Genomic DNA, 51,577 nt, shown 5'->3' on the forward strand with positions numbered 1-51,577 from the left:
GAGCAACAGCAGGCGGGAGCGGATGGTGACGGGCATGGGGCGGCGACGGAACGGACTGACCCTGCGGCGTGCAGGTGCGACGACATCGGGGGCGCGGCGTGTCGCCTTGTCGCCGCGGTCGCCGTTGCAGGCTGTGCGCTGGCAGCGCGGACGGCCCCGCCACGGACGCTTGGCAAGGGGAATGCCCGGTGAACTCGTCAAGGCCGGGCCGCCCGGCAGCCCGGCCGCTCAGCGGTTCAGCAACCCACCCAGCATCCCCGCCAGATCGCCCAGCCCGCCAGCGCCGAGGTCGGCCGGCAGCTGGCCGTTGGGCGTCAGCCGGTCGACGATCTGCGGCAGCCACTGGCTGAGCTGGTCACCCGCTTCGGCAGGCGAGACGCCGGCCTGCTGGGCCAGCTGCCCGAGCAGGCCGCCGGCACCGCCCAGCGCGCCGCTGAGTTGCTCGCCCGACACCGGCTGGTTGGCGCCGGTCGAGATCCAGCTCTGCACCTGCTCGCCCAGGCCGCCTGCCTGCAACTGCTGCAGCAGCCCCGGCAGGCCGCCCTGCAGCGAGCCGTTCGCCAGCAGGCCGGACAGCAACGCCGCCCAGTCGAGGCGGCCGCCGCCGGACTGGCCTCCCAGGGCCTGGGTGGCGGCGCCGAGCATGTTGTCCAGAAGTCCCATCGCAATCTCCGGTGATGTGGCGCGCGCCACGGTCTACGCCCGGGATGGGCGTGTTGCCGCAGTCTAGCGGCGGGTCCAACGGCAGCGTTTGCCGAAAACCATGGCGGCTCGGCGCCGCATCGGTAAATCCTCCAGCCTCGCGCGCGCCGCGCGCTGGCGCAGCGGCTCCGCCTGGCCACGGTGCCTACGGGGAAAGGCGCCGAAGTGTTTCTGGATGCGACGCGGTGCCGCGCCCGGCATGGAGGTTGCAGTGTTCCGTGTTGAACCGCGCGCGGTGCCCGGCTTGGCGGGGTGCCTGGACGCGAGCAGTTAGGAGTTGACGTGGCATCGCTGGACATCCGCACCGAGCATCGACAGACCCAGACCTTGTCGCCCCGTCTGCAGCATGCCGTGCGCCTGCTGCAGATGTCGTCGCTGGACTTCGCGGCCATGCTGCGCGAGACGCTGGGCAAGAACCCGTTCCTGGAGGTGGAGGACGGTGACGGCGAGGGCGCCGACGGTGGCCAGCCGCTGGCCCCCGGCCCGGCAGGCGAGGCGCCGCCTAGCAGCCTGATGGATGGAGCCGCCAACGACGCGGTGGCCGAGGCGCCGCATGCCGACGGGTCCGACAACGACCCGCCTGCCGGCACCGAGAACGAACAGGACGGCGACAGCGACCGCGACCTGTGGACTGCCGACGGCGGCTCGGGCCTGAAGCGCACGGAGGACGGCGAGCTAAGCGCGCTGGACCTGATGGCCGTCGAGACGCCGCTGAACGACCACCTGCATGGCCAGCTCAATGTGCTGCCGCTGACCGAGCGCGACCTGCTGCTGGCGCATGCCGTCGTCGAGTCGCTGGACGATGACGGCTATCTGCGCACGCCGCTGGAGGAGTTGATCGCCGTGGCCGAGCTGGACCCGCCCGTCGAGCTGCAGGAGCTGCAGATCGCGCTGAAGCGCGTGCAGTCGCTGGACCCGGCCGGTGTGGGTGCGCGCGATGTGGGCGAATGCCTGCTGCTGCAGCTACCGGCCATCACCTGCGCCGAGACGCGTGCGCTGGCGCAGGCCATCATCACCGACCACCTGTCCGCGCTCGCCGCCCGCGATGTGGCGTCGCTGGCGCGTCATCTGGGTGAGCCGCCCGCGCGTGTCGAGGCCGTCTGCGACCGCATCCGCCGGCTGGACCCGCGGCCGGGTTGGCGCGTGGGCTCGTCGCACGTGCCCTATGTCGTGCCCGACGTCATCGTCAGGAAGCTGCGCGGCCAGTGGACGGTGCAGCTCAACCCGGCCGTCGTGCCCAAGGTGCGGCTCAACCAGGTCTATGCCAGCCTTTTCCAGCGCCACCGCACGCCGGGCCATGCCGAGATGGGCGCCCATCTGCAGGAGGCGCGCTGGACGCTGCGCAACGTCGAGCAGCGTTTCTCGACCATCCTCGACGTCGCCGAGGCGATCGTGAAGCGCCAGCAGAACTTCCTCGACTACGGCGCGATGGCGATGAAGCCGCTGGGCCTGAAGGAAATCGCCGAGGAGGTGGGCATCCACGAGAGCACCGTTTCACGCGTGACCAACAACAAGTACATGGCCACGCCGGTGGGTGTGCTGGAGCTGAAGTACTTCTTCAGCCGCGCCATGATCAGCGCCAACGGCAGCGCCTGCTCGGGCACGGCCATCCGCAGCCTCATCAAGGACATCATCGAGGCCGAGCCACACGAGGCGCCGCTGTCCGACGCCGAGATCACGCGCCAGCTCGCCGGCCAGGGCCTGGAGGTGGCGCGGCGCACCGTCACCAAGTACCGGCAGATGCTGAAGATCGACGCCGTGGACCGGCGCAAGCGCGTGGCCTGAGGTCGTTGCCGCCGCGTCAGCGCGGCGCCACCCTCCAGATGGTGTTGCCCACGTCGTCGGCCACCAGCAGCGCTCCACGCCTATCGATAGCCACCCCGACGGGCCGGCCTCGCGCTTCGCCCTCTGCGCCGAGGAAGCCCGTCAACACATCGATCGGCAGGCCTTGCGGCCGGCCATCGACAAAGCCCACGTAGACAACCTTGTAGCCCGATGGCGGCTTGCGGTTCCACGAGCCGTGCAGGCCGATGAAGACGCCGCCGGGCGCAGCGCCGGGCAGCGCCGCCGGCACGGGGCTGCTGCCGGCGGCGACCAGGCCCAGCGGGGCGACATGCGCGCCGAGCGCGTAGTCGGGCACCAGGGCACGGGCCGCCAGGTCCGGTCGCGGCGGCTGGACGCGCGGGTCGGCATGCTGGCCGTACCAGCTGTAGGGCCAGCCATAGAAGGCGCCGTCGTACACGGCGGTCAGGTAGTCGGGCACGAGGTCGCTGCCCAGCTCGTCGCGCTCGTTGACGACGGTCCACAGCATGCCCGGGGCCGAGGCGCCCGGCACGGCGGACGAGGGCATCCAGGCCATGCCGTTGGGGTTGCGCAGCCCGGTGGCGAACAGGCGCTTGGCGCCGCTGGCGACGTCGATCTCCCAGATGGCGGCGCGGCCCTGCTCGGCCGCCAGGCCGTGCTCTGCCACATTGCTGTTGGAGCCCACGGTGGCGTACAGCCGCTGGCCGCCCGGGCTGGCGATGAGGCTCTTGGTCCAGTGATGGTTGCGCGTGCCGGCGGGCAGGTCGGTCAGCTTGTGGGGCGGGCTGGCCAGGCGCGCCTGGCCGTTGACGTAGTCGAAGCGCAGCACGGCATCGGTGTCGGCCACGTAGAAGTGCCCACCCACCAGCGCCATGCCGAAGGGCGAGTTCAGACCCTGCACGAACACCTCGCGCCGTTCGGGAACGCCGTCGCCATCGGCATCGCGCAGCAGCGTGATGCGGTTGGCGCTGGGCGTGCCCGCGCCAGCGCGCTTCATGAACAGCTGCTGCACCCAGGCCTTGAGGCCCTGGCCTTCGTCTGGCCGTGGCGGCGCGTTGCTCTCGGCGACCAGCACGTCGCCGTTGGGCAGCACATGCAACCAGCGTGGGTGGTCCAGCCCAGTGGCGAAGGCGCGCACCTGCAGGCCGGCTGCGGCCATGGGCATCTCGCCTTCCCGCCAGGGCCGGGGCTTGGCGATCTGCATGGTGGGCAGGGCGGTGCGCACCGGCGCCACGAGCGTGGGGCGCGGGCCCACATCGGCATTCGGAGGCAGGCGGGTGCTCTCGCCGCAGCCGCTCAGGGCGGCTGCGGCCAGCGCGCCGGCAAGGGCGGTGCAAGGCTTCATGGCAAGGGCAGGGCAGGCTGCGTGCCCGGCTCGTCTGGCCCTAGTTGAAGAACAGGTACACGAGCAGAAGCACGATGCCGGGAACGCCGAGCAGCCAGGCCAGAAGGTATTTGCCCATGAGGGTCTCCTGTGGGGTTGGGGTGGCTCAAGGATCGGGGAATCGCCGCGGGCGACACAGCAGACGAGACCCGGGCGGCGCGTAGGACGCCGGGCAGGCCCAGGCGCCGTAGGACTGCACCCACCGCCCGAAGCGGCCGCCGCCGGCCCCGCGCGGCTGGCCTGCGGCCTAGCCTTGCAGTCAGCCCGTTGGGCATCCCCGCCCTCAGGGGCAAACGCAAAGGAGCACGACATGAACAGCGACCAGATCAAGGGCACCGCCAAGGACATCGCCGGCAAGGCACAGCGCAAGCTGGGCGAAGTCGTGGGCAGCACCGAGCAGCAGGTCAAGGGCGGCCTGAAACAGGTCGAGGGCAAGGCCCAGAAGGCCGCCGGCGACGCCAAGGAAGTCTTCAAGGACGTCAACGCCACGACGCGCAAGATCTGACGACGGCTTGGCCGCCGGCCGCCGTACCCGACCGGACCGGCGGCCTTTTAGCTAACGAATCGGTCAGGAGACCCGCAATGAACCCACTTCAATTCCCCCGCCGTGCCGGCGTGCTGGCGCTGGCCGCCGCGACGCTGTTCGCCGCCGGCTGCTCGTCCATGAGCGAACGTGAACGCGGCACCGCCCAGGGCGCCGGCGCCGGCGCCGTGGCCGGTGCCGTCATCGGCTCCATGACCGGCGGCAACGCCGGCCGCAGCGCGGCCATCGGCGGCGTCGTCGGCGCGGTGGCCGGCAACCTGTGGTCCAAGCGCATGGAAGACAAGCGCGAGGCGCTGGCCCGTGCCAGCCAGGGCACGGGCGTGGAGGTGGCGCGCACGGACGACAACCGCCTCAAGTTGAACGTGCCCAGCGACGTGTCCTTCGACACCGGCCGCGCCGACATCCGGCCGCAGATGCGCCCGGTGCTCGACGAGATCGGCCGCAACCTCGACGCCAACGTGCGCGTGACCGTCGTCGGCCACACCGACAGCACCGGCAGCGACCAGATCAATGACCCGCTGTCGCGCGAACGCGCGATGGCCGTGCGCGACTATTTGGCCGCCCGCGGCGTGTCGTCCTCGCGCGTCAGCATTGCCGGGCGCGGTTCGCATGAGCCCGTGGCCAGCAACGACACCGACGCCGGCCGCGCGGCGAACCGGCGTGTGGAGATCTTCCTGTCGGAGCCGGGGCAGTCGGGCTGACGGCTGGAGGGCGGTCTCAGTCCAGCCCGGCTGAGGCGGCCAGCGCCTGCAGCGCGACGCGGTCGGGGAACTGCCTGACCCGGTAACGCACCGGCACGAGGTCGGTGCGCTCCATCAGCTGCCCGAAGTGCTGCTGCACCGTTGCCCATGCCAGCCGCGTGTGCCAGGTCTCTTCGCCGTCGCGGTACAGCATGACGATGCTCTCGGCCTGGGGCAGCAGCGTGTCGACGCCTTCCGACCAGACCGAGTAGCTGGTCAGCGGCCCGCCCTGCTTCTGCATCAGCGTGCAGCTGGCCACAAAGAGATCGATGTTCTGCGCCTCGTGCTGGCCTTCCAGCACCTGCCGCTGGCCTTCGTAGTCCTCGGCCTGGCTGCGCACGAACATGTGGGCCTGCCGCGCAGCAACCTCGCCCGAGGGTTCCAGGCGCGCCCACGTCGTGCCCTGCAGCCGCAGCAGCTCGAACGACACCCAGCGGCCTTGCCCGTCCAGCGCGTCATGGGCGATCCGCACGATGTGCTCGATGCCGGCAGCATTGGCGGCCGAGGTCACCAGCAGCGCGTTGCGGAACGGCGCCATGGCCACGGGGTCGTGGATGCCGAGGCGGTAGATGAGGTCGGGCAGCAGCAGGCGTGAGCTTTCGTAGGCGTCGCCCCATGCGCCGCTCCAGACGCCCGGCGCGATCTCCGACCAGCCGCCGTGCTCGGGCAGGCAGCGCAGGTTGTCCATCGCGTCCTGCAGCGCCTGCTCCCAGCTGACGCCCCATTCGGTCAGCGAGCGCTCCTGCACGTACATCATGGAGTTGGGCAGGTCGATGACCAGGGCGACCACCAAGTCCGCAACCAGCGGGCGCTGCGCGGCTTCGGAGCCGGGCGGTGCGTCGGTGCCGGCAGTGCTCAGCCGGGCGATGCCCATGCCGCCGGTGGAGCGCACGACCGGCATGATTTTCGGCCTGGCCTCGGCATAGCTGCCCGGCATCCCATCGTCGACCAGCAGGCTCGACAGGAACTTCTCCAGCAGGGCCTGGCGCTGCGCACGAGGCGTGTTCTCGTATTCGCGGCGCAGGTTGCTCAGCGAGAGTATGTGCGTGCCGCCGCGCCGCGTGAGCTTGATCTCCATCCGCTCCGGAGATGCCTGGATGTCCGTGCAGCCCTGGCCTTCAAGCCAACGCGTCGTGTCGCGGATCAGGTTGTCGAGGGTGGGGCGGCCGAGGAGGCGGTCGAGGAATGACATGGCTGCCATTCTGGAGGCCCGTCGCCTGGCGGGCCGTCACCCTGATCCGGGACGACCCACCAAGACAAAGGGCCTGATCTTTCGATCAGGCCCTTCGAGGTCTGGTGCCGGCAAGAGGAGTCGAACCCCCGACCTTCGCATTACGAATGCGCTGCTCTACCAACTGAGCTATGCCGGCCGCGTGACGTTTAAGTCAGCCCAAGAGTATAGCGGCTAATTTTGCGTGTCTTGCTGGTGGTAGGACGCAAAGCGTTCCACCTCGTTCTTGGAACCCAGCGCCACGGCGACGCGCTCGTGCAGCTTGGTGGGCTGCAGGTCGAGGATGCGGGTGTGGCCGTTGCTGGCCGCGCCGCCGGCCTGCTCGACGAGGAAGGCCATCGGGTTGGCCTCGTACAGCAGGCGCAGCTTGCCGGGCTTGTCGGGCTCGCGCTGGTCCCAGGGGTACAGGAACACGCCGCCGCGCGTCAGGATGCGGTGCACGTCGGCCACCATGCTGGCGACCCAGCGCATGTTGAAGTCCTTGGCCCGAGGGCCGGTCGAGCCGGCCAGGCATTCGTCGATGTAGCGGCGCACCGGCGGCGCCCAGTGGCGCAGGTTGGACATGTTGATCGCGAACTCCTTGGTGTCGTCCGGGATGCGCACCTGGTCCTGCGTCAGCACCCACGAGCCCGTTTCGCGGTCCAGCGTGAAGACGGCCACGCCGTCGCCCACGGTCAGCACCAGCATGCTCTGCGGGCCGTAGACGCAGTAGCCGGCGGCCGCCTGCTGCCGGCCCGGCTGCAGGAAGTCGTCCTCCGACACGCCGCGCGAATGGCCCACCTTGCGCAGCACGCTGAAGATGGTGCCGATGCTGACGTTGACGTCGATGTTGCTGGAGCCGTCCAGCGGGTCGAACAGCAGCAGGTATTCGCCCTGCGGGTAGCGGTTGGGCACCACGTAGATGCCGTCCATCTCCTCGCTGGCCATGGCGGCGAGGTGGCCACCCCATTCGTTGGCCTCGATCAGCACCTCGTTGGCGATGATGTCGAGCTTCTTCTGCACTTCGCCCTGCACGTTCTCGCTGCCGGCGGTGCCGAGCACGTCGCCCAGCGCGCCCTTGTTGACGGCGATGGCGATGCGCTTGCAGGCACGCGCGACGACCTCGATCAGCAGCCGCAGCTCCTGCGGGATGTGGCCGTGCTCGCGTTGCTGTTCGACGAGGTATTGGGTCAGGCTGGTTTGTCGGCTCATGGTGATGCTTGGGTTCCAGAGGCTAGGGCGCGTTCGACGATTTCGCGAACGTCGGAGGAGAGGTCCGGCTTGGCGGCCACCCGGGCGATGGCTTCGCGGGCCGCGCTGCGGTAGGGCTCGGCGAGCGCCGCCCAGCGGTCCATCGCGCGGGCGACACGGCTGGCGAGCTGCGGGTTGATGGCGTCCACGGCCAGCACCTGTTCGGCCCAGAACACATAGCCCGCCGCATCGGCGCGATGGAAGGCGGCCGGGTTGGCCATGCACAGGCTGGCCAGCAGGCTGCGCGCGCGGTTGGGGTTCTTCAGCGTGAAGTCGGCGTGCTTGGTGAGGGCCTTCACGCGTGCGAAGACCCGGCCCTCGGCCTCGGGTGCGCGTGCCTGCAGCGCGAACCACTTGTCGATGACCAATGCGTCGTCCTTGAACAGCGCATGGAAGCGCTCCAGCGCCGGTGCGGCCAGCGCGGCGTTGGCGTTGACCAGGGCCGACAGCGCGCCGAGGCGGTCGGTCATGTTGGACGCGTCCTTGAAGCGCTGGTAGGCCTTGCCGGGCCAGACCGTGTCGCCGGTGGCCTGCGCGTCCAGCACCAGCATGGACAGCGCCAGGTTGGCCAGCGCACGCTTGCCGGACGAGACCGGGTCGGGCGTGTAGCCGCCCTGCACCTGGTTGGCCTCGAAGGCGGCGGCCCAGTCGTCGCGCAGTGCGCTGGCGAGCTGGGTTTGCGCGGCCATGACGGCGGCGTGGATGGCCTGCGGGTCAAAAGTGTCCAACTGCTCGGCGATGTAGGCCTCGCCGGGCAGCGTCAGCGCCAGCTCCTTGAAGGCTGGGTCCAGCTCGGGGTGGTTGAGCACGCCGCGCATTGCGTCGATGAAGACGGGGCTCAGCGTCAGCGGCTGGCCGGCGCGCAGCGCGTGCAGGATGCGGTTCAGCGCCAGGCGCTGGCTGGCTTCCCAGCGGTTGAAGGGGTCGCTGTCGTGGCGCATCAGCACCAGCAGCGCGGCGTCCGACAGGCCGTCGTTCAGCACGACCGGCGCGGAGAAGCCGCGCAGCAGCGACGGCACGGGCTCGCTGGCGATGCCGTTGAAGACGAAGGTCTGCTCGGCCTGGTCCAGCACGAGGACCCGCTCAGTGGCGCCGTTCGCATCCAGAGGCAGGGCGGCGCCGTGGCGGTCCAGCAGGCCCATGACGACGGGGATGACCTGCGGCAGCTTGTCCGTCTGGCCGGGCGTGGCGGGCGTCTGCTGCGTCAGGCGCAGCGTGAAGGCCTGCGTGGCGGCGTCGTACTCACCGTGGGCGGTCACGCGCGGCGTGCCGGCCTGCGAGTACCAGCGCTTGAAGCTGTCCAGGCGCGTGGCGAGGTCGGAGCCGGGGTTGGCGTCGGCGATCGCGGCGGCGAAGTCGTCGCAGGTCACGGCCTGCCCGTCATGGCGCTCGAAGTAGAGCTTCATGCCCGCCTCGAAGCCCTTGCGGCCCACCAGCGTCTGGTACATGCGCACCACCTCCGAGCCCTTCTCGTAGACGGTGGACGTGTAGAAGTTGTTGATCTCGCTGTAGCTGTCCGGTCGCACCGGGTGGGCCATGGCGCCGCTGTCCTCGGGGAACTGCATGGCGCGCAGCTGGCGCACGTCCTGGATGCGGCAGACGGCGCGGGCGCTCGGCGTGCCGGCCATGTCCATCGAGAACTCCTGGTCGCGGAAGACGGTCAGGCCCTCCTTCAGCGACAGCTGGAACCAGTCGCGGCAGGTCACGCGGTTGCCGGTCCAGTTGTGGAAGTACTCGTGCGCGACGATGGACTCGATGCGGGCGAAGTCGGCGTCCGTCGCCGTGGCCGGCGAGGCGAGCAGCGCGGCCGTGTTGAAGATGTTCAGCCCCTTGTTCTCCATCGCGCCCATGTTGAAGTCGGACACGCCGACCACCATGAAGCGCTCCAGGTCCAGCGGCAGGCCGAAGCGGGCCTCGTCCCAGACGATGGAGGCGATGAGGCTGTTCATCGCGTGCTCGGTCTTCTCCAGGTCGCCGCGGCGCACATAGACCTGCAGCAGATGGTCCTTGCCGGCGCGGGTGCGGATGCGCTGCTCGCGCGCGACCAAGTCGCCCGCGACGACGGCGAACAGATAGCTGGGCTTGGGGAAGGGGTCGTGCCAGACGGCGAAGTGGCGGCCGTTGTCCAGGCTGCCGCTGCTGGTCAGGTTGCCGTTGGACAGCAGCACCGGGTACTTGGCGGCGTCGGCGCGCAGCGTGACCGTGTAGACGGCCATCACGTCCGGCCGGTCCAGGAAGTAGGTGATGCGGCGGAAGCCCTCGGCCTCGCACTGCGTGAAGAAGCTGCCGCCCGAGGTGTAGAGGCCGGACAGCGCCGTGTTCTTTTCGGGGCAGATGGTGTTGCGGATCTCCAGCAGGAAGTCTTCGTCCGGCGGGTTGTCGATGACCAGCTCATGGCCTTCCTGGCGGAAGGACACGCCGGCGCCGTTGATCAGCACGCGCAGCAGGTTCAGCTCCTCGCCATGCAGGCGCAGCGGGCCGTGCGGCATGGCGCGGTTGCGCTCCACCTGCAGCTTGCTGGTGACGATGGTCTTGGCGGGGTCGAGGTCGAAGCTCAGGTCGACCTTGCGAATCCAGAACGTCGGCTGCTGGTAGTCCAGGCGTTGGATCGTGGGAGCAGTGCCTTCACGCATGTGGGGCTTCCTTGGGGGTCGTAAAAAGAGAGGGCCGCCAGGGCGGCCCGGGAATCAAACGCCCTGCTTGAGGGACTCGGTGATGAACGGGTCGAGGTCGCCGTCCAGCACCTTCTGCGTCGCCGAGGTCTCGTAGTTGGTGCGCAAGTCCTTGATACGGCTCTGGTCCAGCACATAGCTGCGGATCTGGTGGCCCCAGCCGACGTCGGTCTTGGTGTCTTCCAGCTTCTGCTGCTCTTCCATGCGCTTGCGCATCTCATGGTCGTACAGCCGCGAGCGCAGGCGCTTCCAGGCCACGTCACGGTTGCTGTGCTGGCTGCGACCGTCCTGGCATTGCACGACGATGCCGGTCGGGATGTGCGTCAGGCGCACCGCCGAGTCGGTCTTGTTGATGTGCTGGCCACCGGCGCCCGAGGCGCGGAAGGTGTCGGTGCGAACGTCGGCCGGGTTGATGTCGATCTCGATGCTGTCGTCCACCTCGGGGTAGACGAACAGCGACGCGAACGACGTGTGGCGGCCGCCTGATGAATCGAACGGCGACTTGCGCACCAGGCGGTGCACGCCGGTCTCGGTGCGCAGCAGGCCGAAGGCGTACTCGCCCTCGACCTTGATGGTGGCGCTCTTGATGCCGGCCACGTCGCCGGGCGTCTCGTCTTCCAGCGTCGCCTTGAAGCCCTTGCGCTCGCAGTACTTCAGGTACTGGCGCAGCAGCATGCCGGCCCAGTCGCAGGCCTCGGTGCCGCCGGCGCCGGCCTGGATGTCGACGAAGCAGTTCAGCGGGTCCGCCGGGTTGTTGAACATGCGGCGGAACTCGAGTTCCTCGATCTTGGCGCGCAGGTTGGCCGCGTCCGACTCGATGGCCAGCATGCCGGTCTCGTCGCCTTCCTCGCGGCTCATCTCGAACAGCTCGGCGTTGTCGGCCAGCGAGCCGGTCAGCATCGTGATGGTCTCGACGACGACCTCCAGCGTGCGCTTTTCCTTGCCCAGCTCCTGGGCGCGCTTGGGGTCGTTCCAGACGTTGGGGTTCTCCAGCGCCGCGTTGACTTCGTTCAGGCGCAGGGCCTTGCGATCGAAGTCAAAGATACCCCCTTAGCGCGTCAGTACGCGCTGAGAGGTCGGCCAGGGAGTTGCCGATTTGGTTGATGTGTTCGATGTCCATGAAATCCAGTCCGTCGAGGGCGCGACCGCAGGCTGCGGGCAAGCGGATGATTTTAGCGGGCCGACCTCGCCGGACAGCCTGGGAGCCTGCCGGGCAGTGGGTCCTGGCTTCAAGGGTTACCGATAGTGGGGGCGACCCCGGGCGCCCCGCGTCTGTCAGAACTTCGTAAGCCACCCCGTAGCACAGTGGCGTCGCTTCACGAGGCCTCCATGTTGCTGCTGACTGCATCCGTAAAGTTGATCGTCGAGATCGCCTTGATGGCGCTGGTGGGGCGATGGCTGCTGGGCTTGCTGGCGGGCCAGCGGCGCGAGGGCAACTTCTTCTACCAGTTGCTGCAATTGCTGACCAAGCCCTTCGAACGCGTGGTGCGTTTCATCAGCCCGCGTGTCGTCCTGGACCGCCACATCCCGCTGGCCACCTTCATGCTGCTCACCGCGCTGTGGCTGGGGGTGACGGCGATGAAGATCGGCCTGTGCCTGGAGCAGGGAGCATCGGCATGCCGCTGAACGAAAAAATGGCTTTGCTGGCCGGGCGCGCCCGGTTGCTCGGCGCCTTGCTGCTGGGTCGCTCGGCTGCTGCCGAGGCGGTCTGCGACGAGCTGCTGGCGCGCTGGCCCGCCCATCTGCACCTGCTGGCCACGCGCGCCCATCTGCGCGCTCAGCGCGGCGCCGGGGAGGCCGCCCTGGTCGATCTGCAGGAACTGGTGCGTCTGGCGCCGACGCGCAGCGCGGGCGACTGGTTCAACGTCGCCTATCTGCTGGACGAATTGGGCCGCCCCGAGCAGGCCGAGCCGGCGTTCCGGCAGGCGCTGGCGCTGGACGCCAAGCTGGACCGCGCCTGGTATGGCCTGGGCCTGACCCTGATCCGCCTGCGTCGCCTGGACGACGCAGTCGCTGCGCTCAAGCGCAACACCGAACTGCAACCGATGAGCCCCTACGGCTGGTATCAGCTGGCAAGGGTGCATTGGGACCGTCAGCAACCCGACGAGGCGCGGCGAATCATCGCCCACCTCAAGGGTTTCGAGCCCAAGGTCGCCGCGCAACTGGAGCGCGAGACCGGCCTGCTCGTCTGATGGGCCAGCGGCGGCCGTGAGGTCGCCAGGGGGCGCCCCCCAGGCAGTGGTGCGAGCCGTTGGCGCACTGGGCGGAACCGCAGCGGTCGCAAGGCCCGACAACGACACGAAGGAGACAACCTCATGCAGTTGACCGAAAGACATCGCCAGTACTGGCAGAAGAACCTCCGCATCACGGGCGTTCTTTTGTCCATCTGGTTCGTGGTGACGTTCGTCGTGGGCTTCTTTGCCCGCGACCTGAACTTCAACTTCTTTGGCTGGCCGTTCAGCTTCTGGGTCGCCTCCCAGGGGGCGCTGATCGTGTACTGCCTGATCATCTGGTTCTATGCGCGGACGATGAACCGCCTGGACCAGGAACACGGCGTGGCCGAGGAGGAATGACATGGCAGGCGCAACTCCAGAATCCGGCGGCAGCTACATCAGCACGGCCGCCAATGCAGGTTTCAAGAAGCAGCTGAACAAGGTCTACACCTGGTACACGGGCGGCTTCATCGTCTTCATCATCGCGCTGGCCATTGCGGAGCAGATGGGCCTGTCACGGGAGTACATCGGCTTCGTCTTCCTGGGCGCCACCGTGCTGCTGTATGCCGGCATCGGCTTCATGAGCCGCACCAGCGACGCGAGCGAGTACTACGTGGCCGGCCGGCGCGTGCCGGCGGTCTACAACGGCATGGCCACCGGCGCCGACTGGATGTCGGCGGCCAGCTTCATCGGCATGGCCGGCACGCTCTACCTGACCGGCTACGGCGGCCTGGCCTTCATCATGGGCTGGACCGGCGGCTACTGCCTGGTAGCGCTGTTCCTGGCGCCCTATCTGCGCAAGTTCGGCCAGTTCACCATCCCCGACTTCCTGGGCGCGCGCTATGAAGGCAATCTACCGCGCATCCTGGGCGTGATCGCGGCCATCCTCTGCTCCTTCACCTACGTGGTGGCGCAGATCTACGGCGTGGGCCTGATCACCGCACGGCTGTCGGGCCTGGCCTTCGAGATCGGCGTCTTCGTCGGTCTGGCCGGCATCCTGGTCTGCTCCTTCCTGGGCGGCATGCGCGCGGTGACCTGGACCCAGGTGGCCCAGTACATCATCCTGATCATTGCCTACATGGTGCCGGTGGTCTGGCTGTCGGTGAAGCAGACCAGCGTCCCGGTGCCCCAGGCCATCTACGGCTACCAGCTGGAGAAGGTCACGGCGGCCGAGAAGAAGATCAAGGCCGATCCCAAGGAGCAGGAGGTCATCGACATCTTCAAGGCCCGCGCCGCCTCTTTCGATGCCAAGCTCAAGGACGTGCCCGCGGCCCTGGCTGCCGACAAGGCCGCTGCGACGCAGAAGCTGGCCGACCTGAGGGCCGCCAATGCACCGGCCGCCGAGCTGGAAGCCGCCGAGAAGGCCCTGGCCGCCGTCCCCAAGGACGAGGCCGAAGCCAAGAAGGCCTGGGCCGCTGCCAAGACCGCCAATGAAGCCCGCGCCAAGCCGCTGGCGGGCATGCCGGCCCACGCCGCGCAGTTTGCCGGCGACCCCGACGGCGACGAGAAGGCCAAGAAGACCTTCGACGAGTCGCGGCGCAACTTCCTGGCCCTGGTGTTCTGCCTGATGGTGGGTACGGCCGCGCTGCCGCACATCCTGATGCGCTACTACACCACGCCTTCGGTCAAGGAGGCGCGCGAGTCGGTGACCTGGAGCCTGTTCTTCATCTTCCTGCTGTACTTCACTGCCCCGGCCCTGGCCGTGCTGGTCAAGTACGAGGTCTTCACCGTGCTGGTGGGAACGCCGTTTGATCAGTTGCCGGCCTGGATCACCAACTGGGCCAGGGTCGACCCGGCGCTGCTCGCGGTGGCCGACGTCAACAAGGACGGCATCTTCCAGCTCGGCGAGATGAAGATCGGTGGCGACATCATCGTGCTGGCCACGCCCGAGATCGGCGGCCTGCCGTATGTGATCTCCGGCATGGTGGCGGCCGGCGGTCTGGCTGCAGCGCTGTCCACCGCCGACGGCCTGCTGCTGACCATCGCCAACGCGCTGAGCCACGACGTCTACTACAAGATGATCGACCCGAACGCCTCGACCGCCCGCCGCGTCACCATCTCCAAGGTGCTGCTGCTGGTCGTGGCGCTGTGCGCGGCCTACGTCGCGGCGCAGAAGCCGGCGGACATCCTGTTCCTCGTCTCGGCGGCCTTCTCCTTCGCGGCGGCGGCCTTCTTCCCGGCCCTGGTGCTGGGGGTGTTCTGGAAGCGCGCCAACAAGTGGGGCGCGTCCCTGGGCATCGCCTCCGGCCTGGGCATCACCTTCTACTACATGGTGATGACCCAGCCCTGGCTGCGCGGCGTGTTCGGCGTGACCTCGCCGATCGAGCTGTGGTGGGGCATCCTGCCGATCTCGGCCGGCCTGTTCGGCGTGCCGCTGGGCTTTGCGGTGATCATCATCGTCAGCTTGATCACGCCGGCACCCAAGAAGGAAACCCAGGAGCTGGTCGAGCATGTGCGCTACCCCGACCTGAACCTCGGCAAGGCCTGACCCCGGTCTGATGCCTGTCCAGGCCCCGCGGCGTCCCGCGGGGCCTTTTTGTTTTCGAGGAGGATCGTCATGGACGACCCCGCCGTCCCTTCGGCCAGCCTGGTGGCCCAGTTGGCGCAGGAGCTGCAGCGCCATGCGCCGTTCGCGCAGATGCAGGCCGACGAGCTGCACGAGCTGCTGGCCGCCGCCGCCCAGGCCTATTACGCGCCCGGCGAGCTGGTGCTGGCTCCCGAGCACGGCCCGGTGGGCCAGCTTCATCTGCTGCGCCAGGGCGCGGTCAGCGCCCAGCGCGGCCTGGCCGACACCGCCGGCGGCTTCCACTACGAGGCGGGCGAGATGTTCCCGGTCGCGGCCCTGCTGGGCCAGCGGCCGGTGACCGCCAGCTACCGCTCCCAGGGCGACAGCTTCTGCCTGCTGATCCCGGCGGCGACCGTGCAGGCCGTGGCCCGGCGCAGCGCCGTCTTTGCCGACTTCCTGAGCCGCCGCGTCGCCCAGTTCCTGGCGCTGTCGCGTCGCGCGCTGCAGGTCGCCTATGCCTCGCAGACCCTGGCCGAGCAGTCGCTGGAGACGCCGCTGGCCCAGCTGCTGCGCGGCGCGCCGGTCAGCGTGCCGCCCGAGACGCCGCTGCACGAGGCGCTGGCGCTGATGGAGGCGCGCCATGTCGGCTCGCTGCTGGTGGCTGATGCCGAGCAGCGCGCCCTGGGCATCCTGACCCGCCACGACCTGCTGTCGCGCATCGTGCTGCCGCGGCTGGCGCTGGACACGCCCATCGCGGCCGTGATGAGCAGCCCGGTGCTGGGCCTGCAGCTCGGTGACACGGCCCAGGACGCAGCCCTGCTGATGTCGCGCCACGGCCTGCGCCATGTGCCGGTGCTGGACGGCGAACGCCTGGTGGGCATCGTTTCGGAGCGCGACCTGTTCGCGCTGCAGCGGCTCTCGCTCAAGCAGGTCAGCAGCGCCATCCGCGCGGCCGAGAGCGTCGACACGCTGAAGCTGGTGGCCCAGGACATCCGGCGCTTCGCCCGCAATCTGCTTGCCCAGGGCGTGGCGGCGCGCCAGCTCACCGAGCTGGTCTCCCACCTCAACGATGTGCTGACGCAGCGCCTGCTGCAGCTGGTGGCGGTTGCGCGCGGCATGGACATGGGCCAGGCCTGCTGGCTGGCCTTCGGCTCCGAGGGCCGCAGCGAGCAGACCCTGGCCACCGACCAGGACAACGGCCTGATCTTCGTCAGCGACCGGCCCGACGCCGAGCGGCCGCGCTGGATGGCGTTTGCGCGCGAGGTCAACGAGGCGCTGGACGCCTGCGGCTACCCGCTGTGCAAGGGCGGCATCATGGCCTCGGAGCCGGCCTGCTGCCGCACGCCGCAGGAGTGGTTGCAGGCCTTCAACGAGTGGCTGGAGCATGGCGCGCCCGAGGACTTGCTCAAGGCCAGCATCTATTTCGACTTCCGCCCGCTGGCCGGCGACGCCGAGCTGGCCCGGCCGCTGCGCGAACTGCTGGGCCGCCACGGCGCCGCGCTGCCGCGCTTTCTGCGCCAGCTCGGCGAGAACGCGCTGCGCAGCCGGCCGCCGCTGAACTGGCTGGGCGCCCTCGAAGGCCAGACGCTCGACGGCCGCGAGGGCGTGGACCTCAAGCTGCAGGGCACGGCCTTGTTCGTCGACGCGGCGCGGCTGTTCGCGCTCGCGCATGGCCTGGCCGCGACCGGCACACGCGAGCGCCTGGAGGCGGCGGCGCGGCTGATGCAGGTGCCGGCGACCGAGAGCGAGGGCTGGGTGGGCGCCTTCGAGTTCCTGCAGATGCTGCGCCTGCGCGGGCAGATGGAAGGCGGCGCCGGGGCCCCGACGAACCCCAACTGGATCGTGCTGGAGACGCTCAACGACGTCGACCGGCGCATGCTCAAGGAATGCTGCAAGGTCGCGCGCCGGCTGCAGCAGCGCATCGAACTGGACTGGATGAGATGAAACCCAAAGGCAACCACAGAGGCACAGAGCCACAGAGGAAACTCATGAGGGCTGCTTCTCTGTGCCTCTGTGGTTGCATTTCTGAACCATGGACGACTGCGATGAAGGCCCTGACCGCCTGGTGGGCGCGGCGCGCGGCTGCGGCCGAGCCGGCGACGCGCTGGATCGTGCTGGACGTCGAAACCAGCGGCCTGGACGTCGAGCACGACCGGCTGCTGGCCATCGCCGGCATCGCGCTGGATCTGTCGGCCGGCCCGCCCGTCATCCGGCTGGGCGACAGCTTCGAGCTGCTGCTGCGCCAGCAGGAGGCCGTGCAGACCCCCGACGAGGCCGCGCGCGCCAACATCCTGCTGCACGGCATCGGCCTGGCCGCCCAGCGCGGCGGCCGGCCGGCGGCCGAGGCGCTGCAGGCCTTCGCGGCCTGGGTGGGCGAGGCGCCGCTGCTGGCCTTTCATGCGCCCTTCGACCGCGCCATGATCCAGCGCGACATGCAGCGCCTGCTGGGCCGGCGCCTGCGCAACCGCTGGGCCGACCTGGCGCCGGTCGCGGCGGCCCTGCACCCGATGCCGGGCGCCGGCTCGCTGGACGACTGGATGGCCCGCTTCGGCATCCGCTGCGCCCAGCGCCATCGCGCCGCCGCCGACACGCTGGCGACCGCCGAGCTGCTGCTGCGCCTGTGGCCGACCCTGAACGCGCGCGGCGAGACCCGCTTCGCCGATCTGCAGGCCATGGGCCGCGCCGGCCGCTGGCTCGGCGGCCTCTGAAGTTCAGCGCGCCGCCGGCTCACTCCTGAACAGCCGCCTGGCGTCGGCCTCGCCGATGTGGCGGGCATAGACCTGCTGCACCTGGCCCTCGCGCCGCAGCGCCTCGACATGGCGCTGCAGCAGCTGCAGGTCCGCGTCCGGCACGTTCTTGCGGTTGACGTAGAGGCCGATGGTCTCGGGCGGCGCGTCCGTCAGGTCCACGGCCGTGGCCTGCACCGGCAGCAGGCCGTCGCGGCGCATCTTGGTGTGGATGATGCTGGGAATGAGGGCGGCCTGGATGCGCCCGGCGCTCAGCTTGGCCGCGAGGTTCTCGAAGTCGGGCGAGTACTCCGCCTGCTTGCTCGCCAGCATGGGCTCCACCCAATCGGTCAGCACGTCGCCCAGGCGCACGCCGCGCACCAGGCCCAGCTTGAACTCGGGGCGCTGACTCAGATCCCGCATCGTGCGCGGCAGGGTCTCGTTCAGCAGGAGCAGGTCCAGCTCGGCATAGGCATAGGGCAGGAAATGCCCGAACCGGTCGCGCTCGGGCGTGCGTATCGAGGAGGTGACGATGTCGAGCTGGCCTTGCTCGAACTCCAGCATCACCCGGGCCCGCGGGCGCAGCGCCAGCCTGAGCCGGCAGCCGCTGCGCTGGGCCAGCGCGGCGACCAGGTCGGGGATGATGCCGCGCATCTGGCCGTCCTGCTGGTAGGCCGCATAGCCCAGGCTGGACACGCCGATGCGGAGCTCGCGCGAGCAGGCGGCCTGCGCGCCGGTCGCGGCCAGTGCCAGCAGCAGCGCGGCGGCAGGCAGCTTCACGGGCCGTCCAGAAAGGCCTGCAGCACGGCGGCCAGGGCCTCGGGCTGGTCGTGGTGCAGCATGTGGCCGGCGTCCTGCAGCACGCGGCGCTGCAGGTTAGCCACGACGGCCAGCCGCGCCTCGAACTCCTCGCGCGGGAAGCGGCCGCCCCAGAAGCGCGTCAGCTGGTCGTCGCTGCCTTCCACCCACAGCGTGGGTGCGGTGATGCGCTGCCAGCAGGCCAGCACCTCGGCCTTGCGGTACAGCACCGGGTTGGCCAGTTTGTGGGCCGGGTCGGCGTTCAGCAGGAAGCCATCCGGCGTCTCACGCGCCCAGTGCCCGGCCAGCCAGGCGGCCTTGTCTTGGGCCAAGCGCGGGTTGGTCTTGCGCAGCCGCTCGGCCACGTCGGCCAGCGTCGCGTAGGGCTTCAGCGTCGGCGGCGTCTTCAGCTCGTCCAGCCAGCGCGCCATGCGCTCGGGCGCGGCGGCGGGCGACACGTCGGGCATGCCGAAGCCCTCCAGGTTGACCAGGCGGCGGATGCGCTGCGGGCGCACGCCGGCATAGCTCATCGCCACGTTGCCGCCCATGCTGTGGCCCACAAGGTCCACCGGCGCATCGGGGCTCAGCGCGTCCAGCAGCGCATCGAGGTCGCCGAGGTAGTCGGGGAACCAGTAGCAGTCGGCGTCGGGCGTCTCGCTCAGGCCGAAGCCGCGCCAGTCCAGCGCGACGATTTCGCGCTCGCCCTGCAATGCATCGACGACGAACTGGAAGGACGCGCCGACATCCATCCAGCCATGCAGCAGCACCAGCGGCGGCCGGCCCGGCTGCGGCGAGCCCCAGTGAAGCAGGTGTTGGCGCAGGCCGCGAAGCTGGACGAACTCGCTGCGATGCGCTCGGTTTGCGGTGTAGACATCGGGCATATCCGCACTGTAGGACACGGCGGCCCGTCGACAATGCGCCATGCCCGCACCCCGCCATGACATCCGCCCCGCCGAGCCGCGCGACCTGAGAGCCATCGTCCAGCTGATCAGCGAGCTGGCCGAATTCGAGAACCTGACCCATCTGCTGGCGGTCACGCCGGACCGGCTTGAGCCGCATCTGTTCGGCGACGAGCCGGCTGCGGAGTGCCTGGTCGGCGAGGTGGGCGGCGAGGTCGTCGCCTTCGCGCTGTTCTACAAGAACTTCTCTACCTTCCTGGCCAAGCCCGGCCTCTACCTCGAAGACCTCTACGTTCGCCCGGCCCACCGCCGCAGCGGCCTGGGTCGCGCGTTGCTGGTCGAGCTGGCGCAGCTGGCCTGCGAGCGCGGCTACGGCCGCTTCGACTGGACGGTGCTGGACTGGAACGAGGACGCCATCCGCTTCTATCAAAAGCTCGGCGCCGAGGTGATGCCCGAGTGGCGCATCTGCCGGCTGACGGGCGACGCGCTGGAGCGCTACGCGGATGGTGACCGGCCGAGCCGGTGGTCGCCCTCTTCCTGGCTGGGTCTCTGAGGCCACTCGTTGACTGCCCGGTGTCAGACCCGGGCAATCCATGAGGCCGGCATGGGCAACGCTGGCTAGCATCCGCCCCCTTGTCCCAACCCGGGTGGCCCATGCAAGACCGCTACGAGCAACTGCACGCCGCCTTCCGCTGGCAGGTGCCGGACGACTTCAACATCGCCGAGGCCTGCTGCGGCCGCTGGGCGCGGGACACGCCCAAGGCCACGGCCATCTACTTCGACGGTGAGAGCGGCTGCCGCACGCAGTACAGCTATGCGCAGCTGCAGCGCGCCGCCAACCGGCTGTCCAACGCGCTGCTGAACCAGGGCGTGCGGCGCGGCCACCGGGTCGCCATCCAGCTGCCGCAACGCTTCGAGACGGCAGTCGCCCACATCGCCATCCAGCAGATCGGCGCGGTGGCGATGCCGCTGTCCATGCTGTTCGGCGCTGAGGCGCTGGAGTACCGGCTGCAGGACAGCGGCGCCGTGCTCGCCATCGCCGCCTGCGAGGCGCTGCCGGCGCTGCGCGAGGTGAAGGCCCGCTGCCCGACGATGCGACGCATCCTCGTCGTTGGCGACTGCCCGGTTGCGGCTGACGAGCTGCCGTGGATGCAGGCGCTGCAGGCCGAGGAGGCGCGCTTCAAGCCGGTGGCGACCAAGGCCGGCGACGCGGCCATCCTGATCTACACCAGCGGCACGACGGGCAACCCCAAGGGCGCGCTGATCCCGCAGCGCGCGCTGATCGGCAACCTGACAGGCTTTGTCGCGAGCCAGAACTGGCTGGGCTTTGATCCCTTCGATGCCAGGCAGCCCAGCGATGCCGTCTTCTGGAGCCCCGCCGACTGGGCCTGGACGGGCGGGCTGATGGATGCGCTGTTGCCCACGCTCTACTTCGGCCGGCCCATCCTGGCGTATCAAGGCCGCTTCTCGGCCGCCAAGGCCTTCGAGCTGATGGCGACCTACGGCATCACGCACAGCTTCCTGTTTCCGACCGCGCTCAAGGCCATGATGAAGGCCGAGCCCCGGCCGCAGCGCCACAGGCTCAAGCTGCGCGCGCTGATGAGCGCGGGCGAGGCCGTCGGCGACGCGGTGTTCACCTGGTGCCGCGATGCGCTCGGCGTGCCCGTCAACGAGATGTTCGGTCAGACCGAGATGAACTACGTCGTCGGCAACTGCCAGGCGCTGTGGCCGGCCAGGCCCGGCAGCATGGGCCGCGCCTACCCGGGCCATCGCGTGGCCGTCATCGACGACGACGGCCGTGAATGCGCGCCGGGCCAGACCGGCGAGGTGGCCGTGCATGCGCGCGACCGCCATGGCGAGCCCGACCCCGTCTTCTTCCTCGGCTACTGGAACAACGACGCGGCGACGCGCGCCAAGTTCACCGGCGCGCCCGATGACAGCTGGTGCCGCACCGGCGACCTGGCGCGCATGGACGCCGACGGCACGCTCTGGTACGAGGGCCGCGCGGACGATGTCTTCAAGAGCGCCGGCTATCGCATCGGCCCTGGAGAAATAGAGAACTGCCTGCTCAAGCACGCGGCTGTGGCCAACGCGGCCGTCGTGCCCAAGCCCGACGCCGAGCGCGGTGCGCTGGTGAAGGCCTATGTCGTGCTGGCCGATGGCCACAGGGGCGATGCGGCGCTGGTCGCGGCGCTGCAGGCCCACGTCAAGGCCCGGCTGGCGCCCTACGAGTACCCGAAGGAGATCGAGTTCATCGCCGCGCTGCCGATGACGACCACCGGCAAGGTGCAGCGGCGGGTGCTGCGGCTGCAGGAGCAGGAGCGGGCTGCGGGGCGCTAACGCGGCGTCGCGTCGGTGCGGCAGGGCAGGCCGCCTGGGGCCTCGCAGATCGGCCCCGACAGGCTGCGCAGCAGGGCGACCAGGTCGGCGGCCTCGGGCGCCGTCAGGGCGATGGGGCGGCGCTCGCCGTGTCGCTGCCCCGGGCGGGCCAGCTCGCTGTGGCCGACCGCCGCCTGCGGTGCCGCGACGTAGTGCGCGATCACCTGCTCCAGCGTCGCGATCTGCCCCGCGTGCATGTAGGGCGCGCGTTCAGCAGCGTTGCGCAGCCCGGGCGTCTTGAAGGCGCCGGCCATGTGCGGGTCCGTGTCGGCGATGAAGCGCAGCTCCTGGCAGGACTCGGGCGGCGCGTCGCTGAAGGCCCCCAGGCAGTTGAACGGGTCGGCCTGCACGCGGGCGATGGCCGGGGCGCGCCCGCGGTCCGGCTGCAGCGGGTTGCGTTGCGGCACGCCGGTGTTGTGGAAGTGCTGGTCGGTCAGCAGCGGGCCGGCGTGGCAGCTGACGCACTGCGCCTCGCCGATGAAAAGCCTCAGGCCGCGCACCTCCTGCGCCGACAGCGCCGCCTCGTCCTGCGCCCAGCCATCGGCGACGCGGCCGCTGACGGCGGCGATGTAGCGGTCCAGGCGGTTCTCGCCGGGCATCAGCCGCCGCTCGTAGGCGGCGATGGCCTTGCCGAGGTTGGCGAAGGCGCGGTCGACCTGCGCCTGCTGCCCGGCCGGCAGCCGCGCCCAGGCCTCGCGCTCGGCCGCCGTACCCAGCGGGCTGGCCGCCTCGGGCAGCCCGGCCATGGGCGGCAGCGGGCCGAAGACGGCCTCGTACTCGGGCCGGTAGGCGCTGGCCAGCAGCCGCACCAGCTGCACGCGGTTGGCGCCATGCTCGGCGGCGTCCTCCAGCGGGCCCAGCGCCTGCGACCACAGGCTGTCCTTGCGGCCGTCCCAGAAGAACCAGCTGGCGTGCGCCGCGCCCGCCACGGGCATCGTGCGGCGGCTGCCGGTGGCGATGCCTTCGCCGAGCGGGCGGCCGTCCTGGAAGCCGCGCTCCGGCGCGTGGCAGCTGGCGCAGGACACCTTGCCGTTGGCCGACAGGCGGGCGTCGAAGAACAGGCGCTTACCCAACGCGGCCGCCTCGGCGCGGCGCTCCACCGCGTTCGACGGGTCCGCCGGCGGCGGCGCGAGTTTGCCGAGGTGCAAGCTGGCCAGCGTGGCCCGCTCGGCGGCCGTCCAGCCAGCCGTGTCGGCAGCAGCCCATGGGCCGAGCACGGCGGCAGACAGCAGTGCGGCCAGCGCCGCCAGCAGCTTGGGCTTCATGCCGCCTCCTCAGCGCAGGCCATCGGCCAGCACGACGTTGAAGACGGCGGTGTCGCTGCGGTCGCCGGCCTGGATGCCCAGGCGCATGTCCCACCAGCCCGACATGCTGAACTTGACGCCTTCGAGCGCGTAGACGCCGGGGCTGAGCTCGCGTGTGACGCGCGGCCGGGTCGGGAAGCCGTGGCCGTGCTGCGGCATGCCGCCGTCGAACAGGATGCGCGCCTGCGACACCGGCCGGCCGTCCGTCGCCGTCAGGCGCAGCTGCCAGGTCTGGATCTGGTTGATCGCCGGGCCGCCCGCCGGAGGCGTCAGGCCGACGACGAAATGGCCTTGCGTGCTGGCGTGCTGCAGCGACAGGTCGAGGTCCTTGGGCGGGCTGCCGCAAGCGATGAGGACGGCGGCGCTGGCGAGCGCGGCGACGGTGCCGAGGAGGCTGGAACGGGGCATGGCGGTGACTCCTGAAGTTGCGGGACGAGTTCGTCCCCGGGCGTCGAAGCGCCCCGTGGTTGAGAGGAAGGGAGGGTTTGGGCGGCTAGGGCCGGCGCGCGGCGTCGATCAGCCGCTGCAGGTCGGCGGGCACGGGCATGGGCTTGAAGCCGCTGACGTTGGCGCGGCCTGTGTTGCCCACGGGCACCCAGGCCCAGGTCTTCAGCGCCGCGCCGGCGGTGCGCCAGGCCTGGCCCAGCAGCTCACGCAGGTCCCGCTGGCGCAGGGCCCAGGTCAGCATGGCCCAGTGCGCGCGGACATGCGCCAGCGTCGACGCCTGGCCTAGGATGTGGGCTCGCTCCAGGTGGTGCAGTGCCAGGTCGGCGCTGCCGCGCAGCTCCTGCCACCGGGCAGCGGCGAGTTCGGCATCGACGCTGGGGCGGATGCGACGGGCGAAGTCGGGCGAGAGGTTCATGGCGGGCGTTGCCGGAGCTGAAGGAATGACTCGAATTCTTCTTGGTGAGAGCCACATGCGCTTGAACGAAACGGCTGACATGAAGGCGCTGGCGTGACCCAGCCTGGCACCGAATCCGCAACGGCCTGGAGCCTCGTGTCGCGGCCGGGCCGGGGCAGCGACGGCAGCGGCCGCATCTACTCCTGGCCGGGCGGCAGCCTGTGGATTGGCCGCAGCCAGGGTCGCACCGAATGGCATGCCCACCATGCCCACCAGTTGGCGCTTGCACCCGAGGGCGAGCTGCGCTTCCGCACCGAGGCGCAAGGGGCCTGGACGGGCTTTGCCGGCGCGCTGGTGCCCAGCCACTGCGCGCATCAGTTCGAGGTCGACGGCCTGCGCGTGGCACACCTGTTCGTCGAGCCCGAGAGCCGCGCGGGCAGGGCGCTGATGGCGCGCTTCGGCGCCGGGCAGGTGGCCGCGCTGCCGGCCGATGATGCCCGCTCGACGGCACAGTTATTGTTCGCGGCCTTTGCCGCCGATGCCGCCGCGCTTGCCATGCAGCAGGCCGCCGTCGCGGCGATCGGCGCGCTGTGCGGCGCCGGCACGGAGCCCGACGCCGAACTGGACCCGCGCCTGGCCCGCGCGCTGGCGTTCATCCAGGCGCGCGTGGCGCAGCCGTTGTCGCTGGGCGAGGTGGCGGCGTCCGTGGCGCTGTCGGAGAGCCGCTTCCGCCACCTGTTCGTGGCCGGCACCGGCACGTCCTTCCGCGCCTATCTGCTGTGGCTGCGCATCAACCGGGCCATCGATGCGGCGATGGCCGGCGCCTCCTGGACGGAGGCGGCACACCAGGCCGGGTTCGCCGACTCGGCCCACCTGAGCCGCACGCACAAGCGCATGTTCGGCATCGAGCCGACGGCGGTGCGGCCGCAGCCGCTGGCGGCAGCGCCGCGCTGAGCGCGCTGCCGGTCAGCGCGCCGCCACGCTGGTGGCCAGCCCCTGGCCGGCCGCCCAGGCGCCGATGTCGTCGCGCCGGATGGCGGCGGCCATCAAGCCCGGGAAGGCGTCCGGCGTGCAGGCGAACGACGGAACGCCCAGCGCCGCCAGCTTGGCGGCGAGCGCGTGGTCATACGACGGTGCGCCCTCGTCGCTGAGCGCCAGCAGCGCCACGAACTGCACGCCGCTCTCCACCAGCTCGGCCGCGCGCTTCAGCAGGCCGGCCTCCACGCCGCCTTCGAACAGGTCCGAGATCAGCACGAGGATGGTGTTGCGCGGCTCGCGGATGACGGACTGGCAATAGCCCACCGCGCCGTTGATGTCGGTGCCGCCGCCCAGCTGCACGCCGAACAGCAGCTCCACCGGGTCGTCCAGCTGCTCGGTCATGTCGACGACGGCCGTGTCGAACACGACCAGCTTGGTGGCCACCGCGGGCAGCGAGGCCATCACCGCACCGAAGATGCTGGAGTAGACGACCGAGTTGGCCATGGAGCCGCTCTGGTCGATGCACAGCACCACCTCGCGCTGCGGGCGGCGCGCCTTGCGGCCGTAGCCCACCAGCGTCTGCGGCACGACGGTGCGATACGCCGGCTGCCAGTGGCGCAGATTGGCGCGGATGGTGCGGTGCCAGTCGATCTCGGCGTGGCGCGGGCGGCGGTTGCGCTGACTGCGGTCCAGCGCGCCGCTGATGGCCGAACGCAGCGGCTCGTCCAGGCGCTTCATCAACTCGTCGACGACGCGCTTCACGACCAGCCGCGCCGTGTCTTTGGTGCCGGCCGGGATCACGCGCGACAGCGCCATCAACTGGGCGACCAGGTGCACATCGGGCTGCACGGCGTTCAGCATCTCGGGCTGCAGCAGCATGTCGCGCAGGTTCAGCCGCTCCAGCGCGTCGCGCTGCATGACCTGCACCACCTGGCTGGGGAAGTAGTTGCGGATGTCGCCCAGCCAGCGCGCCACGCTGGGCGCCGACTTGTCCCGACCGCCGCGTCGCGACTGCAGGCCGCCGGGGCCTTGCGGGTCGTAGAGCGCGGTCAATGCGCGATCCATCTCCAGCGCCGGGCCGTTCAGCGTGCCGCAGGCGTCCTCAGCCTCGCTGCCCAGCACCAGGCGCCAGCGGCGCAGGCGGTCTTCATCGGTGCTCATGCGGGCAGCTCCAGCAGGCGCCGCAGCAGCGGCAGGGGGAGCAGGGCGCGTGCCTCGTCCCAGTCGGCGGCACCGCTCACTTGAGCCGTCACGGCGCCGCGTGCGGCGCGTGTGCCAAGGTCGCGCCGCTCGCCGGCGGCAAAGTGCGAGAAGCTGCGCCGCACCAGCGGCAGCACGCTGATGAAATGGTCCTCGCTCAAGGCCGCCAGCCAGTCGTCGACGAGCCGCCATACCGCGTCGTCATGCAGCAGCACGACTGCATTGCGGTTCAGGAAGCCGTCCAGCCAGGCGGCCGCATCGGCCGCCGGCGCGCCAGAAGACAGGTGCAGAGACAGCTGCTGCGCCACACGCTCGCTGCCCCAGTCGCCGCCGTCCAGCAGCAGCCGCGTGGCCAGGCCTTGCAGCAGCTCGTGCGCCGTGGGCAGGCCGGCCAGTTGCTCCAGCGCGTGGCGCCAGGCGGCGGTTTGCGCGTCGCCCGCGCGCAGGCCGACGGCGGCGTGGCCGGCCAGCAGATGCTCGCGCAGCGCCTCGGCGGCGGTGGTGTCCAGCGCGGTGCAGGCCAGCGGCAGCGCGAGCGCCGCGCGCAGGATGAGGCTGTCCAGCAGATGGCCCACCATGGCCGCGTCGGTCTGGCGCACGTTGCCGTAGCGGAAGACGTTGGCCAGCGACGGCAGCGCCGCCAATAGCTGGGCGGCGTCGCCGGTCAGTGCAGCGCGGTCTTCCAGCGCGCGGGTCGTGGCGGCGACGGCGCCTTCCAGGTCGGCCAGCAGGACGCGGTCCACCAGCGCGGACAGCTCGGCCAGGCTCTCGATCTCGGCGCTGCGCTCGATGGCGCGGTTCGTGGCTGCTTGCGCCACCGTCTGGCCCCAGCGGCTGGCCTCGATGAGGCGCAGCGCGAACTCGGGCTGCCATTGCAGCGTCCACACCTCGTGGAAGCTGCCGCGCGCCGAGCGGCCCAGCCGGGTGATCGCTCCCCACGGCAGCTCCAGCAGCTGCAGCCGGTGCAGCAGGTGGCTGCGGGCCAGGTCGTTGTTCTGGCGCAGGTCCAGGTCCAGCGTCTTCTGCAGCGCCTCGGCCTTCAGGCGCAGGCTCTTCTGCGCCTGCTCCAGGTCGCGCTGCAGCGGCACGGTGGGCACGTCCGCCGGCACCTGGCCAAAGCGGTCGCCCACGACGAGGGCGTCGGCCACGAAGCGCAGCACCGTGTCGTCGCCCAGCGTCAGCACCGTGCGCGTGGCTTCGTGCAACTCCTCCAGCCCCGGCGCCGGGCGGCCGCGCAGCGCGGCCAGCGTGTCGGCCAGGCGGGCGGCTTCGATGAGGTGGGCGGAGGAGCAGTCCAGGTCGCGGGCCCGCATCAGCGTGGCCACGCGGGCGAGCCAGCCGATGGCGCGCGGCTGGTCGCCCGCCGTGCTGGCCCACAAGTGCTCGTACCAGCCGGGCGAGGCGATGCCGGCGCCATAGCCGCTGGCGCGCGTCAGGTGCCGGTAGGTCCACGGCACCCAGGTGCAGGCGATCTTGAGCTTCTTCTGGCCGGCCTGGGCGTCCTTCAGCAGCGCCGCATCGGCCTTGGCGGTCACGTCGGCCTGCAGCGCGGGCAGATGCCAGGCGCCGCAGACGACGGCGATGCGCTCGAAACCTTCCTTCTTCGCTGCGCGCAGGCACTGGCGCATGTGGGCTTCGCGCAGCAGGTCGTGCGGGTCGCTTTCTCCAGCGTCGGCACGCAGCGCATTCATCGCCTCGGCAATTGCCGAGAACAGCTGCTCGCCATCGCCACGCTCCTCGACCTGATCGTTCCACCAAGCCTCGCCATCGGCATAGCCGGCGGCTTCGGCCAGGCGGCTCAGCGGGTCGGCGCGCAGCTCGGTGTCTTCACGCTCGCGGCCCAGCGATAGCGCCACCGGCAGGTCGATGAAGCGCGCCGGCACGGCGGCCGTGGCAGCCCAGCGCAGCGCCTGCCACTCGGGCGAGAACTCGGCGAAGGGGTGATACACGGCGCGGCCCGGCTCGTCCGGCGCATAACTCAACAACGCCACGGGCGGCGTCATGCCTTCTTGCAGCACTGCGCCAAGCAGGCCTTCGGCCTCGGGCGGGCCTTCGATCAGCACGCAGTCGGGCTTCAATGCGTCCAGCGCCCGCACCAGGCTGCGCGCGCAGCCCGGCCCGTGGTGGCGGATGCCGAAGAAATGTTCCACGTCAGAGTTCGCGGAACGCGCGGTACAGGTCCTTCCAGTCGCTGCGCTCCTTCACGACCGTCTCCAGGTACTCCGTCCACACCGCCTGGTCCTGCACCGGGTCCTTGATGACGGCGCCGATCAGGCCGGCCGCCATGTCGGCCGGGCGCAGCACGCCGTCGCCGAAGTGGCCGGCCAGCGCCATGCCGCTGTTGATGACCGAGATCGCTTCTGCCGTGGACAACGTCGAGCTCGGCGACTTGATGCGCGTCTTGCCGTCCTCGGTCTGGCCGCTGCGCAGCTCGCGGAAGATCTGCACGACGCGCTGCACCTCCTTGAGCGCCGGCGGCTCGGCCGGCAGCTCCAGCGCGCGGCCCATCTCGCCCACGCGCTTGGTGACGATGGCGATCTCGTCGGCCGCGCTGGCCGGCACCGGCAGCACCACCGTGTTGAAGCGCCGCTTCAGCGCGGCGGACAGCTCGTTCACGCCCTTGTCGCGGTTGTTGGCCGTGGCGATGACGCTGAAGCCGCGCACCGCCTGCGCCTCGCTGCCGAGCTCGGGGATGGGCAGCGTCTTCTCGGACAGCACGGTGATGAGGCTGTCCTGCACGTCAGCGGGGATGCGCGTCAGCTCCTCCACGCGGGCGATCTTGCCGGCGCGCATGGCCTGCATCAGCGGGCTGGGCACGAGGGCCGCTTCCGACGGCCCATGCGCCAGCAACTGCGCGTAGTTCCAACCGTAGCGCAGCTGCTCCTCGCTGGTACCGGCGGTGCCTTGAATCAACCGCGTCGAATCGCCGCTGATGGCCGCCGCCAGGTGCTCTGACACCCAGGACTTGGCCGTGCCCGGCACGCCGTAGAGCAGCAGCGCGCGGTCGGTGGCCAGCGTGGCGACGGCGATCTCCATCAGCCGTGCATCGCCGATGTACTTGGCGCTCAGCTCGAAGCCGTTGTCCAGCCGCCCGCCCATCAGGTAGCGCACCACGGCCCAGGGCGACAGCTCCCAGTTGGCCGGGCGTTGGCGGGTGTCGGCGCGCTTGAGTTCGGCCAGTTCCTCGGCGAACTGGTCTTCAGCGTGCTGGCGCAGAACTTGGGGCACGGTCATGGCGTCCTCGGGATCAAGGTGTGCAGGGCGCGGCGGGCGTTCACGATGCGGTCCACCGTGAGCAGCGCCTCGGCGCAGGAAGGGGTTTCGTCGGCGCGGCGCGGCAGCGCGGCCAGCGTGTCGAGGCTGTCGGCATGGGCCGCGCAGGCGAACTCGGCCAGCGTGCCGCGCAGGCCGTAGTCGGTGTTCAAGGCGCCATCTCGCACCTGCGCATGCAACGCTCGGGCGAGCAGGCCGGACAACTCGGCCGACAGCGCCTGGCCCGGCGGGCAGGCGTTCAGGGCATGCAGCAGCACGGTCGCCACCGCCTGCGAGCCACTGCGCGCATCACGCAGCAGGTGGCGGTCGCGGGCGGCGGGCGGCAGCAGGGCCAGCACGCGGGCCCGGTCTTCGCGCATGCCGGGCGGCCAATGGTCGAGCAAGGCATGGCACCAGGCGTCGTCCGGCGCGGCGAACAGCACGTCGGCCCAGCCGCGCAGCAGCGCCTCGGTCCAGTCCGTGCCGGCCGCCCAGGCCAGCAGCTCGGCCGGCGTCATGCCGGTGTGCGTGCTCCACCAGGCCAGCGGCGTCTGGCCCACCAGTTGATAAAGCCACCAGGCGCGCTCGCCGAGCGAATGGTGTTGGGGCCGTGTCGCGTCGAGCTGGTCGGCCTTCCAGTCGCCGCCCGGCGCGGTGGGCGCATCGATGACCCAGCGCTTGCGCAGCAGGCCGCGTTCGAAGGTCAGCAGCGGTGCCAGCCTTGTCGCAGCGCGCTGCGGGTGTGCGGCCTCGGGCAGGCGCAGCAGCAGTTGCAGTGCGGCCTGGCGCACCTCGCGGCTGCGGTCGGCGCGCAGCGCGTCCAGCAGTGACTCGTCGTCGAGGCCGAGGCCGGTCGCCAGTGCGGCGACGAGCTCGGCGCGTTCGCGGGCGGGCAGCTCGGGCAGCGTGGCTTTCAATCGCTCGCGCGCGGCGGCGGGGTCGGCCTGGCGGGTCCGCGTGAACCAGGCGCGGCGCTGCTCCAGCGTGCCGTCGGTCCAGACGGCCTCGTTGTTGCTCGTCGTCTCGCTGGCGCCGGCCGCAAAGGCCCAGTCGGCGCGCTGCGCAGCCAGCCACAGGCCGCGCTCGCCGAGCACGGCAAGCAGCGGCGCACGCAGCGCGATGGCGCGCCGGCCCAGCTCCAGGGCCTGCGGCAGCAGGGTCTCGGGCAGGCGCAGCCCGGCTCGCGCCAGGGTCAGGAAGGCTTCGTGCTGCAGCCGCTGCGGGCCGTCGAACAGCAGCTGTGTCAGCGCGCCGTACACCGGGCCCAAAGCGAGCGCGGGCAGCGTGTCGTCGGGCGCGGCGGCCGGCAGCGGCTCGGTCCACAGCGGGCCCTGCGCGCCGGCCAGCCCGCAGGTGGCCAGCACGGCGGCGGCACGCAGCAGGCCGGTCGCGGGCTCGGCGCCGTCTGCGGCCTGGCGGGCCAGCGCGCCGATGTCGCCGGGTGGCAGCGGCCAGGGGCCGGGCTGGCGGTCGGTGCCGACGGTGGCGGCCGGCAGCAAGGCGGTCCAGGCGCCGCTCATGCAGCGCTCCTCAGCCACTGCAGATCGCCGCTCGACCAGGACGTTAGCGGCGCGAAGGCCTGTCCGTCCCATTCGCCAGCGAGATTCAGTGCGTGGCCGCCGGAGATGGCCAGCAGCGTCCAGATGTCCGCGTCGCGCAAGGCCAGCGGCAGCACGCGGCCGTCGACGATGAGCAGCAGCCGATCGCCATGGCGCAGCGGCAGCGCGTCGCACAGCACGACGGGATGCAGGCCCACCCACGGGCAGCCGGCCACGCGGCGGGCGACGGCGTTGAACTCTTCAGCGGCTTGGGTGACGGGCCAGCGGGCGGTGCCGGCCGGTGCGGCGGCGTCCACCAACAGCGCGCGCAGCCCGCTGCCGCTGGGAAAGAAGGCCAGCGTCGCGTCGACGGCCGAGCCGGTGACCCAGGCTTGCTCGAAGCCGCGGCCGCCGAAGGCGTGGTCCAGCAGGAATGCACGCCGGCCGCTGCGCTCGCCGTGCAACCAGGTGCGGCGCTCGGTGAGGCGGTCGTCGCGCTCTTCGGTGACGCAGCCCAGGACGGTCCATCGATCGGTCTCGCGCGGGCCGTGCGCCAGCACCTCGTCGCGGTCCATCGGCCAGCCGGCGACGACGCGCAGGTCGGCCTGTTCGCTTGCGGTGAGCAGGCCGCGCCGGTTCAAGCCCTCGCAGGCGAGTTGCAGCAAGCCCAGCCGCTGCAGCGTCTGCTCGGGCCAGTCGGCGCCACGCCGCACGCCGGTGGCGGCTGCCTGGAGGCGCTGGCCCAGCCCCGGCGCCTGCGCGTCCACCATGCGGCGCGCCATCGTGGCCCAGTTCTGCAACGCGCTGTCGTCTAGTGCGCCCAGGCCGCGGGCGATCTGGTCGGCCAGCCAGCGCTGCAGGTCTTGCGCGGCGGTCTCGATGCGCTGCCAGCGCTGGGCCTCGCGCTTGTCAGCGGCTTGCGGGTCGGCCGGGGCGGTGGTGGCCTTGGTGGCTTGCTTCTCGGCTTGTTTTTCGGCCTTGTCGGCGCGGCCGGCCAGCCATTCGCTGACCCAGCCCGGCGCTTCGGTGGCCGTGAAGCCGGCGGGCTGCTGCGCGCGCATCAGCAGCAGCGCCAGGCCATGCTTGCAGGGGAACTTGCGGCTGGGGCAGGAGCAGCGGAAGGCGGGGCCGGCGAGGTCCACCTGGGTCTGGTAGGGCTTGCTGCCGCTGCCCTGGCATTCGCCCCAGACGGCCGCGTCGCTGGCGCCGAGGGTGGGCCATTGCGCGGGCCGCACGAGCCCCAGCGCGGCCTTGGCCGAGGCGGCGTCCGGCGCGAGCGCGAGTACGGCGTCCGTGGTCAGCGGCATGCTGGCCCTCTCCCTAGTCTTCCCTGATTTGTTTGGCGCGCAGTCTATGTCAGCGGCAAGCGCTCAACGGCACTTGTACTGCCTGCCCATCATCTTGCCGGCGCGCGGCGCGACGCTGCTGTTGAAGGGGTCGGTGTCAGAGATGCGCGAGCGGAAGACCTCCTGGCAGATATTGCCCTTGCGCATGACGGTGCGGTGCTCGCCGAGCGCGCCGACCGCCTGGGCGTTGTTCTCGCTGGTCTTCTCCTCCACCCAGTCGCTGGCGCCGCCGGTGGCGTCGGCGATGCGGTCTTCCAGCGTCAGGCGGGGCGTGTTGCTGCGCGGGTCGCTCAGCGCCAGGTCGCGGGCGGCGTTGCGCGCGGCGTTGGCGGAGGCGGCATAGCCCGGTGGCAGGGTCAGGCGCAGCGCCGTGCGCGGCGGTTCGGCGGGGGCGGGCGGGGGTGCATTGGCAGTGGCAGGCGTGACGGCCCTGTCGTCGGGCGGTGGCAAGTCCGGGCTGTTGATCGGCGGCAAGGCGATGGGTGGCAACGTCGGCGGCGCCGCGACCGGGAGCGATCGTTCGGGTGGCTGCGCCCGAGGCCGCTGCGGCGCGATGAGCCTGACGCTCGTGAAGCGCCGCTCGGCCGCTTGCTCCAGGGGCGGCGCCCGGTGCAGCCACAGTGCCAGCAGCGCCGCCGCATGCAGCGCGACGACGACACCGCGGGCCAGCCAGCGGTGGTCCATGGGCTAGAACTTGATGCTCAGCTTGGTGTTGGCAGGCGGCAGCAGCCGAGCCGCCTCGGGCCAGTTCTCCTGGCCCGTCAGCAGTGTGCAGGGCCGGCTGGCGTCGCCCTTCTTCGTGTCCGGTTCGCGCTCATTGGCTGCGGGCAGGGGCAGTCCCAGCAACTGGCCGTTCTCGCGCCATGTCAGCTCCCAGGTGGGCGTGTCGCTGCAGATGCGCACGCCCTGCATGCGCGGAAACAGCCAGCGCAGGTAGAAGGGCAGCAGCTCTTCGCGCAGCGTGCGGGCGACGCGCATGACCTGGCGCACCTTGGCCAGGTCCAGCTGCTCGGGAGGCGTGGTCAGCCTCAGCGTGCCGCGCACCGCGAGCTGGCCCTTGGCCACGTTGGTGGCGAGGTCGGCGGACTTGGCCTCGGCCAGCGGCAGCAGCGGCAGTTCGATGGCGCCGTCGTCGGCGATCCTGATGGGGTAATCGGCGTCGTCGCTGCGCACCACCATGCGGATGCCGGCCAGGGCCACCTTGGTCTTGTCCTTGTCGACGGCGAAGTCCATGCGGAACAAGCCCTCGCCATGCTGCTTCAGCTGCGTCAGCAGTTCGTTGATGCGGCCATAGGGCAGGACGGTGCCGTCGCGCTTCAGTTCCGTGGTGACGGTGGGCAGCACGGTGGGCTCGGCCGAGGCGGCGCAGGCGAGGCAGAGCAGGGCGAGAGGGAGGAGGCGCATGGGCTCAGGTTTCTTCAGGGGGTTCGGGGCCGGGCTCCCAGGCGAGCAGATCGCCGGGCTGGCATTGCAGGGCGTCGCAGATGCGCGACAGCGTGTCGAAGCGCACGCCGCGCACCTTGCCGCTCTTCAGCAGCGAGAGGTTGGCTTCGGTGATGCCCACGCGCTCGGCCAGCTCGCGCGAGCGCATCTTGCGGCGGGCGAGCATGACGTCGAGGGTGACGACGATGGGCATGTCAGCGCCGCTCCGCGCGGGTACGGGGCGTTTTCGGGCCGAGCGCCGGGCTGCCATGGGCCAGAGGCCCATGGCCTGTCGTAGGCACAAGCAGTCCGCAGGGATTGCTTGTGTCCGGCTCCAGTTCGCCAAGCCGGCCCGTCAAGGCGATGTGCGAGCGGCTCAATGCCGCGAGCATCGCCGCCCCCTCGGGGGGCCGGTCAGGTGCGCCCGCGTTCAGCGCGGCGCGACTGGACGAGGGGCTCATACGAACTCGGCGTTCTCGTCGGCCACGCGCGCGGCTTCGTGCAACACCTGCGCCAGCGCCAGCAGCAGCAGGCCGAACAGCAGTTCGAGGTAGTGGCTGGACGCCAGGCTGAACGAGAGCTGGCGCTGGCCGACGGGGTTGCCCAGGGTCAGCGCCAGGATCGCGAGCGTCTGGCCCAGCGGCTGAACCACCGACAGCGTGCACAGCCCCAAACCCAGGCGGCGCAGATGCGCAGCGGGGCGGCGCGCCAGCAGTTCACCCTCGGCGAAGCAGCCGAACAGCGACCACATCTGCCACAGCGTGAACAGGCTGACCGCCGTCGGCAGCATCATGGCGGCCAGGCCCCACAGCCGTGCGCCGAGGTCCAGCTGCACGGTGGTGAGGTTCCAGGTGCGGGCCGCCACCTCGGCAATCCACTCCGGCTGCGCCCAGAAGATGAACGGCAGGGCGCCGATGACTACCAGCCCGAACAGGCACAACAACCGCACCATCCAGGCCAGGCGGCGGATGCGGCGCAGGCCGTCGGCGGAGAAGGAGTCGGGCATGGTGATGGTCTTGGAACAGGAGGAATTACTGTAAAACAATAATTCATTGTCGTTCCAGGGAAATTTAAACGCCATCCGAGAATTGCCAGATGAGTAAGAAGAGCACCCACGTCAGCGAAACCCCCGCCACCCAGCAACTCAAGCGCGCCGGCATCGCCTTCAGCGAGCATGTCTACGACTACGTCGAGCACGGCGGCACGGCCGAGTCGGCCCGGCAGCTGGGAGTAGACGAGCATGTGGTGGTGAAGACATTGGTCATGCAGGACGAGAAGGCCGAGCCGCTGATCGTGCTGATGCATGGCGACTGCAGCGTCAGCTTGAAGGAGCTGGCGCGCCAGATCCCGTGCAAGAAGGTCGAGCCCTGCAAGCCGGAGGTGGCCCAGCGCCACAGCGGCTACCAGGTCGGCGGCACGTCGCCGTTCGGCGTGCGCAAGGCCATGCCGGTGTTCGTCGAGGCGACCATCCTGGCGCTGCCGAAGATCTGCATCAACGGCGGGCGGCGCGGCTACCTCGTGGGCATCGCGCCGCAGGTGTTGACCGAACTGCTCGGCGCGCGCCCGGTGCAATGCGCGAACTGAGTTCGTCCACCGCCGGCCGGCCGCAGTCCACGGCGCTTGGCCTGCTGCTGGAACTGGCCCACTTCACGCGCAAGGAGGCGCAGGCCTGCCTGTTTGCCGGCGCCTTCTTCGCGGCGGTGATGTGCGTGCCGCGGGCCGGCGTGCTCGGCTTGCCGCGCTACGACGTGCTGCTGCTGATTGCCGTGGCCATCCAGGCCTGGATGGTCTGGACGGGCCGTGAGACGCGGGACGAGCTGAAGGCGATCTGCCTCTTCCACGCGCTGGGCTTTGCGCTGGAGGTGTTCAAGACGTCCAGCGGCATCCGCTCGTGGTCCTACCCCGACGCCGCCTACACCAAGCTGCTGGGCGTGCCGCTGTTCTCGGGCTTCATGTATGCGGCGGTGGGCAGCTACATCATCCAGGCCTGGCGCTTGCTCCAGCTGCGCGTGGAGCACCACCCGCCCTATTGGATGGCGGGTGTCGTGGCGACCGCGCTGTACCTGAACTTCTTCACCCACCACTTCATCGGCGACTACCGCTGGTATCTGGCGGCCGGCGCGCTGGGGCTGTATGCGCGTTCGCAGATCGTCTTCCGCCCGCACCGGGTCGACCGGCGCATGCCGCTCGTGCTTGCGCTGGTGCTGATCGGCTTCTTCCTCTGGCTGGCGGAGAACATCGGCACGTTCTTCGGGCTCTGGGCCTACCCGCACCAGCTCGGCGCCTGGGCGACGGTGCACCTGTCCAAGTGGAGTGCCTGGTCGCTGTTGGTGCTGATGAGCTTCACGATCGTGACCAACCTGAAGCACGTCAAGGCCACGGTCCACGTGCCGCGCTGAGCGTGCAGGCGCGCCGTTTGCCGGTGGCGCCGCCATGTGGCAAACCATCCTCGACACCCTGCGCTCGGAGTTCTCCGACGCGCCCGATGCAGAACAGGTGACGCGCATCCTGACGCGCCTGCTGCTGGCGGCCCTGCTCGGCGGCGTGCTGGGCTATGAGCGCGAGCACAAGGGCAAGGCGGCGGGCATCCGCACCCACATGTTGGTGGCCATGGGCTCCGCGCTCTTCGTGCTGGTGCCGCAGCTCGGCGGCATGGCCGTGGGTGATCTCAGCCGAGTCATCCAGGGCATCGTCACCGGCATCGGCTTCCTCGGCGCGGGCGCCATCATCAAGAACCGCAGCGAGGAGGACGTGCAGGGCCTGACGACGGCCGCCGGCATCTGGATGACGGCGGCGATCGGTGTGGCCTGCGGGCTGGGCCGGGAGTCGACCGCCGTGCTGAGCACGTTGCTGGCGTTGCTGGTGCTTGCGGTGCTGCCGCGGTTGGTGGGCAGGGACCGAACGTAAGCCCCTCGTCCAAGGCCCTGCCTTGGCCGGTCCCCCGCGGGGACGGCGATGCTTGCCGGATTGACCGGCAAGCACATCGCCATGACGGGCCGGCTTGGTGCACTGGAGTCGGACACAAGCAGTCCCTGCGGACTGCTTGTGCCTACGGAAGGCCATGGCCTCTGGCCATGGCAGGCCCGGCGCTCGGCCCGAAAGTTTTGGCTGCCAGGCTGCATGACAATGCCGCCCCATGCAAACCGCACTGCAAAACGCTCTCCCCCTGCTGGCCGCGCTGGCTGGCTACCTGGTCGGCTCGCTGTCCTTCGCCGTCATCGTCAGCCGCGCGATGGGCTTGTCTGACCCGCGCAGCTACGGCTCCGGCAACCCCGGCGCCACCAATGTGCTGCGCTCGGGCAACAAGGCCGCCGCCATCCTGACGCTGGTGTTCGATGCCCTCAAGGGCTATCTGTCGGTGCTGGCCGTGGTCATCTGGGGCCCGCGCTTCGGCCTGGGTGAGGGCACGGCCGCGCTGGTCGGCCTGGCGGCTTTTCTCGGCCACCTGTGGCCGGTGTTCTTCCGCTTCCAGGGCGGCAAGGGCGTGGCCACGGCGGCCGGTGTCATCTTCGGGCTCAACCCGCTGCTGGGGGTGGCGACGCTGGCGACCTGGCTCATCATTGCCGGGTTCAGCCGCTACTCGTCGCTGGCGGCCATCGTGTCCGCTGCCTTCGCGCCGATGTATCAGTTGTTCATTTGGGAAGCCGGCCCGACCGCGCTGGCCCTGATCATCATGGGCCTGCTGCTGGTGTGGCGCCACATGGCCAACATCAACAAGCTGTTCGCCGGCACCGAAAGCAAGATCGGCCAGAAGGCCGCAGCGCCTGCATCGCCAGCCGCGAAACCCGTCAAACCCCACCGTTCCACCAAATCCCGGAAGAAATCATGAGCAAGCAAGCAATCGAACGCTTCGACGTTGGCGCCCGCATGTCCGAAATGGCCGTGCACAACGGCGTGGCCTACCTGGCCGGCCAGGTGCCCGAAGACACCACGGTGGGCATCGAAGGCCAGACGGCCCAAGTGCTGGCCGCCATCGACAAGCTGCTGGCCCGCGCCGGCACCGACAAGAGCCGCATCCTGCGCGCCGAGATCTTTCTGGCCGACCGCGCCGACTTCGCCGGCATGAACACTGCGTGGGAAGCCTGGGTCAGCGCCGGCCACACGCCGCCGCGCGCCACCGTCATCGCCGGCCTGGCACGGCCGGAGTGGAAGGTTGAGATCCTCGTCACGGCTGCCGTCTGATGACAGTGCGGGGCCGACCGATCTAGGTTTGTCTGGCGGCGCGTTCCCGCCAGAACGCCACGTCGATCAGCTGCTCCGCGCCGCTGCGCGCGTTGACCAGCCAGAACTGACGGCCGTCGGCGCTGATGCGCGCCACTTCGCCCTCGTGCCGCCCCGCGCTGACGCGCTGACCCAGCGCGTTGGCCGGAAAGCCTGGCTGCCGGGCGAGTTCCAGCAGCGGTGTCGCTCCCCGCGTGTCGCCCGCCAGCCGCAGCCGCTGCACCAGCGGTGCCAGCAGCGGGCTGGCCGCATCGGCCGGTGACACGAACAACACCAGCTTGGCCTGCGCCCGGCTCAACGCGACGTTGAGCAGGCGCTGCGCCTCCTCGCCATGCAGAAACGGCTGGGCGCCGTCGGCCGGGTCGAACAGCACCACCGGCGCCTCGCTGCCCTGGGCGCGGTGCACGGTGCTGACACGCAATTGCTCGGGCAGGCCCCGCGCGCGCAGCCGCAGTCGGATCAGCGCCCGCTGGGCGCGGAATGGGGTCAGCACGATCAATTCCTCGGGCCGCCATTGGCCGCTGGCCAGGGCCTGTTCGAGGAGCGCAGCAATCGCCTCCGCCGACTCGCGGCGCACCGGGCCGCGCTCTGACGCCACCCAACCGCCGTCAGTCTTCAGGCGGTGGATGTGGACATGCTGGTCGGCAGCGATGTCACCCAAGGCGCGCTGTCGCGCGGCCTGCCAGTCGGCTGACGCCGCCGCATCGGCCGCCACGCGCAGCGCGCCGTCGTAGAACAGCTGGCTGACCAGCTCACCAATGGGCGGCGCCATGCGCGACTGCTCGTCCAGCAGCGCCACCGATGCCCCCGCACGCGGCATCTCCGCAAACGCCGATCGGCCCAGCCAGCGGCGGGCCAGGCGGTCCTCGCTGCGCAGCACGGGCGACAGCTGCTGCGGGTCGCCCGCGAACAGCCGCGCCCGACCCAGCGGCATCAGCACCAGCGCATGCGCCAGGCTCACCTGGCTGGCCTCGTCGAACACCAGCAGGTCGAACGGCGGCTCGCCATCGGGCACCAGCTCGCGCAGCGTCTTCAGCGTGAAGGCGGCGCGTGTGGTGGTCATGCTGGCCAGGCGGCAGCGCTGCAACACCTTCAGCGACGAGGCGCGCAGCTCGTCGCGCAGCGCGGCCACGCGGTCGGCCCAGGCCTTCAAGGCTTGCGCATCCCGGGCCGACGGCCGGGCGATTTCGGCGCGGGCCAGGCGGGCGATGAGGTCGCGGTCCTGCGTCGGGATCAGGTGCTCGCGCCTTTCGTAGGCCGCCGCGTCGAAGCGCGTGCCCAGGCGCTGCACGTCGCTGCGCAAGTGCTCGCGGCGGCCCTTCTGCAAGGCCTTGTCGACGGCCAGCGTGGCCTGGTCCACCGCCTGGTTGGTGGTGGACAGCAGCAGCACGCGGGCGTGGGGGTGACGGTCCAGGTACTCGGCCAGCAGCACGCCCAGCGTGGTCGTCTTGCCGGTGCCCGGCGGGCCCCACAAGAAGCCGCTGCTGTGGTTCACCAGCGCCAGCGCTGCATGCTGCGCCGGGCGCAGCCAGCGGAAGGGCGCGCCCGTCAGTGCGGCGCTGCTGTGCAGTGGTTGTGGGCTAGACAGGTCGGGCAGGCAAGCCAGCGCTCCTTCAGCCCAGGGCGTGTCGTACCAGGCATCGGCTACGGCATTCAGGAAGCGCGTGGGGTAGAGGCGGATCAGGTGCCCGGCCGGCGGCGGCGCCCCGCTGGCGTTCTGCAGTACGAGCTGGTCGTCTTCCACGACGACGGCCAGCACGCTGGCGCCGCCCTTGGCCGGCGCGCCCCACCAAGCACTGGCGCCGTCCAGGCTGTCGTCCAGCAAGGCTTGTGCCGAGGCGGCGCCCGGCCGCTGGCCCTCGGCGAACACATAGCCCGGCTCCAGCGTCACCCGCCACAGCGCGCCGTCGCGCTCGCTGTGCAGCACCTTGAAGTCGTAGTACTCGGGCGTGGCCGACAGCTCGGCGTTCAGGGCCGAACGGACGTCGGCGAGGCTCATGGGGTGGAGGGATTGCGAAAAGGGCGCGACTTTACGGGCAGGCGGCCCCGAGGGACGGGCGTCGGGTGGCTGCAGCGAGGCACAAAGGGAAATCAAGGGCGGCTGCAGGCTTGTTGCTGTAGCTCGCTACTGCCTGCACGCACGGCAGCTAGCGACCCATCAGCGACACTCGCGCCGCCGAATTCAACGCCGAAAAGTAGACATTCAACTGGGATGCCTAGGCAACATTGTGAGTTGCCCCAGACGGTGCCATCCGCAGGCCGAGTTTCAAAACAAGGTCAGGAATGGATTGCTTGTAGTAGGTGCCGTCCTCCAGCGCATCCTTTGAGCGGAGTTGCTCAAGAGTGAGTGACTCATATACGGGCCACGATTCCAGGGGAAGGCCCAAAGGCTCAATGCCATAGCGAAGGCCGCTTACTACGTTTGAGAAGATGCGAACTCTCGTCGATGGGAATCCTTTTCTGTCGACAGGTCCGTAGAGGTCTTGGCCAGAAAGGAAAAGCGTGTCACCGCTCTCTGTGGTCAAGAGGAAGTGAAAACCTTCGTCTTCCATTTCGTCAATCTGGGCGACCTGGCTCACCTGATGCTCAACCGTGACCAGCTCGCCTGCCAACAGGGCGTCGTGCATTGATTTCACATTGGCACGCTTCCGTGCAGGCCAGATGTGAAGCAGATAGGCTGGGACGACGAGATATGCGAGACCGACTGAGATTGCGATCAATAGTGGCTCGTTGGAAATGATCCTGCTAGAGAAGCCAGCGATCGGGATCAGCAACATGGTGCAGATGATCGCTATGGCAATGAGACGAAGCATCCTGTGAAGCCCAATGGCGGAATTTGTAGCTGCCGGAAGTGGCCCCGAGACAGTCCAGGTAGCCTACCCGAAAGCAGCCACTTGCGACCCTCTTCTCACGGCCGATTCCGGGTATGAGGATCTTCAGGATTCTGCGTGAGGTCCGAGGTCCGAGCATCCACGAAGCGGGCTACTTAAGAAGCGCGCCCTTGGGTTTGGCCCAGGTCATTTACGCGTGACCAGCCAGAGTACGAGTGCAAGAAGCGCCAGCGGCGGGCCGAGCCAACGCAGCGCATCGAGAGCTAGCCGGCGCTTGGAGATCGACTTGGCGTCTTCGTGTTGCGCCATGACGCGTTCCATCATGGCGGCATCGAACTCGTAGCCTTGGGCCTGTCGAATCTGCCTCGCAGCAGTTCGGAGTGCCGGGGGGTCGAGCCCGAGGACTTGCTCCGCCGCATCAAAGGGCCATGTAAGGATCAAGGAGCGTGCCGAATCCTCCGGAGTGGCGGGCACGAACTGACAGTTGCCGCATCTGGTGAGCGCGCGAGCCTTGAAGTGCCCGCATCGGATACAGATTGCTTGGGGGTTGCGAACCACGGTCTGTTGGCACCTTAGGAGGTGCACCGCACTGTACGCGCGACCGGAGCTGCCAGGTACGGCACCGTGCCGCATAGCCTACCCGAGAGCCGTCACTCGCCAGCGGCAGCTCATGGCCGGACGGCAACCGTCACGGCGCAGCCTGAAAGCCGCAATTCTCAGTGTCGAACCTTCCCAAGAGTGGCACCGCTGGCGCCGCGACCCGAAGCGCATCAATTGAACGATCAGGTGGGCGATCCGCCTAGAAAAACTCCGGAAACTGCGCAGCCAGTGAGCGCTCCAGCTGGTTGACGGCTTGGAAGTTCGCGAAACCAGGCGCCATCTTTCGACCGATATCCCAGCAGCGCCACGCACGTGGCATGTCGTATTCGACAAACATGCTGTCGCCCAAGTCCTTGTAGACGCCAGCGATGAAGGGATTGGATTTCAGAACATCAACGAAGAGCCGTTGAGCGGCATGTCGATCTCCGAGCATTGCGCGATTGTTCGCCTCGAATATCCGAAGAACATGAGCTTTTGCCGTGGCGTTCTGGCCAATATCGGCAATGTCGACGATCGCTTTGGCCACGTCATCCTTCGACTTGGCGCGCAACGCCACCGTCAGCCGGCGCACTGCATCATTGGCCTGGATCTGCCTTTGCTGGTCTGCATTCAGCGGCGTTGCTGCCTCGCCTGTCATGAGGGTCCATTCAACGATTCCCAGGAATGCGTCGAGCCCCCGGCCCTCCCTCAGCGCGGTCTCAAGTTCATCCTTGCTACGCTGCCGCGCGCTGGATAGCTCATCCGGCGTGAGCGCAGCCGCCCGGTCCAGGGCCTGGTCGACCGGGTTGTCTGACCCGGATGCAGGTCGCATCGGGAGTGCCGACACGTCGACGTTGCGAACATGGGTTGAATTGACGTTCCGCACGACCAAGCTGTGCGTGGTCGTTCCGGCGACGTCGTACGTGACGAGCGAGAGCTTCTGCGGAATTGAATTCGCCTGAGCGAGCGCACTGAGAATCTGTGGGTGGCCGCCAAAGGTGTACCGGATCAGCTGGGCGAACATTCGTGCCTCGGCGGGTGACGCAGACATCAGGCGGACACCCCGGCGAAACATCACGTTCGGGCCGGCATAGAACACCTCGTCGGCGCCCTCGGTTTTGACCTGCAGCGGCGTGGACGGCTTGTCCTGCACAGCCAGGTTGTGTTCGTTGTCGACTTGCGCCATCGCGGCATCGGCCACCTTGGACGCAGACAGCGCGCCCCCCAGCATGTTGCGATTTCTAAGTTCGTAGGCGCGAAAGCCAACGGTGTCGTACAGCGAATAGTCGACTCTGGTGTTCGTGCGGCTGTCAATGACAAAGCGCTTTCGGGAAGCAAAGTCGTAGACGATGGCGGTGCCGCTCGATTCGATCCTCATGTACTTGTCGCCAAGCGTCACATCGAGAGTGGATTGGCTGTCCGGAGGAACTCCCGACGCACCGGCCTTGGCTTTGACGTGGCGGCCAACATCAACTTGAAGACTCACGTCCGCTCGTGCCGGTGTTGCGACCAGCCAAGCAAGCGCAGGCATGCACCCCAACACGACTGCCGCAAAGGGCTTCAGGAACCTTGACACATCGCTCCCCTTGTTTGTTCTCGACGCTTCACGGGTGGGTCGAGCCTGTTTTTACGTCAACACCAGCCTTCCCAAAGGCGGCCAATCACGACCGGCTGCTTGCGGGCTATGCCTGCCATGCTATCAACGCAACCTGACTGACAAACCCGCCGAATGGCAGCCGGGTCGTCTAGGGCGGACGACATCGCCAAACGTCCGTCACGCGCTCACCGACAAGCGCAGACTCATGCAACCCGGCGCTCTCTTGATCTCGGACAAGCCCTCCGCAGCGCGGTCGGCTTAGCCTGCGGCCCCAACCTCACTGCCCGAGTCCGCCGCATGTCCATCGAGTTGTTTCGCCAGGATCGGCATGCCTGCGTCATGTTCGCCCGGCTGGGCGACGAAGGCGGGGATGCGGTGCAGTCCAACCAGTTCCTGCTGGTCAATGGCAGCACCGGCGCCATCCTGGACCCCGGCGGCAACATCGCCTATCACGAGCTGTATCTGGGCATGTCGGCGTTCTTCCCGCCGCACAAGCTCGCGGCCATTCTGGCCTCGCACGCCGACCCGGACATCATTGCCTCGCTGGACCGCTGGATGACGGCCACCGAGGCGCCGGTCTACATCTCGCGCGTGTGGGAGCGGTTCGCGCCGCACTTCTGCAAGCCGGGCAAGACGGCCGGCCGCATCGTCGGCCTGCCGGATGCCGGCGAGCGCCTGCGCCTGGGCACGGGTGATGAGCGCTTCGAGCTGTGGGCGCTGCCCGCGCACTTCCTGCATGCCGAGGGCAACTTCCAGTTCTACGACCCGGTCAGCCGCATCCTGTTCTCGGGCGACCTGGGCGCCTCCATGGGCGTGAGCTTGAACCCCGAGCAGGCGGTGACATCGCTGGCCGCGCACATCCCGCGCATGGAGGGCTTCCACCGCCGCTACATGGTCAGCAACAAGGTGCTGCGGCTGTGGGCGGCGATGGTGCGCCCGCTCGACATCCAGATGATCGCGCCGCAGCACGGCGCACCCATGGTGGGCGCGGCGGTGGGCGAGTTCATCGACTGGGTGGAGCAGTTGGCCTGCGGCATCGACCTGTTCGGGGCGGGGAACTACCGGGTGCCGGGCTGAGCGGCTGGCTGGCTGTCGCCCAGCAGCGTCGGCGTGATGGCGATGGAAAGGTGCTCGCTGGCGACAGGGTCGTCGCGGCCTTGCTCGATCAGCGCCTTGGTGCCGTTGCGCGTGATGAGACGCGGGCGGGAGACGACGTTGGAGAGGCCGCCCTTGCTGACCTCCGTGCGCAGGTCGATCTTGTCGTCGCCCAGGTCGCGGGCGACGATCGCCACGGCGATCTGCTCGGGCGTGGGCGTATCGGGCCGGCCGTTGAGCATCAGCACGGCGCGCTCGCCCAGGTGCACGCGCAACGTGCTCTTGATCGTCTGGGTGTCGCTGGCGTCTGCGTTGCCGGTGCGGTAGCTCATATCGAGCTTGAGTTCCACCATTGGCCCATTGGCTGGCCGCTGCGCATCGCCTTGTGCCGCGTAGGCGATGCCGGCGAGGGCAAGCAGGCCTGCAGCCAGGGCGGCGCCACTGCAGCGCGAAAGGCGATGGGGGCGGTTCAGCATGGCAATCCTTTCAACGAGGGGATGGGTCGAGCCCCAGCGGCTGGCCAGCGGCGCGCCATGAGGCGCGAGGTCGTGGGCGGCGAGCAGCGCACGGGTGTATGCGGCGAGTGCGCCGGGCTGTCTGTCCAGCACGACGGCGTCGCAGGCCAGTTCCTGGTCGGCCTGCATGCGCCGCGCGGCCAGCCAAGCGAGCGGGTTCCACCAGTGCACGGCCGTCAACAGGCAAGCGAGCATGTTCCAGGCGTTGTCGTGGCGGGCGCGGTGCACGTCTTCGTGGGCCAGGATGAGCTGACGTTCCTCGGGCGAGAAGCGGGCCTCGAAGTCGGCCGGCAGCGCCACGCGCGGGCGCCACAGGCCCACGAGGGCGGGGCTGGTGCCGGCCGGCAGCCGCGCGCCGTGGCGTGACAGCCGCCACTGCCGCAGGGTCTGCAAGCTCAGCACCAGCGCGGCGCCGCCCAGCCATGCCGCGAGCAGCAGGCTCGGCCAGGCAGCGTCAGGGGGCGGCGCCGTCAGCAGTGGCGCGGCGGCGCTGCGGGCCAACTCGGTGGCCGTCACGAACACAGGCAGCGGTTGGGCGTCCAGCCGGGGCGGCAGCGGCGTTGCCAGCAGCGCCGGCAGCAGCAGCCAGGCAGCGTAGGTGGCGCGGGCGCCGAGCCGCTTCAGCAGCAGCGGCCGCAGCGCCAGCAGGAGCAGCGCGCCCAGGCTCAGCAGCAGGGCCTGGCGTTGCATGGCGGTGAGCAGAAGGGCTGTCATGTCATGACTTGGGCTTGGTCGCGTCAGCCGGCATGGCGACGCGCTTGCCGATCACGAACATCGACACGCGGCTGGTGGCCTTGTCGTCGATGGACTCGAACAGCGAGGGCTGGTCCCACCATGCCTTGATGCGTGGGTTGCCGATGCTCAGGGCCTTGGGCAGGCCTTCAGCCTTGATGTCGAGGCCAAAGCCTTCCTCGTCCAGGCTGGTCGGGGTGAGGTCGACACTGAAGCCGGACTCCCGGGTCGGCATGTCCACCGCCAGGCGCATGCGTTCGCCGACCTTGCCGACCAGCACCTTGCTGCTGCGCCGCACGGTGTTGCCCTCCTGGACGATCAGCAACAAGGTCAGGCGAACGGAATCGCCGGATGCGGGAGACGGCATGAGTTGTGGCGTCTGTGCGGCATAGGCCAGCCCAGCGGCGCTGGCCAGCAACAGCGTCACGAGGCCCACGCGGCGGCGGTTCATCGGGTTCGGTTGGTTCAACATCGCAATCCTTTCGACGAGGGGATGGGTGCTGCCCCAGCGGCTGGCCAGCGGCGCGCCGTGGGGCGTGTGGTCGTGAGCGGCCAGCAGCGCCCGCGTGTAGTCGGCCAGCGCGTCAGGCCGCGTGGCCAGCACGGCGGCGTCGCAGGCCAGCTCCTGGTCGGCCCGCAGGCGGCGCGAGCCCCACCAGGCCACTGGGTTCCACCAGTGCAGCGCGGTCAGTGCGCAGGCGAGCAGGTTCCAGAGGTTGTCCAGCCGGGCCTGGTGTACCTGCTCGTGGGCCAGGATCAACTCGCGCTCGGCCGGCGAGAAGCGTTGTTCGAAGTCGACCGGCAGCGCCACGCGAGGGCGCAGCAGGCCGACGAGGGCGGGGCTGCTGCCTGCGGGCAGGTTGCGCCCCATGCGCGTCAGGCGCCATTGGCGCTGCACTTGAACTGCTGAGACGAGGATCGCCCCGCAAAGCCACAGCGCCAGCCAAATCGCCGCCTGATCGAGCGGCGGCGATGGCAGCACGGGCATCGCGACCGTCTCGGCACTGCCCGTCGCCTGCAGCACCACGCGCAGTGGCTCCTGCGCGGGCCTGGGCAGCAGCGGCGTCAACAACAGCGCCGGCACCAGCAGCCAGGCCGCGTAGACGCTGCCCGCGCCCAGGCGCTTCAGCAGCAGCGACCGCAGCGCGCCAATCACCAGCACGCCCACGCTCAGCAGCAGCGCCTGCTGCAACAGCACCGCCAGCAGTCGCTCACTCATGCCCCTGCTCCTTCAACAGCGCCTTCAGTGCCGCCACGTCCTCAGGCTTTAACTTGCGCTCCGACGCGAACTGCGCCACCAGCGGTGCCAGGCGGCCGCCGAACAGCTTGTCGATCAGCGACAGGCCGGTGTCGGCCACCCAGGCGTCCTGCGGTACGGCAGGCGCATAAAGAAAGCGCCGGCCGTCGCGCTCGGCGGTCACGGCGCCCTTGTTGAGCAGGCGGTTCAGCAACGTCTTCACGGTGGCCAGCTGCCAGCCCTGGCGCGGGCCCAGCGTCGAGGCGATCTCGTCGGCCCCTTGCGGCGAGCGCGCCCAGAGTTCCTGCATGACCAGGGCTTCGGCTTCGCTGATGGGCGGCGGTGTGGGCTTCTTCATGATTACGCCTGTAAACGATGGCCAATGATTACGGCTGTAAACGCATCCGTCAAGCTGTTCCTGGTAATTAAAGTCGTAGACAGAAAATTAGAGTCGTGAACAACACCGCAGCATCCATGCGGCTTGGCGGCAAGTCTTTTGATCTCGTCGCGGCTGGTGAGGGCAAGGTGGACCCACGTTGCCAAACCTTGCCTTTCCTGTAGTGGTTCCCCGGAGAGACGCTGTTCAGCTTGGTGAGCCGGCACCATGGCCTTTGGGGCTATAGGTTTGCCGAAGAGACGGCGTATGCGGCTTTCGGGCACCCTAGCTTGGGTTGGCGACATGATTTGCCAAGTGGGCTGGACGGACTGGTTCGCATTGCCGGCGATAAGTACGGGGATGCCCACGCGCTACGCAGAAGAAGTACCGGCCAGGCTGGGCCAACACCGGGCGCTGTGGCGCGCTGGCCGCCGACAATTATCTTGAGCGCTCAGCGACAACTATCGTGAGCGGTTGACGCAGGCCGCCGGGGAGCGTTTTGCGGGTGGGTTCCTACAGTGGTTGGCTTCCAGAGGGAGGCAGCCACGGTGCCCGGCAAACGCATATCGGACCTGCAAGTGAGCAAGTACAAGGAACTCAGAGGCAAGCACGGCCAGGAGGCTGCAGCGGCCAAGATCGGCGTCAGCGTGGCCAGCGCGCGGCGGCTGGAATCGGCGGTGACGCTGCCCTCGCAGCGGCCGCCACGGCACTGGCGCACACGCGCCGATCCGCTGGCCGAGGTGTGGGGCAGCGAGGTGGTGCCCATGCTGGAAGGCGCGCCGTCGCTGATGGCCGTCACGGTGCTGGAAGAACTGCAGCGCCGCCACCCCGAGCGGTTCGCAGACGCGGTGCTGCGCACGCTGCAGCGGCGCGTCAGCCAATGGCGCGCCGAGCACGGCGGTGAGCGCGAGTTGTTCTTCGCGCAAGAGCACCCGCCGGGCCGGCTGGGCCTGTCGGACTTCACTGTCGCCGACGAACTGGACGTGAGCCTGGGCGGGCTGTTCTTCCCGCACCGGCTGTACCAGTTCGCGCTGGCCCACAGCAGCTGGCGGCATGCACGGGTCGTGCTGGGCGGTGAACTCACGGGCCGCTCAGGCGGACGCAGCATGGCGCAAGTGGTGCAGGCGCTGCGACCCTACATGCTGGGCTGGAAGGCGTACTTCGGGTTGGCACAGACACCGAGCGTCTGGCGCAAGCTAGACCAGTGGCTGCGGCACCGGTTGCGGGCCATCCAGCTCAAACACTGGCGTGGGCCGCACACGATCTACCGGGCGCTCAAAGCTCTTGGCGCCACGGACAGTGCGGCAAAGCGGGTGGCGAGCAACAGCCGATGCTGGTGGAGAAACAGCGACGGGCTACTCAAGACGGTCCTGACCATCAGCTACTTCGACCGGCTGGGGCTTCCCCGGCTCTCTTGACCTCAAACTCTTGAACCGCCCGGTGCGGACCCGCATGCCGGGTGGTGTGGGAGGGGCTCCGCCGACAATGGCTGACCCCTATCCCTATTCAAGGCTGAACTATTTTCACTCAACCCTGAACTGACGCCTCGCCCGCAGAGGGCGTGAACGCGCGTAGCCGCCCGGCGTCACGCCCAGCCCAAGTACCGCGTCCGCTTGAGCTTGTTCGGGTGGCGTCTATGTGCCACCAAACGAGGCGCGATAGCCCCGCGGAGCCAGCCCAAGCCGGGCCTGGAAGTGATGGCGCAACGCCTGCACGCTGCCGAAGCCGGCCTGCGCTGCGACGCTTTCCACACTGAGCGCGCTGGCCTCCAGAAGCCGCTGGGCCTCGGCCACACGCTCGGCGATCAACCAGTCGCCGGGAGATTGGCCCGTGGCTTCGGTGAAGCGGCGAAGCAGCGTGCGTGGGCTCATTGCGCTGGCGGTGGCCATGCGTTGCAGCGTCCAAGGTGCGCCCAGGTCGGCGCGAATCTGCGCCATCAGTGCGGCCAGCCGGTTGCCAACGTCGCGCGGCACGGGTCGTTCGATGAACTGCGCCTGCCCGCCACCGCGATGAGCCGGCATGACAAGGCGGCGCGCCACGCTGTTGGCTGCTTCCACGCCAAAGTCACCGCGCACCAGGTGCAGCATCAGATCGATCCCCGCGGCGCTGCCGGCCGATGTGAAGACGCGGCCCTCCTCGACATAGAGCACGCTGGCATCCACGTCGATGGCCGGGTAGCGCTCGCGAAGCTTGTCCGCATAGCGCCAGTGCGTCGCGGCGCGGCGGCCGTCCAGCAAGCCGGTGGCAGCCAGCACGAAGGCGCCGGAGCAGATCGACGCCAGCCTGGCGCCGCGCCACCAGGCCTTGCGCAGGCGCTCGGTCAGAGCGTCAGGCACCGGCACGTCTGGGCCCTTCCAGCCGGCCATGACGATGAGGTCTGCGTGGTCGAGCAGCTCGACACCGCCATCGCTTGCAACGCTCAGCCCACCGTGTGCGCGCAGCAGGCCCGGTTCGATGGCGGCGCTGGCAAAGCGGTACCAGCCCGGCCCCATCTCCGGCCGAGCCAGGCCGAAGATCTCGGCGGCAATGGCGAACTCGAAGGTGCACAGGCCGTCGTAGACCGGCGCCACGACGAGTGGCCCTGCGCCGTTTGGCGTGATCTTGTTGAAGTTTGTCATACGCGCCAATTGTGAGTCGAGCCGGGCGCCGCGACCATGGCGTGTCTTTCAACGGAGCCCACCATGCCTTCTTCAGTCGCCGCCATCCCCGCCGCCCCGTCTCCCGCCGCCGAGGCCCACTTCGCTGCCGAGTTCAGCTTCGAGACCGATTGCTGGGACATGCACGAAAGCCTTGCCGGCACGCCCGACTTCGTGCTGCTCGACGTGCGGTCTCCGGCGCTGTTCGCCCGCGGCCACGTGCCCGGCGCGGTCAACCTGCCGCACGCGAAGATCGTCGAAAACAAGCTGGCGGCCTGGCCCTCCGACACCCTCTTCGTCACCTACTGCGCCGGGCCGCACTGCAATGGCGCGGCCCGTGGCGCACTGCGCCTGGCGCGCCTGGGCCGGCCCGTGAAGATCATGGCCGGCGGCATCACCGGTTGGCTGGACGAAGGCTTCGAGCTGGCGCGCGAGCCGGTTCATGTCTGACTCGATCACTTTGGTGACCCACGCCGCACTGCCGGGCGGCGCGCCGGACGATCTGCTGCTGGCGACCGCCCTGGCCCGAGAAGGCCTGGCCACGCGCTTTGCAGTGTGGAGCGACACCGCCGTGGACTGGGCCACCAGCCCGCTGACGGTGGTGCGCTCCGCCTGGGACTACCACCGCGCGCCACAGGCCTGGCGCCCATGGCTGGCCCGGGCCGGCGCGCTCACCCGCCTGCTCAACCCGCCCGCCTTGCTGGCCTGGAACACCGACAAGCGCTACCTGCGCACGCTGCAGGCGGCCGGCGTGCCTTGCGTGCCAACGCAGTTCATCGAGCCCGGCGGCGCCGCGTCCGGGCTGCGGCTGTGGTGGGCGGACTGCATCGTCAAGCCTGCCGTTGCTGCGAGCGCGTTTGGCGTGAGGCGGTTTAGGGGTGACGGGGCGCTGGCCGAAGCCCAGGCGCACGCGCGCGAACTGGCGGACTACGGCGCCGTGCTGATCCAGCCCTACCTGCCGGCGGTGGAGACGGCGGGTGAGCGCTCGCTGGTGTTCATCGACGGGCGCTTCTCGCATGCCTTCACCAAACCTGCTTTCTCGGCCAACGCGGTGGGCCGGACGGCAGTTCAGCCGCATCTGCCCAGCCCGGCCGATTTGGCCGTGGCGATGCACGCCTTGGCTGCCGCGCCGCAGGCCACGCTCTACGCGCGGGTCGACCTCGTGCCCCACGACGGCGGGATGCTGCTGATGGAACTGGAGCTCATCGAGCCCGACCTCGCGCTGCGGCTGCACGAGAGCGCTGCCCCGGCGCTGGCGCAGGCCTGCGCCCGTGCGCTTGGCAGCTGAGGCTTCAGCGCAGCGCAATCTAGACTTCGTTGCGGCGCATGAACCACGGCGTCAGCCGTGCTGCCGGTGCTGAAAGTTCAAAGTTGAGTGAAACAAAAACCCGACAGTTCAGACTTGAGTGAGACACGGGTTCAAAGCCTGCTGACGCGTCCCGAGCCAAGTGGTTAATCAGCGCCGGTTTTCAGTTCTGGGTTGAACGCAGACCGACACTGTCGGCGGCCTTCAACAACCTCGCCGAGTGCGAAGAGCTGACCAAGCGTTACCAGGCCCTGTGCCAGCACTACGGCATGCGGCCCACACGGAACAACACCGGCGTGAGCCACGAGAACGGCGCCATCGAGGCACGCCAAGGCAGCTTGAAGCGCGCCCTGGACCAGTCCCTGCTGCTGCGCGGCAGCCGCGAGTTCGATGACCTGTCGGCCTACGAGCAGTTCGTGGCTGAGACCGTGCGCCGGCTCAACGCGCGCTGCGCGCGGGCCTGGGAAGCCGAGCGCACCAGCCTCCAAGCGCTGCCGGTGCGGCGCACCGCCGACTTCGAGGAGGTCGACGCGCGCGTCAGCAAGTTCGGCGTGTTCAGCGTGTTCAGCGCCAAGAGCGTGCTCTACAGCGTGCCCTCGCGCCTGGCCGGCCAGCGCCTGAAGGTGAGGCTGCACAGCACCCATCTGGACGCCTGGCTGGGCGGTGTGAAGGTCTTCGAGTGCGAGCGGCTGCATGCCAGCACGGCCGACCGTCACCCCAAGCGCATCGACTGGCGCCACATGC

At 69.6% G+C, this 51,577-nt stretch carries 49 protein-coding genes, 1 tRNA gene and 3 pseudogenes (1 of these 53 running past the window's edge); 23 read left to right on the forward strand and 30 right to left on the reverse strand.

Annotated elements, in window-relative coordinates:
• Both ACG00Y_RS19900 and ACG00Y_RS19905 read right to left on the reverse strand, forming a co-directional pair.
• A protein-coding gene (locus ACG00Y_RS19900; RefSeq protein ID WP_394481855.1) for an ATP-binding protein crosses the window boundary here: on the reverse strand, positions 1 to 36 show its 5' portion. 2,223 nt of this gene lie to the left of the window's left edge; the window shows 36 of its 2,259 coding nt (coding positions 1–36); the start codon lies at positions 34 to 36; its stop codon lies off the left edge, out of view.
• A gap of 192 nt (positions 37 to 228) precedes the next feature.
• Positions 229 to 663, reverse strand: coding sequence for a YidB family protein (locus ACG00Y_RS19905; RefSeq protein WP_394481857.1), 435 nt, complete (start codon positions 661 to 663; stop codon positions 229 to 231).
• 321 nt (positions 664 to 984) lie between these two features.
• Here ACG00Y_RS19905 and rpoN point away from each other — a divergent pair, with 321 nt between their 5' ends.
• Positions 985 to 2,487: an RNA polymerase factor sigma-54 gene (gene rpoN, locus ACG00Y_RS19910; RefSeq protein ID WP_394481859.1), complete on the forward strand. Its 1,503-nt coding sequence runs from the start codon at positions 985 to 987 to the stop codon at positions 2,485 to 2,487.
• A 16-nt stretch (positions 2,488 to 2,503) separates the two neighbouring features.
• On the opposite strand, the gene ACG00Y_RS19915 is transcribed toward rpoN, so the two are convergent.
• Positions 2,504 to 3,850 carry a PQQ-dependent sugar dehydrogenase gene (locus ACG00Y_RS19915; RefSeq protein WP_394481861.1) on the reverse strand — a complete coding sequence of 449 codons (1,347 nt, stop codon included), beginning with the start codon at positions 3,848 to 3,850 and terminating at the stop codon, positions 2,504 to 2,506.
• 349 nt (positions 3,851 to 4,199) lie between these two features.
• Between ACG00Y_RS19915 and ACG00Y_RS19920 the strand changes: the two genes are divergently transcribed.
• Both ACG00Y_RS19920 and ACG00Y_RS19925 read left to right on the forward strand, forming a co-directional pair.
• Positions 4,200 to 4,394: a CsbD family protein gene (locus ACG00Y_RS19920; protein WP_394481862.1), complete on the forward strand. Its 195-nt coding sequence runs from the start codon at positions 4,200 to 4,202 to the stop codon at positions 4,392 to 4,394.
• 77 nt (positions 4,395 to 4,471) lie between these two features.
• Positions 4,472 to 5,134, forward strand: coding sequence for a YiaD family glycine zipper/OmpA-like lipoprotein (locus tag ACG00Y_RS19925; RefSeq protein ID WP_394481864.1), 663 nt, complete (start codon positions 4,472 to 4,474; stop codon positions 5,132 to 5,134).
• A 16-nt stretch (positions 5,135 to 5,150) separates the two neighbouring features.
• Here the strand turns inward: ACG00Y_RS19925 and ACG00Y_RS19930 are convergent, their stop codons facing one another.
• The 5 genes from ACG00Y_RS19930 to prfB form a co-directional block, all read right to left on the reverse strand.
• Entirely contained in the window at positions 5,151 to 6,365 is a 1,215-nt protein-coding gene (locus ACG00Y_RS19930) for a DUF1444 domain-containing protein (RefSeq protein ID WP_394481865.1), read from the reverse strand.
• 102 nt (positions 6,366 to 6,467) lie between these two features.
• Positions 6,468 to 6,543 (reverse strand) — tRNA-Thr (locus ACG00Y_RS19935).
• Between the two features lie 35 nt (positions 6,544 to 6,578).
• Positions 6,579 to 7,595 carry a class 1 fructose-bisphosphatase gene (locus ACG00Y_RS19940; RefSeq protein WP_394481867.1) on the reverse strand — a complete coding sequence of 339 codons (1,017 nt, stop codon included), beginning with the start codon at positions 7,593 to 7,595 and terminating at the stop codon, positions 6,579 to 6,581.
• Positions 7,592 to 10,267, reverse strand: a complete 2,676-nt coding sequence (gene pepN, locus ACG00Y_RS19945) for an aminopeptidase N (RefSeq protein WP_394481869.1) — start codon at positions 10,265 to 10,267, stop codon at positions 7,592 to 7,594. The genes ACG00Y_RS19940 and pepN overlap by 4 nt, the downstream gene beginning before the upstream one ends.
• Before the next feature lie 54 nt (positions 10,268 to 10,321).
• Positions 10,322 to 11,426, reverse strand: a protein-coding gene (gene prfB, locus ACG00Y_RS19950; protein ID WP_394481870.1) for a peptide chain release factor 2 whose coding sequence is annotated in 2 segments (ribosomal slippage) — positions 10,322 to 11,344 and positions 11,346 to 11,426 — 1,104 coding nt in all. Because the reading frame shifts where the segments join, the coding sequence is not laid out codon by codon here.
• 209 nt (positions 11,427 to 11,635) lie between these two features.
• On the opposite strand from prfB, the gene ACG00Y_RS19955 reads away from it, so the two are divergent.
• The 6 genes from ACG00Y_RS19955 to ACG00Y_RS19980 all read left to right on the forward strand — a co-directional run bounded on the left by ACG00Y_RS19955 (position 11,636) and on the right by ACG00Y_RS19980 (position 17,733).
• Positions 11,636 to 11,932 (forward strand): hypothetical protein, encoded by a 297-nt coding sequence (locus ACG00Y_RS19955; protein ID WP_394481871.1) that lies wholly within the window; start codon positions 11,636 to 11,638, stop codon positions 11,930 to 11,932.
• A complete protein-coding gene (locus ACG00Y_RS19960) occupies positions 11,923 to 12,498 on the forward strand; it encodes a tetratricopeptide repeat protein (protein ID WP_394481873.1) in 576 nt (191 codons plus the stop codon). The genes ACG00Y_RS19955 and ACG00Y_RS19960 overlap by 10 nt, the downstream gene beginning before the upstream one ends.
• 123 nt (positions 12,499 to 12,621) lie before the next feature.
• Positions 12,622 to 12,879 (forward strand): DUF4212 domain-containing protein, encoded by a 258-nt coding sequence (locus ACG00Y_RS19965; protein ID WP_394481875.1) that lies wholly within the window; start codon positions 12,622 to 12,624, stop codon positions 12,877 to 12,879.
• A gap of 1 nt (position 12,880) precedes the next feature.
• A complete protein-coding gene (locus ACG00Y_RS19970) occupies positions 12,881 to 15,007 on the forward strand; it encodes a sodium:solute symporter family protein (protein ID WP_394481877.1) in 2,127 nt (708 codons plus the stop codon).
• Positions 15,008 to 15,076: 69 nt separating this feature from the next.
• Positions 15,077 to 16,969: a DUF294 nucleotidyltransferase-like domain-containing protein gene (locus tag ACG00Y_RS19975; RefSeq protein ID WP_394481879.1), complete on the forward strand. Its 1,893-nt coding sequence runs from the start codon at positions 15,077 to 15,079 to the stop codon at positions 16,967 to 16,969.
• A gap of 101 nt (positions 16,970 to 17,070) precedes the next feature.
• Positions 17,071 to 17,733 (forward strand): 3'-5' exonuclease, encoded by a 663-nt coding sequence (locus ACG00Y_RS19980; RefSeq protein WP_394481881.1) that lies wholly within the window; start codon positions 17,071 to 17,073, stop codon positions 17,731 to 17,733.
• 3 nt (positions 17,734 to 17,736) lie between these two features.
• Here ACG00Y_RS19980 and ACG00Y_RS19985 read toward each other — a convergent pair whose 3' ends face one another.
• Together ACG00Y_RS19985 and ACG00Y_RS19990 are read right to left on the reverse strand one after the other, a co-directional pair.
• On the reverse strand, positions 17,737 to 18,531 hold the full coding sequence (locus ACG00Y_RS19985; RefSeq protein ID WP_394481882.1) for a substrate-binding periplasmic protein: 795 nt from the start codon (positions 18,529 to 18,531) through the stop codon (positions 17,737 to 17,739).
• Positions 18,528 to 19,430 carry an alpha/beta fold hydrolase gene (locus tag ACG00Y_RS19990; protein ID WP_394481884.1) on the reverse strand — a complete coding sequence of 301 codons (903 nt, stop codon included), beginning with the start codon at positions 19,428 to 19,430 and terminating at the stop codon, positions 18,528 to 18,530. Before ACG00Y_RS19990 ends, ACG00Y_RS19985 begins: the two co-directional genes overlap by 4 nt.
• Before the next feature lie 40 nt (positions 19,431 to 19,470).
• On the opposite strand from ACG00Y_RS19990, the gene ACG00Y_RS19995 reads away from it, so the two are divergent.
• Together ACG00Y_RS19995 and ACG00Y_RS20000 are read left to right on the forward strand one after the other, a co-directional pair.
• Positions 19,471 to 20,001, forward strand: a complete 531-nt coding sequence (locus tag ACG00Y_RS19995; protein WP_394481885.1) for a GNAT family N-acetyltransferase — start codon at positions 19,471 to 19,473, stop codon at positions 19,999 to 20,001.
• 101 nt (positions 20,002 to 20,102) lie between these two features.
• A complete protein-coding gene (locus ACG00Y_RS20000) occupies positions 20,103 to 21,788 on the forward strand; it encodes an acetate--CoA ligase (protein WP_394481887.1) in 1,686 nt (561 codons plus the stop codon).
• On the opposite strand, the gene ACG00Y_RS20005 is transcribed toward ACG00Y_RS20000, so the two are convergent.
• The 3 genes from ACG00Y_RS20005 to ACG00Y_RS20015 all read right to left on the reverse strand — a co-directional run bounded on the left by ACG00Y_RS20005 (position 21,785) and on the right by ACG00Y_RS20015 (position 23,993).
• Positions 21,785 to 23,092 (reverse strand): cytochrome-c peroxidase, encoded by a 1,308-nt coding sequence (locus ACG00Y_RS20005; RefSeq protein ID WP_394481889.1) that lies wholly within the window; start codon positions 23,090 to 23,092, stop codon positions 21,785 to 21,787. The genes ACG00Y_RS20000 and ACG00Y_RS20005 overlap by 4 nt on opposite strands.
• Positions 23,093 to 23,101: 9 nt before the next feature.
• Positions 23,102 to 23,539, reverse strand: coding sequence for a FixH family protein (locus ACG00Y_RS20010; protein ID WP_394481891.1), 438 nt, complete (start codon positions 23,537 to 23,539; stop codon positions 23,102 to 23,104).
• Positions 23,540 to 23,624: 85 nt separating this feature from the next.
• On the reverse strand, positions 23,625 to 23,993 hold the full coding sequence (locus ACG00Y_RS20015; RefSeq protein ID WP_394481893.1) for a DUF3703 domain-containing protein: 369 nt from the start codon (positions 23,991 to 23,993) through the stop codon (positions 23,625 to 23,627).
• A 93-nt stretch (positions 23,994 to 24,086) separates the two neighbouring features.
• Between ACG00Y_RS20015 and ACG00Y_RS20020 the strand changes: the two genes are divergently transcribed.
• Complete coding sequence (locus tag ACG00Y_RS20020; RefSeq protein WP_394481895.1) at positions 24,087 to 24,926, forward strand: helix-turn-helix domain-containing protein; 840 nt, start codon at positions 24,087 to 24,089, stop codon at positions 24,924 to 24,926.
• A 12-nt stretch (positions 24,927 to 24,938) separates the two neighbouring features.
• On the opposite strand, the gene ACG00Y_RS20025 is transcribed toward ACG00Y_RS20020, so the two are convergent.
• From ACG00Y_RS20025 to ACG00Y_RS20065, 9 genes are all read right to left on the reverse strand, one after another.
• Positions 24,939 to 26,111 (reverse strand): VWA domain-containing protein, encoded by a 1,173-nt coding sequence (locus ACG00Y_RS20025; protein ID WP_394481897.1) that lies wholly within the window; start codon positions 26,109 to 26,111, stop codon positions 24,939 to 24,941.
• Positions 26,108 to 28,300 carry a DUF5682 family protein gene (locus ACG00Y_RS20030; protein WP_394481898.1) on the reverse strand — a complete coding sequence of 731 codons (2,193 nt, stop codon included), beginning with the start codon at positions 28,298 to 28,300 and terminating at the stop codon, positions 26,108 to 26,110. The genes ACG00Y_RS20025 and ACG00Y_RS20030 overlap by 4 nt, the downstream gene beginning before the upstream one ends.
• Position 28,301: 1 nt before the next feature.
• Positions 28,302 to 29,378: an ATP-binding protein gene (locus ACG00Y_RS20035; protein WP_394481952.1), complete on the reverse strand. Its 1,077-nt coding sequence runs from the start codon at positions 29,376 to 29,378 to the stop codon at positions 28,302 to 28,304.
• A gap of 2 nt (positions 29,379 to 29,380) precedes the next feature.
• Complete coding sequence (locus ACG00Y_RS20040) at positions 29,381 to 30,922, reverse strand: DUF5691 domain-containing protein (protein ID WP_394481899.1); 1,542 nt, start codon at positions 30,920 to 30,922, stop codon at positions 29,381 to 29,383.
• Complete coding sequence (locus ACG00Y_RS20045) at positions 30,919 to 32,247, reverse strand: SWIM zinc finger family protein (protein WP_394481901.1); 1,329 nt, start codon at positions 32,245 to 32,247, stop codon at positions 30,919 to 30,921. The genes ACG00Y_RS20040 and ACG00Y_RS20045 overlap by 4 nt, the downstream gene beginning before the upstream one ends.
• 63 nt (positions 32,248 to 32,310) lie before the next feature.
• On the reverse strand, positions 32,311 to 32,970 hold the full coding sequence (locus ACG00Y_RS20050; protein ID WP_394481903.1) for a hypothetical protein: 660 nt from the start codon (positions 32,968 to 32,970) through the stop codon (positions 32,311 to 32,313).
• Between the two features lie 3 nt (positions 32,971 to 32,973).
• A complete protein-coding gene (locus ACG00Y_RS20055; RefSeq protein ID WP_394481904.1) occupies positions 32,974 to 33,690 on the reverse strand; it encodes a hypothetical protein in 717 nt (238 codons plus the stop codon).
• Positions 33,691 to 33,694: 4 nt separating this feature from the next.
• The gene (locus ACG00Y_RS20060; protein ID WP_394481905.1) at positions 33,695 to 33,922 is read right to left on the reverse strand and encodes a helix-turn-helix domain-containing protein; all 228 of its coding nucleotides are present in this window, start codon (positions 33,920 to 33,922) and stop codon (positions 33,695 to 33,697) included.
• Positions 33,923 to 34,165: 243 nt separating this feature from the next.
• Positions 34,166 to 34,714, reverse strand: coding sequence for a DUF2975 domain-containing protein (locus ACG00Y_RS20065; RefSeq protein ID WP_394481906.1), 549 nt, complete (start codon positions 34,712 to 34,714; stop codon positions 34,166 to 34,168).
• A gap of 89 nt (positions 34,715 to 34,803) precedes the next feature.
• Here ACG00Y_RS20065 and ACG00Y_RS20070 point away from each other — a divergent pair, with 89 nt between their 5' ends.
• From ACG00Y_RS20070 to ACG00Y_RS20090, 5 genes are all read left to right on the forward strand, one after another.
• Positions 34,804 to 35,292 (forward strand): aminoacyl-tRNA deacylase, encoded by a 489-nt coding sequence (locus ACG00Y_RS20070; RefSeq protein WP_394481908.1) that lies wholly within the window; start codon positions 34,804 to 34,806, stop codon positions 35,290 to 35,292.
• Positions 35,280 to 36,107 carry a DUF817 domain-containing protein gene (locus tag ACG00Y_RS20075; RefSeq protein WP_394481909.1) on the forward strand — a complete coding sequence of 276 codons (828 nt, stop codon included), beginning with the start codon at positions 35,280 to 35,282 and terminating at the stop codon, positions 36,105 to 36,107. The genes ACG00Y_RS20070 and ACG00Y_RS20075 overlap by 13 nt, the downstream gene beginning before the upstream one ends.
• 34 nt (positions 36,108 to 36,141) lie before the next feature.
• The gene (locus ACG00Y_RS20080; protein ID WP_394481911.1) at positions 36,142 to 36,615 is read left to right on the forward strand and encodes an MgtC/SapB family protein; all 474 of its coding nucleotides are present in this window, start codon (positions 36,142 to 36,144) and stop codon (positions 36,613 to 36,615) included.
• 229 nt (positions 36,616 to 36,844) lie between these two features.
• Positions 36,845 to 37,537, forward strand: coding sequence for a glycerol-3-phosphate 1-O-acyltransferase PlsY (gene plsY, locus ACG00Y_RS20085; RefSeq protein WP_394481913.1), 693 nt, complete (start codon positions 36,845 to 36,847; stop codon positions 37,535 to 37,537).
• Complete coding sequence (locus ACG00Y_RS20090) at positions 37,534 to 37,890, forward strand: RidA family protein (RefSeq protein ID WP_394481914.1); 357 nt, start codon at positions 37,534 to 37,536, stop codon at positions 37,888 to 37,890. The genes plsY and ACG00Y_RS20090 overlap by 4 nt, the downstream gene beginning before the upstream one ends.
• A gap of 22 nt (positions 37,891 to 37,912) precedes the next feature.
• Here the strand turns inward: ACG00Y_RS20090 and ACG00Y_RS20095 are convergent, their stop codons facing one another.
• From ACG00Y_RS20095 to ACG00Y_RS20110, 4 genes are all read right to left on the reverse strand, one after another.
• Positions 37,913 to 39,928, reverse strand: a complete 2,016-nt coding sequence (locus tag ACG00Y_RS20095) for a DEAD/DEAH box helicase (RefSeq protein WP_394481916.1) — start codon at positions 39,926 to 39,928, stop codon at positions 37,913 to 37,915.
• Between the two features lie 217 nt (positions 39,929 to 40,145).
• Positions 40,146 to 40,706, reverse strand: a complete 561-nt coding sequence (locus ACG00Y_RS20100; protein WP_394481918.1) for a hypothetical protein — start codon at positions 40,704 to 40,706, stop codon at positions 40,146 to 40,148.
• Positions 40,707 to 40,946: 240 nt separating this feature from the next.
• Positions 40,947 to 41,084 carry a hypothetical protein gene (locus tag ACG00Y_RS20105; protein WP_394481919.1) on the reverse strand — a complete coding sequence of 46 codons (138 nt, stop codon included), beginning with the start codon at positions 41,082 to 41,084 and terminating at the stop codon, positions 40,947 to 40,949.
• Between the two features lie 475 nt (positions 41,085 to 41,559).
• Positions 41,560 to 42,825, reverse strand: a complete 1,266-nt coding sequence (locus tag ACG00Y_RS20110; RefSeq protein WP_394481921.1) for a hypothetical protein — start codon at positions 42,823 to 42,825, stop codon at positions 41,560 to 41,562.
• Positions 42,826 to 43,233: 408 nt separating this feature from the next.
• Here ACG00Y_RS20110 and ACG00Y_RS20115 point away from each other — a divergent pair, with 408 nt between their 5' ends.
• Positions 43,234 to 44,013, forward strand: coding sequence for an oxygen-binding di-iron domain-containing protein (locus ACG00Y_RS20115; protein WP_394481923.1), 780 nt, complete (start codon positions 43,234 to 43,236; stop codon positions 44,011 to 44,013).
• Here ACG00Y_RS20115 and ACG00Y_RS20120 read toward each other — a convergent pair.
• From ACG00Y_RS20120 to ACG00Y_RS20130, 3 genes are read right to left on the reverse strand one after another with little or no spacing between them, the layout of a single operon-like run.
• The gene (locus ACG00Y_RS20120; protein WP_394481925.1) at positions 43,995 to 45,260 is read right to left on the reverse strand and encodes a M56 family metallopeptidase; all 1,266 of its coding nucleotides are present in this window, start codon (positions 45,258 to 45,260) and stop codon (positions 43,995 to 43,997) included. The two genes, ACG00Y_RS20115 and ACG00Y_RS20120, sit on opposite strands and share 19 nt — an antisense overlap.
• 1 nt (position 45,261) lies before the next feature.
• Positions 45,262 to 46,497 (reverse strand): M56 family metallopeptidase, encoded by a 1,236-nt coding sequence (locus ACG00Y_RS20125; protein ID WP_394481926.1) that lies wholly within the window; start codon positions 46,495 to 46,497, stop codon positions 45,262 to 45,264.
• Positions 46,490 to 46,873 carry a BlaI/MecI/CopY family transcriptional regulator gene (locus ACG00Y_RS20130; protein WP_394481928.1) on the reverse strand — a complete coding sequence of 128 codons (384 nt, stop codon included), beginning with the start codon at positions 46,871 to 46,873 and terminating at the stop codon, positions 46,490 to 46,492. The genes ACG00Y_RS20125 and ACG00Y_RS20130 overlap by 8 nt, the downstream gene beginning before the upstream one ends.
• A 566-nt stretch (positions 46,874 to 47,439) precedes the next feature.
• On the opposite strand from ACG00Y_RS20130, the pseudogene ACG00Y_RS20135 reads away from it, so the two are divergent.
• Positions 47,440 to 47,970: pseudogene (locus tag ACG00Y_RS20135) on the forward strand (IS21 family transposase); the annotation flags it as partial.
• A pseudogene (locus ACG00Y_RS20140) lies at positions 47,968 to 48,309 on the forward strand (group II intron maturase-specific domain-containing protein); the annotation flags it as partial. The pseudogenes ACG00Y_RS20135 and ACG00Y_RS20140, both read left to right, overlap by 3 nt.
• Positions 48,310 to 48,525: 216 nt before the next feature.
• Here the strand turns inward: ACG00Y_RS20140 and ftrA are convergent.
• Positions 48,526 to 49,509: a transcriptional regulator FtrA gene (gene ftrA / locus ACG00Y_RS20145; protein WP_394481930.1), complete on the reverse strand. Its 984-nt coding sequence runs from the start codon at positions 49,507 to 49,509 to the stop codon at positions 48,526 to 48,528.
• Positions 49,510 to 49,572: 63 nt separating this feature from the next.
• On the opposite strand from ftrA, the gene ACG00Y_RS20150 reads away from it, so the two are divergent.
• From ACG00Y_RS20150 to ACG00Y_RS20160, 3 genes and pseudogenes are all read left to right on the forward strand, one after another.
• Complete coding sequence (locus tag ACG00Y_RS20150) at positions 49,573 to 49,977, forward strand: rhodanese-like domain-containing protein (RefSeq protein ID WP_394481932.1); 405 nt, start codon at positions 49,573 to 49,575, stop codon at positions 49,975 to 49,977.
• Positions 49,970 to 50,815 (forward strand): ATP-grasp domain-containing protein, encoded by an 846-nt coding sequence (locus tag ACG00Y_RS20155; RefSeq protein WP_394481933.1) that lies wholly within the window; start codon positions 49,970 to 49,972, stop codon positions 50,813 to 50,815. The genes ACG00Y_RS20150 and ACG00Y_RS20155 overlap by 8 nt, the downstream gene beginning before the upstream one ends.
• A 287-nt stretch (positions 50,816 to 51,102) precedes the next feature.
• Positions 51,103 to 51,577 (forward strand): annotated as a pseudogene (locus tag ACG00Y_RS20160) (IS21 family transposase); the annotation flags it as partial.

Origin of the sequence: Pelomonas parva, from assembly GCF_043555835.1 — a bacterium.
GTDB classification, from domain to species: domain Bacteria; phylum Pseudomonadota; class Gammaproteobacteria; order Burkholderiales; family Burkholderiaceae_C; genus Pelomonas; species Pelomonas parva.

Excerpts from the sequence above, each read along its gene's own strand:
- ACG00Y_RS19905 (WP_394481857.1), bottom strand. The coding sequence starts at position 663 with ATGGGACTTCTGGACAACATGCTCGGCGCCGCCACCCAGGCCCTGGGA.
- ACG00Y_RS19915 (WP_394481861.1), bottom strand. The coding sequence starts at position 3,850 with ATGAAGCCTTGCACCGCCCTTGCCGGCGCGCTGGCCGCAGCCGCCCTG.
- ACG00Y_RS19920 (WP_394481862.1), top strand. The coding sequence starts at position 4,200 with ATGAACAGCGACCAGATCAAGGGCACCGCCAAGGACATCGCCGGCAAG.
- ACG00Y_RS19925 (WP_394481864.1), top strand. The coding sequence starts at position 4,472 with ATGAACCCACTTCAATTCCCCCGCCGTGCCGGCGTGCTGGCGCTGGCC.
- ACG00Y_RS19930 (WP_394481865.1), bottom strand. The coding sequence starts at position 6,365 with ATGTCATTCCTCGACCGCCTCCTCGGCCGCCCCACCCTCGACAACCTG.
- ACG00Y_RS19940 (WP_394481867.1), bottom strand. The coding sequence starts at position 7,595 with ATGAGCCGACAAACCAGCCTGACCCAATACCTCGTCGAACAGCAACGC.
- pepN (WP_394481869.1), bottom strand. The coding sequence starts at position 10,267 with ATGCGTGAAGGCACTGCTCCCACGATCCAACGCCTGGACTACCAGCAG.
- ACG00Y_RS19955 (WP_394481871.1), top strand. The coding sequence starts at position 11,636 with ATGTTGCTGCTGACTGCATCCGTAAAGTTGATCGTCGAGATCGCCTTG.
- ACG00Y_RS19960 (WP_394481873.1), top strand. The coding sequence starts at position 11,923 with ATGCCGCTGAACGAAAAAATGGCTTTGCTGGCCGGGCGCGCCCGGTTG.
- ACG00Y_RS19965 (WP_394481875.1), top strand. The coding sequence starts at position 12,622 with ATGCAGTTGACCGAAAGACATCGCCAGTACTGGCAGAAGAACCTCCGC.
- ACG00Y_RS19970 (WP_394481877.1), top strand. The coding sequence starts at position 12,881 with ATGGCAGGCGCAACTCCAGAATCCGGCGGCAGCTACATCAGCACGGCC.
- ACG00Y_RS19975 (WP_394481879.1), top strand. The coding sequence starts at position 15,077 with ATGGACGACCCCGCCGTCCCTTCGGCCAGCCTGGTGGCCCAGTTGGCG.
- ACG00Y_RS19980 (WP_394481881.1), top strand. The coding sequence starts at position 17,071 with ATGAAGGCCCTGACCGCCTGGTGGGCGCGGCGCGCGGCTGCGGCCGAG.
- ACG00Y_RS19990 (WP_394481884.1), bottom strand. The coding sequence starts at position 19,430 with ATGCCCGATGTCTACACCGCAAACCGAGCGCATCGCAGCGAGTTCGTC.
- ACG00Y_RS19995 (WP_394481885.1), top strand. The coding sequence starts at position 19,471 with ATGCCCGCACCCCGCCATGACATCCGCCCCGCCGAGCCGCGCGACCTG.
- ACG00Y_RS20000 (WP_394481887.1), top strand. The coding sequence starts at position 20,103 with ATGCAAGACCGCTACGAGCAACTGCACGCCGCCTTCCGCTGGCAGGTG.
- ACG00Y_RS20005 (WP_394481889.1), bottom strand. The coding sequence starts at position 23,092 with ATGAAGCCCAAGCTGCTGGCGGCGCTGGCCGCACTGCTGTCTGCCGCC.
- ACG00Y_RS20010 (WP_394481891.1), bottom strand. The coding sequence starts at position 23,539 with ATGCCCCGTTCCAGCCTCCTCGGCACCGTCGCCGCGCTCGCCAGCGCC.
- ACG00Y_RS20015 (WP_394481893.1), bottom strand. The coding sequence starts at position 23,993 with ATGAACCTCTCGCCCGACTTCGCCCGTCGCATCCGCCCCAGCGTCGAT.
- ACG00Y_RS20025 (WP_394481897.1), bottom strand. The coding sequence starts at position 26,111 with ATGAGCACCGATGAAGACCGCCTGCGCCGCTGGCGCCTGGTGCTGGGC.
- ACG00Y_RS20040 (WP_394481899.1), bottom strand. The coding sequence starts at position 30,922 with ATGAGCGGCGCCTGGACCGCCTTGCTGCCGGCCGCCACCGTCGGCACC.
- ACG00Y_RS20045 (WP_394481901.1), bottom strand. The coding sequence starts at position 32,247 with ATGCCGCTGACCACGGACGCCGTACTCGCGCTCGCGCCGGACGCCGCC.
- ACG00Y_RS20050 (WP_394481903.1), bottom strand. The coding sequence starts at position 32,970 with ATGGACCACCGCTGGCTGGCCCGCGGTGTCGTCGTCGCGCTGCATGCG.
- ACG00Y_RS20055 (WP_394481904.1), bottom strand. The coding sequence starts at position 33,690 with ATGCGCCTCCTCCCTCTCGCCCTGCTCTGCCTCGCCTGCGCCGCCTCG.
- ACG00Y_RS20060 (WP_394481905.1), bottom strand. The coding sequence starts at position 33,922 with ATGCCCATCGTCGTCACCCTCGACGTCATGCTCGCCCGCCGCAAGATG.
- ACG00Y_RS20065 (WP_394481906.1), bottom strand. The coding sequence starts at position 34,714 with ATGCCCGACTCCTTCTCCGCCGACGGCCTGCGCCGCATCCGCCGCCTG.
- ACG00Y_RS20070 (WP_394481908.1), top strand. The coding sequence starts at position 34,804 with ATGAGTAAGAAGAGCACCCACGTCAGCGAAACCCCCGCCACCCAGCAA.
- ACG00Y_RS20075 (WP_394481909.1), top strand. The coding sequence starts at position 35,280 with ATGCGCGAACTGAGTTCGTCCACCGCCGGCCGGCCGCAGTCCACGGCG.
- ACG00Y_RS20080 (WP_394481911.1), top strand. The coding sequence starts at position 36,142 with ATGTGGCAAACCATCCTCGACACCCTGCGCTCGGAGTTCTCCGACGCG.
- plsY (WP_394481913.1), top strand. The coding sequence starts at position 36,845 with ATGCAAACCGCACTGCAAAACGCTCTCCCCCTGCTGGCCGCGCTGGCT.
- ACG00Y_RS20090 (WP_394481914.1), top strand. The coding sequence starts at position 37,534 with ATGAGCAAGCAAGCAATCGAACGCTTCGACGTTGGCGCCCGCATGTCC.
- ACG00Y_RS20095 (WP_394481916.1), bottom strand. The coding sequence starts at position 39,928 with ATGAGCCTCGCCGACGTCCGTTCGGCCCTGAACGCCGAGCTGTCGGCC.
- ACG00Y_RS20100 (WP_394481918.1), bottom strand. The coding sequence starts at position 40,706 with ATGTTGCTGATCCCGATCGCTGGCTTCTCTAGCAGGATCATTTCCAAC.
- ACG00Y_RS20105 (WP_394481919.1), bottom strand. The coding sequence starts at position 41,084 with ATGATGGAACGCGTCATGGCGCAACACGAAGACGCCAAGTCGATCTCC.
- ACG00Y_RS20115 (WP_394481923.1), top strand. The coding sequence starts at position 43,234 with ATGTCCATCGAGTTGTTTCGCCAGGATCGGCATGCCTGCGTCATGTTC.
- ACG00Y_RS20120 (WP_394481925.1), bottom strand. The coding sequence starts at position 45,260 with ATGACAGCCCTTCTGCTCACCGCCATGCAACGCCAGGCCCTGCTGCTG.
- ACG00Y_RS20125 (WP_394481926.1), bottom strand. The coding sequence starts at position 46,497 with ATGAGTGAGCGACTGCTGGCGGTGCTGTTGCAGCAGGCGCTGCTGCTG.
- ACG00Y_RS20130 (WP_394481928.1), bottom strand. The coding sequence starts at position 46,873 with ATGAAGAAGCCCACACCGCCGCCCATCAGCGAAGCCGAAGCCCTGGTC.
- ftrA (WP_394481930.1), bottom strand. The coding sequence starts at position 49,509 with ATGACAAACTTCAACAAGATCACGCCAAACGGCGCAGGGCCACTCGTC.
- ACG00Y_RS20150 (WP_394481932.1), top strand. The coding sequence starts at position 49,573 with ATGCCTTCTTCAGTCGCCGCCATCCCCGCCGCCCCGTCTCCCGCCGCC.
- ACG00Y_RS20155 (WP_394481933.1), top strand. The coding sequence starts at position 49,970 with ATGTCTGACTCGATCACTTTGGTGACCCACGCCGCACTGCCGGGCGGC.